The organism is Synechococcus sp. W60.1, from assembly GCF_047461575.1.
Taxonomy (GTDB): domain Bacteria; phylum Cyanobacteriota; class Cyanobacteriia; order Thermostichales; family Thermostichaceae; genus Thermostichus.
The window spans coordinates 187193-244354 of sequence record NZ_JANSHL010000001.1; the positions used below are offsets into that span (position 1 = coordinate 187193).

54 protein-coding genes and 2 tRNA genes (2 of these 56 only partly in view) are annotated in these 57162 nt (G+C 59.6%); 27 read left to right on the top strand and 29 right to left on the bottom strand.

Annotated elements, in window-relative coordinates:
• Positions 1-9, top strand: partial view of a Gfo/Idh/MocA family protein gene (locus tag NW805_RS00830; protein ID WP_011432295.1) — the end only. Its footprint begins 1056 nt before the window's first position; 9 of the gene's 1065 nt are visible here — the last part of the coding sequence; the start codon falls outside the window, past its left edge; its stop codon occupies positions 7-9.
• A 339-nt stretch (positions 10-348) separates the two neighbouring features.
• Here NW805_RS00830 and NW805_RS00835 read toward each other — a convergent pair whose 3' ends face one another.
• Positions 349-576, bottom strand: a complete 228-nt coding sequence (locus NW805_RS00835; protein ID WP_414421341.1) for a Uma2 family endonuclease — start codon at positions 574-576, stop codon at positions 349-351.
• Positions 577-608: 32 nt separating this feature from the next.
• Positions 609-2336 (bottom strand): transglutaminase domain-containing protein, encoded by a 1728-nt coding sequence (locus NW805_RS00840; protein WP_414421342.1) that lies wholly within the window; start codon positions 2334-2336, stop codon positions 609-611.
• A 309-nt stretch (positions 2337-2645) separates the two neighbouring features.
• Here NW805_RS00840 and NW805_RS00845 point away from each other — a divergent pair, with 309 nt between their 5' ends.
• Positions 2646-3509, top strand: a complete 864-nt coding sequence (locus NW805_RS00845) for a sulfite exporter TauE/SafE family protein (protein ID WP_414421343.1) — start codon at positions 2646-2648, stop codon at positions 3507-3509.
• 256 nt (positions 3510-3765) lie between these two features.
• On the opposite strand, the gene pheA is transcribed toward NW805_RS00845, so the two are convergent.
• The 4 genes from pheA to sppA form a co-directional block, all read right to left on the bottom strand.
• Positions 3766-4752, bottom strand: coding sequence for a prephenate dehydratase (gene pheA / locus NW805_RS00850; protein WP_414421344.1), 987 nt, complete (start codon positions 4750-4752; stop codon positions 3766-3768).
• A gap of 13 nt (positions 4753-4765) precedes the next feature.
• Positions 4766-5134: a late competence development ComFB family protein gene (locus tag NW805_RS00855; protein WP_414421345.1), complete on the bottom strand. Its 369-nt coding sequence runs from the start codon at positions 5132-5134 to the stop codon at positions 4766-4768.
• A gap of 184 nt (positions 5135-5318) precedes the next feature.
• Positions 5319-6593 carry an alanine racemase gene (gene alr / locus NW805_RS00860; protein ID WP_414421346.1) on the bottom strand — a complete coding sequence of 425 codons (1275 nt, stop codon included), beginning with the start codon at positions 6591-6593 and terminating at the stop codon, positions 5319-5321.
• A 44-nt stretch (positions 6594-6637) separates the two neighbouring features.
• Positions 6638-7675 carry a signal peptide peptidase SppA gene (gene sppA, locus NW805_RS00865; RefSeq protein ID WP_414421347.1) on the bottom strand — a complete coding sequence of 346 codons (1038 nt, stop codon included), beginning with the start codon at positions 7673-7675 and terminating at the stop codon, positions 6638-6640.
• A 253-nt stretch (positions 7676-7928) separates the two neighbouring features.
• On the opposite strand from sppA, the gene NW805_RS00870 reads away from it, so the two are divergent.
• Positions 7929-8001 (top strand) — tRNA-Ala (locus NW805_RS00870).
• Positions 8002-8462: 461 nt separating this feature from the next.
• On the opposite strand, the gene NW805_RS00875 is transcribed toward NW805_RS00870, so the two are convergent.
• The 4 genes from NW805_RS00875 to NW805_RS00890 form a co-directional block, all read right to left on the bottom strand.
• Complete coding sequence (locus tag NW805_RS00875; RefSeq protein WP_414343242.1) at positions 8463-8741, bottom strand: hypothetical protein; 279 nt, start codon at positions 8739-8741, stop codon at positions 8463-8465.
• Between the two features lie 147 nt (positions 8742-8888).
• A complete protein-coding gene (locus NW805_RS00880) occupies positions 8889-9881 on the bottom strand; it encodes a heme o synthase (RefSeq protein WP_414421481.1) in 993 nt (330 codons plus the stop codon).
• Positions 9882-9934: 53 nt separating this feature from the next.
• Positions 9935-10867 carry a COX15/CtaA family protein gene (locus tag NW805_RS00885; protein ID WP_414421348.1) on the bottom strand — a complete coding sequence of 311 codons (933 nt, stop codon included), beginning with the start codon at positions 10865-10867 and terminating at the stop codon, positions 9935-9937.
• Positions 10868-11543: 676 nt separating this feature from the next.
• Positions 11544-12653, bottom strand: a complete 1110-nt coding sequence (locus NW805_RS00890; protein ID WP_414421349.1) for an RpoD/SigA family RNA polymerase sigma factor — start codon at positions 12651-12653, stop codon at positions 11544-11546.
• A gap of 339 nt (positions 12654-12992) precedes the next feature.
• Here NW805_RS00890 and NW805_RS00895 point away from each other — a divergent pair, with 339 nt between their 5' ends.
• Positions 12993-13250, top strand: a complete 258-nt coding sequence (locus tag NW805_RS00895) for a helix-turn-helix domain-containing protein (RefSeq protein ID WP_041436246.1) — start codon at positions 12993-12995, stop codon at positions 13248-13250.
• Between the two features lie 335 nt (positions 13251-13585).
• Positions 13586-13945 (top strand): hypothetical protein, encoded by a 360-nt coding sequence (locus NW805_RS00900; protein WP_414351532.1) that lies wholly within the window; start codon positions 13586-13588, stop codon positions 13943-13945.
• 54 nt (positions 13946-13999) lie between these two features.
• Here the strand turns inward: NW805_RS00900 and NW805_RS00905 are convergent, their stop codons facing one another.
• The 5 genes from NW805_RS00905 to NW805_RS00925 all read right to left on the bottom strand — a co-directional run bounded on the left by NW805_RS00905 (position 14000) and on the right by NW805_RS00925 (position 20021).
• Positions 14000-15277 carry a Glu/Leu/Phe/Val family dehydrogenase gene (locus NW805_RS00905; RefSeq protein ID WP_414421350.1) on the bottom strand — a complete coding sequence of 426 codons (1278 nt, stop codon included), beginning with the start codon at positions 15275-15277 and terminating at the stop codon, positions 14000-14002.
• A gap of 86 nt (positions 15278-15363) precedes the next feature.
• Positions 15364-16035, bottom strand: a complete 672-nt coding sequence (locus NW805_RS00910) for a diacylglycerol/polyprenol kinase family protein (protein WP_414421351.1) — start codon at positions 16033-16035, stop codon at positions 15364-15366.
• 9 nt (positions 16036-16044) lie between these two features.
• On the bottom strand, positions 16045-16338 hold the full coding sequence (locus NW805_RS00915; protein WP_369791762.1) for a c-type cytochrome: 294 nt from the start codon (positions 16336-16338) through the stop codon (positions 16045-16047).
• 299 nt (positions 16339-16637) lie between these two features.
• Entirely contained in the window at positions 16638-18458 is a 1821-nt protein-coding gene (locus NW805_RS00920; RefSeq protein WP_414421352.1) for a glycoside hydrolase family 3 N-terminal domain-containing protein, read from the bottom strand.
• A gap of 147 nt (positions 18459-18605) precedes the next feature.
• Positions 18606-20021: a RecQ family ATP-dependent DNA helicase gene (locus NW805_RS00925; RefSeq protein ID WP_414421353.1), complete on the bottom strand. Its 1416-nt coding sequence runs from the start codon at positions 20019-20021 to the stop codon at positions 18606-18608.
• Between the two features lie 311 nt (positions 20022-20332).
• On the opposite strand from NW805_RS00925, the gene hisB reads away from it, so the two are divergent.
• The 10 genes from hisB (at position 20333) to NW805_RS00975 (ending at position 31538) form a co-directional block, all read left to right on the top strand.
• Complete coding sequence (gene hisB / locus NW805_RS00930) at positions 20333-20977, top strand: imidazoleglycerol-phosphate dehydratase HisB (RefSeq protein WP_414416231.1); 645 nt, start codon at positions 20333-20335, stop codon at positions 20975-20977.
• 135 nt (positions 20978-21112) lie between these two features.
• Entirely contained in the window at positions 21113-21349 is a 237-nt protein-coding gene (locus NW805_RS00935) for an alpha/beta hydrolase (protein ID WP_414407962.1), read from the top strand.
• Between the two features lie 140 nt (positions 21350-21489).
• Positions 21490-21996, top strand: a complete 507-nt coding sequence (locus NW805_RS00940; RefSeq protein ID WP_414421354.1) for a hypothetical protein — start codon at positions 21490-21492, stop codon at positions 21994-21996.
• Positions 21997-22202: 206 nt separating this feature from the next.
• A complete protein-coding gene (locus NW805_RS00945; protein ID WP_414421355.1) occupies positions 22203-23126 on the top strand; it encodes an ABC transporter permease in 924 nt (307 codons plus the stop codon).
• Positions 23127-23473: 347 nt separating this feature from the next.
• Positions 23474-23626 (top strand): photosystem II protein Y, encoded by a 153-nt coding sequence (locus NW805_RS00950; protein ID WP_414330801.1) that lies wholly within the window; start codon positions 23474-23476, stop codon positions 23624-23626.
• Between the two features lie 34 nt (positions 23627-23660).
• Positions 23661-24761 carry an NAD(P)/FAD-dependent oxidoreductase gene (locus tag NW805_RS00955; protein ID WP_414421356.1) on the top strand — a complete coding sequence of 367 codons (1101 nt, stop codon included), beginning with the start codon at positions 23661-23663 and terminating at the stop codon, positions 24759-24761.
• 178 nt (positions 24762-24939) lie between these two features.
• A complete protein-coding gene (locus NW805_RS00960) occupies positions 24940-25845 on the top strand; it encodes a 6-carboxytetrahydropterin synthase (protein ID WP_414421357.1) in 906 nt (301 codons plus the stop codon).
• Between the two features lie 10 nt (positions 25846-25855).
• Positions 25856-27172, top strand: a complete 1317-nt coding sequence (locus NW805_RS00965) for a DNA double-strand break repair nuclease NurA (RefSeq protein WP_414421358.1) — start codon at positions 25856-25858, stop codon at positions 27170-27172.
• 119 nt (positions 27173-27291) lie between these two features.
• Complete coding sequence (treS, locus tag NW805_RS00970; RefSeq protein WP_414421359.1) at positions 27292-30732, top strand: maltose alpha-D-glucosyltransferase; 3441 nt, start codon at positions 27292-27294, stop codon at positions 30730-30732.
• A 47-nt stretch (positions 30733-30779) separates the two neighbouring features.
• Positions 30780-31538, top strand: a complete 759-nt coding sequence (locus tag NW805_RS00975; protein WP_414421360.1) for an SOS response-associated peptidase — start codon at positions 30780-30782, stop codon at positions 31536-31538.
• Here the strand turns inward: NW805_RS00975 and dprA are convergent.
• Positions 31477-32634, bottom strand: a complete 1158-nt coding sequence (gene dprA, locus NW805_RS00980) for a DNA-processing protein DprA (protein WP_011432322.1) — start codon at positions 32632-32634, stop codon at positions 31477-31479. The two genes, NW805_RS00975 and dprA, sit on opposite strands and share 62 nt — an antisense overlap.
• Before the next feature lie 138 nt (positions 32635-32772).
• Between dprA and NW805_RS00985 the strand changes: the two genes are divergently transcribed.
• Positions 32773-32964: a hypothetical protein gene (locus NW805_RS00985; RefSeq protein ID WP_238376882.1), complete on the top strand. Its 192-nt coding sequence runs from the start codon at positions 32773-32775 to the stop codon at positions 32962-32964.
• A complete protein-coding gene (locus NW805_RS00990) occupies positions 32957-34408 on the top strand; it encodes a sodium:solute symporter family protein (protein WP_414407933.1) in 1452 nt (483 codons plus the stop codon). The genes NW805_RS00985 and NW805_RS00990 overlap by 8 nt, the downstream gene beginning before the upstream one ends.
• 24 nt (positions 34409-34432) lie before the next feature.
• Here NW805_RS00990 and NW805_RS00995 read toward each other — a convergent pair whose 3' ends face one another.
• Positions 34433-35257, bottom strand: a complete 825-nt coding sequence (locus NW805_RS00995) for a lysostaphin resistance A-like protein (RefSeq protein ID WP_414421361.1) — start codon at positions 35255-35257, stop codon at positions 34433-34435.
• A gap of 14 nt (positions 35258-35271) precedes the next feature.
• Positions 35272-35553 (bottom strand): ATP-dependent Clp protease adapter ClpS, encoded by a 282-nt coding sequence (gene clpS / locus NW805_RS01000; protein ID WP_011432326.1) that lies wholly within the window; start codon positions 35551-35553, stop codon positions 35272-35274.
• Between the two features lie 284 nt (positions 35554-35837).
• On the opposite strand from clpS, the gene NW805_RS01005 reads away from it, so the two are divergent.
• The 3 genes from NW805_RS01005 to NW805_RS01015 all read left to right on the top strand — a co-directional run bounded on the left by NW805_RS01005 (position 35838) and on the right by NW805_RS01015 (position 38171).
• A complete protein-coding gene (locus NW805_RS01005; protein ID WP_414421362.1) occupies positions 35838-36956 on the top strand; it encodes an alkaline phosphatase D family protein in 1119 nt (372 codons plus the stop codon).
• Positions 36841-37566 carry an alkaline phosphatase D family protein gene (locus NW805_RS01010; protein ID WP_414421482.1) on the top strand — a complete coding sequence of 242 codons (726 nt, stop codon included), beginning with the start codon at positions 36841-36843 and terminating at the stop codon, positions 37564-37566. The genes NW805_RS01005 and NW805_RS01010 overlap by 116 nt, the downstream gene beginning before the upstream one ends.
• Positions 37567-37811: 245 nt before the next feature.
• Positions 37812-38171 carry a hypothetical protein gene (locus NW805_RS01015; RefSeq protein WP_414407935.1) on the top strand — a complete coding sequence of 120 codons (360 nt, stop codon included), beginning with the start codon at positions 37812-37814 and terminating at the stop codon, positions 38169-38171.
• Between the two features lie 56 nt (positions 38172-38227).
• Here NW805_RS01015 and NW805_RS01020 read toward each other — a convergent pair whose 3' ends face one another.
• From NW805_RS01020 to NW805_RS01030, 3 genes are all read right to left on the bottom strand, one after another.
• Positions 38228-40522 carry a glycosyltransferase family 2 protein gene (locus tag NW805_RS01020; protein ID WP_414421363.1) on the bottom strand — a complete coding sequence of 765 codons (2295 nt, stop codon included), beginning with the start codon at positions 40520-40522 and terminating at the stop codon, positions 38228-38230.
• A gap of 49 nt (positions 40523-40571) precedes the next feature.
• A complete protein-coding gene (locus NW805_RS01025) occupies positions 40572-42506 on the bottom strand; it encodes a cellulose biosynthesis cyclic di-GMP-binding regulatory protein BcsB (RefSeq protein WP_414421364.1) in 1935 nt (644 codons plus the stop codon).
• A gap of 150 nt (positions 42507-42656) precedes the next feature.
• Positions 42657-43058: a cupin domain-containing protein gene (locus NW805_RS01030; RefSeq protein WP_414356659.1), complete on the bottom strand. Its 402-nt coding sequence runs from the start codon at positions 43056-43058 to the stop codon at positions 42657-42659.
• Between the two features lie 267 nt (positions 43059-43325).
• Here NW805_RS01030 and NW805_RS01035 point away from each other — a divergent pair, with 267 nt between their 5' ends.
• The 4 genes from NW805_RS01035 (at position 43326) to NW805_RS01050 (ending at position 47991) form a co-directional block, all read left to right on the top strand.
• Complete coding sequence (locus tag NW805_RS01035; RefSeq protein ID WP_414421365.1) at positions 43326-44966, top strand: hypothetical protein; 1641 nt, start codon at positions 43326-43328, stop codon at positions 44964-44966.
• Complete coding sequence (locus tag NW805_RS01040; RefSeq protein WP_414421366.1) at positions 44963-46093, top strand: hypothetical protein; 1131 nt, start codon at positions 44963-44965, stop codon at positions 46091-46093. The genes NW805_RS01035 and NW805_RS01040 overlap by 4 nt, the downstream gene beginning before the upstream one ends.
• Before the next feature lie 132 nt (positions 46094-46225).
• Positions 46226-47047: a hypothetical protein gene (locus NW805_RS01045; protein ID WP_414421367.1), complete on the top strand. Its 822-nt coding sequence runs from the start codon at positions 46226-46228 to the stop codon at positions 47045-47047.
• A 101-nt stretch (positions 47048-47148) separates the two neighbouring features.
• Positions 47149-47991 carry a universal stress protein gene (locus NW805_RS01050; protein WP_414382364.1) on the top strand — a complete coding sequence of 281 codons (843 nt, stop codon included), beginning with the start codon at positions 47149-47151 and terminating at the stop codon, positions 47989-47991.
• Positions 47992-47999: 8 nt separating this feature from the next.
• On the opposite strand, the gene NW805_RS01055 is transcribed toward NW805_RS01050, so the two are convergent.
• The 5 genes from NW805_RS01055 to prmA all read right to left on the bottom strand — a co-directional run bounded on the left by NW805_RS01055 (position 48000) and on the right by prmA (position 52677).
• Complete coding sequence (locus NW805_RS01055; protein ID WP_414421368.1) at positions 48000-48422, bottom strand: hypothetical protein; 423 nt, start codon at positions 48420-48422, stop codon at positions 48000-48002.
• Entirely contained in the window at positions 48380-49591 is a 1212-nt protein-coding gene (locus NW805_RS01060) for a hypothetical protein (RefSeq protein WP_414421369.1), read from the bottom strand. Before NW805_RS01060 ends, NW805_RS01055 begins: the two co-directional genes overlap by 43 nt.
• A complete protein-coding gene (hisS, locus tag NW805_RS01065) occupies positions 49585-50883 on the bottom strand; it encodes a histidine--tRNA ligase (protein ID WP_414421370.1) in 1299 nt (432 codons plus the stop codon). The genes NW805_RS01060 and hisS overlap by 7 nt, the downstream gene beginning before the upstream one ends.
• Before the next feature lie 94 nt (positions 50884-50977).
• A complete protein-coding gene (locus tag NW805_RS01070; protein WP_414421371.1) occupies positions 50978-51814 on the bottom strand; it encodes a 16S rRNA (uracil(1498)-N(3))-methyltransferase in 837 nt (278 codons plus the stop codon).
• Positions 51784-52677 carry a 50S ribosomal protein L11 methyltransferase gene (gene prmA / locus NW805_RS01075; RefSeq protein WP_414421483.1) on the bottom strand — a complete coding sequence of 298 codons (894 nt, stop codon included), beginning with the start codon at positions 52675-52677 and terminating at the stop codon, positions 51784-51786. The genes NW805_RS01070 and prmA overlap by 31 nt, the downstream gene beginning before the upstream one ends.
• A 462-nt stretch (positions 52678-53139) precedes the next feature.
• Here prmA and NW805_RS01080 point away from each other — a divergent pair, with 462 nt between their 5' ends.
• Positions 53140-53973 carry a hypothetical protein gene (locus NW805_RS01080; protein ID WP_414421372.1) on the top strand — a complete coding sequence of 278 codons (834 nt, stop codon included), beginning with the start codon at positions 53140-53142 and terminating at the stop codon, positions 53971-53973.
• On the opposite strand, the gene NW805_RS01085 is transcribed toward NW805_RS01080, so the two are convergent.
• On the bottom strand, positions 53970-54719 hold the full coding sequence (locus tag NW805_RS01085) for a phycocyanobilin:ferredoxin oxidoreductase (protein WP_414351485.1): 750 nt from the start codon (positions 54717-54719) through the stop codon (positions 53970-53972). The two genes, NW805_RS01080 and NW805_RS01085, sit on opposite strands and share 4 nt — an antisense overlap.
• Before the next feature lie 211 nt (positions 54720-54930).
• A tRNA-Ser gene (locus NW805_RS01090) sits at positions 54931-55017 on the bottom strand.
• A gap of 151 nt (positions 55018-55168) precedes the next feature.
• Between NW805_RS01090 and panB the strand changes: the two genes are divergently transcribed.
• A complete protein-coding gene (panB, locus tag NW805_RS01095; RefSeq protein ID WP_414421373.1) occupies positions 55169-55954 on the top strand; it encodes a 3-methyl-2-oxobutanoate hydroxymethyltransferase in 786 nt (261 codons plus the stop codon).
• Between the two features lie 137 nt (positions 55955-56091).
• Here the strand turns inward: panB and NW805_RS01100 are convergent, their stop codons facing one another.
• A complete protein-coding gene (locus NW805_RS01100; protein ID WP_414421374.1) occupies positions 56092-56520 on the bottom strand; it encodes a hypothetical protein in 429 nt (142 codons plus the stop codon).
• Between the two features lie 156 nt (positions 56521-56676).
• On the opposite strand from NW805_RS01100, the gene NW805_RS01105 reads away from it, so the two are divergent.
• A protein-coding gene (locus tag NW805_RS01105; RefSeq protein WP_414421375.1) for a hypothetical protein crosses the window boundary here: on the top strand, positions 56677-57162 show its start. The gene runs 1146 nt beyond the window's last position; 486 of the gene's 1632 nt are visible here — the first part of the coding sequence; the start codon lies at positions 56677-56679; the stop codon falls past the right edge of the window.

Below are 57162 nucleotides of genomic sequence, written 5' to 3' on the forward strand. Positions count from 1 at the left end.
CTATCCTAGTCTTTAACGCAAGCCCCAGATGAGGGCAGAGCCCTGTTGTTGGCCCATAGCCATTCCAGCATCAGGCTGGGGAAGAAAAAGCGACATTCGCGCCCGCGGAGTGCAGCTCTATTGACAGCTCCCCATTCGGGTGGCAGCTTTTCGAGCGAGCAATGGGGCTCCCACCAGACTCAGGCAAGAGGTGGCATCCACAGCTGTGAAATCGGGCACGCAAGCCCCGGCAGCAACGGCGAGTCCAATTCGAGTCCAATTCATCTTTCCCAAGCAAGTTTTGATCAACACCAACTGCCTTTGCTGACGCCGGTAGACTTCCACTTGTTGCTGTTGCCAGTCCACCACTCAATACTCCTGTAGCCCAAGCCGACTGTAAAGCTTGAGCTTAGTTTGCTTATCTTGGCCAATATTGCAAGCTCCAGGGCTCAGCACTTCTACCGCCGATTCTGGGGCACTGTGGAGTTTGCCATCCGCCCCTAACGCTGTTCTCAGTCGAGAGCGGCTTACCCACACCACATCAGGAGCCACATTGTTATCTTCGGCAAAAATCACTCCCGGAGCAGTGTTGGCCAATCTCAGGCCCGTTTTCTCACTCTATTCGCCTTTCAAATTTCTTCTAAGATGCGAAACTGCACATGGTTAATGGCCAGCTCCCCAATTGAGGCTTGGTCGGTGTTGATCGTCTCGAAAGGGATCCCTTTGGCGATCTCGGCATGGGTCCAGGGCAAGCCCATGAAGTAGCGCTGCGAATAGGGGCGCTCCCCCCGATCGTCGGGGTTCGACTCCATCGGCACCCAACCCCAGCCGGGCAGATAAAACTCAATCCACACGTGGTTGTACTGGGGAAACAGCGGGATCCCTTTCAGTTCTGGATGGGGAGGACATTTGTAGCGCCCCACCGTGCGGCAAGGGATCCCATTGAGGCGGGCCAAAGCCAACAGCACCCCCACATATTCACCACAAGAACCGGAGCCACGCCGCAAAACCTCATCCGGCGGATCAATGCGAGAGGTGACCCGGTAGGAGAGCTTGTCGTAAACATAGGCCCGGATATTGAGCATTTTGCGCAGCAAGTTGGTCTCGCTGCCAACGGCCAGCCGCGCTGCCTCTCGGACAATCGAGGTGTCCATGGCCAGGTAGTCATCGTCCACCAAGTAGCGATCCCGCAGCTCCCTGGGCAAAACGGCAGCCTCTACATCCAGTGGATCGATGCAGTACTTGATACTGTAGAGATCCAGCACCGCCCGCCAGCCAAACAAGCGCACCTCATGGGCCCCCAGGGATCCCAGCGAAAACACCGCCACCTGTTGGCCGGATTGCTCTTCCACTTCAAACGGCAGACCTACCCAGTGCAGGCTGCGCACCCGTTGGCGAAGGCTGTTGCAGGGCAAGGCAATCCGCCAGACCAAATCGGGCAGGAAGCGCGGCTCTTCTTGGGCAATTTCTTCCACATAGGTCAGCTCCACCCGATAGCCGTGGGAGAGGGTGTAGGTGGCGCGTTCCCCCAGACGCTGGGGCTGAAAGACCACCGGACAGGCAATGGGGGGGTCCTTGGACTCGATCCCGCCAACGTCAGAGGGGTCTGAGGAGCTGTGGACAGAGAGGGGATCCAAAGGCCGCAGGCGCAGGGGAGCCACCCAGGTTTTGTCGCGCAGGGCCACCGACAAGGGATCCGGAGCGTTGGGGTTGTCGTGGATATAGGCTTCTTCGTGGGCGTAGGCTACCCAGAGCTGCCCCCGCCAGTAGGCCAAGCCTGTCGGCCCAGGAGAAGGGGTGAGGATGCGGGCCAATTCTCGCCCGGTCTGGCGCTCCAGCACATAGATCGTCTCTTCCACCCGATCACTCACCCAGAGGTAGTCTCCCTGCACCGCAATCTGTTCTCGGCCAACCCCAGGGGCGGGCATCTCCTGCACAATAAGGCCACGGCTGGGATCCAGTTGCAGGATTTTTCCCCGTTTGTAGCAGGTGGCATAGAGGTAGCGGTTTCCCGTGTGGGGATCGATCCAGAGGGCGATCCCTTCGATGGGGCAGGGGCAGCTACACACTTGAAAGGCTTCCAGGGATCCCGGTTCCTGCAGAGCGGCCATGGGAATGCGCAAGATCTGCCCCTCTTGCTGCGGACTGAGCCAAATCCACGCTTGATCCCCCTCTGGCTCTACCCACAAACCGTAAGCGCCTTGGAAAGAATGGACATGATGGGGATTGAGCAGCAGGGTGTTGTGCTCTTGAATTTCCACCAAATAGCCCCTCACCCGATCCAAGCCCAACAGGCGATCTCCCCAGGTGGCCAAACCTTCCAAAGCAACCAGCCCCAGAGGTTGCAGAGGGGCCACAGTTCCCTGTTGCTGCCCAGATTGAGGCCACCAAGCGGGCTGGGATCCTCTTGCCGTGGAACCTAGATTTTTCAGAGCACCCAGATCATTTGCCGGATGGATGGCAACCATGAAGGCTTCCCTGCTTGTGGAGAAGTTGGCGCGCTAGCGCGATCCGCACCAGATCAGTACGACTGTCCAACATTTTATGATGCGCCTCTTTTCAACCCCGCCCCAAGGGATCCCTTCCCTGATGGTCTTGCCGAGGACGGAGAATGCTACCATAACAGACATTTTGCTTGTTTTGTTGATGAGCAGGGCCGAGAAGCAATGGAAGAAAAGGGTCTGGCCTTGGCAGTTGGGGGCTTGGTGGCAGGGATCCTAGCCGGGGTTCTGGGCATTGGCGGTGGAACGATCCTGGTGCCCTTACAGGTCAGCTTGGGGATACCACCGGTTCAAGCTGCAGCCACCAGCAACCTTTCCATCGTTATGACCTCGATTGCAGGCAGCATCCAAAACTGGCGGATGGGCATGCTGGATCTGAAACGGGTGATCCTGCTGGGGATCCCCGCATTGCTTACGGCCCAAGTGGGGGCGATCATCGCCAGTCGCCTTCCCAGCTACCTGCTGTTGACAGCCTTCGGGGTGTTGCTGCTGGCCAACACTTATCTGGTGGAGCTGCGCAAAAAGGTGGCCACCCAAGCCCTGGAGACAGAGTTCCCGCCTGCTGCTGTTCGCGACAGTGGTGCGAAGTCCTCAGGACAGATGTCTCCCTGGTTAGCCCGCGCCCTGACCGGCGGCACTGCCGGTTTGTTGGCCGGGCTGTTTGGCATCGGCGGTGGGGTGATCCTGGTGCCAATGCAGATCCTGCTGCTGAAAGAGACAATCAAAGTGGCGATTCAGACCAGTCTGGGGGCCATTGTGATCACAGCAGTTGCTGCCACTGCCAGCCATGCGGGCCTCAGCGATTGGATCTGGAATGGCCTGGGGTTCGGGGACGGCACCATCCACCAGAATGTGCTCTGGATCCCAGGTTTAATCTTGGGCACAGGGGGGTTAATCGGTGTACAGATTAGCACACGCACCCTGCCCAAATTGCCCGATGAAACCGTCAGTCTGTTGTTTCGGGGCTTCCTAGCCATTCTTTCTCTTTACATTTTTTGGCAAGCCTGGCAAGGTTATCGAGCTCTGTGAAGTGATCCTGGTCTGCCCCAGTGCTCGGGACAGCAGTCCTGGTTCCAAGCTACGGTCATTTGGATTTAAACTGGGACACTGAACTCAAACCCAAAATGTTGCATGCACTGATCCAGAAGGCTTTTCAAGGACTCCGTCCCGCTGGCGCGATCAGCAGCCCAGGCGTCTCACCCTAACCTGAAATGACTCTATCGGGTGTCGCTCCCAGCTTTCGGGCCTGATGACTCAGATGGATTCAACGGTTTGAAAGACTTGGCTACGCTGGACGCGCTTTCCCCTCAGAGGGCAGGGCTTTTGCTACTTGGGATAGATCCCCTTGTTTGCAGAGGTCATGCACAGGGTAGCTGCCGAAGAGCTTCAAGGTTTCGGCAATCGATTCCAGCGCCGCAACCACCTCGGCATCCAAATAGGGTTGGCCAACAGGATTCTCCAAATCGACAAAAAAGACATACGTCCCTGCCGATTTTTTGGTGGGGCGCGACTCAATGCGAGACATATTCAGGCCTCGCTCCGCAAACACTTGCAGAGGTTTCAGCAGCGCTCCCGGCACGTTGTGGGGGAGGCTGAAGGCTAAGGAAGTATGGGATCCCCCCGGAGAAGCAGGATCGGCAGAGGTTTCACCCTGTTGACCGGAACGCGAGAGCGGCGCACGGCCAATAACCCAAAAGCGGGTGCAATTGTCGGGGTGATCGTTGATCGGGCAGGCCAAGACCGGCAGTTGGTAGAGGGTGGCAGCTCGTTCTGAGGCGATGACGGCGGCGTTGGGCTGCTCCTGCAGGCGATCCAATTCTTCGGTGGTCGAGCGGGTTGGGATCAAAGTGGCCTGGGGCAGATGGGATCTCAGCCAAGCCTGACATTGGGCCAAAGCTTGCGGGTGGGAGTAGACCTGCTCAATTTGCTCCAACCGCGAGGCACGTCCGATGAGGGCATGGCGAATGGGCAGGATCAGCGCCTGCCGGATCCCTAGCCCCTCCAGTTGCCAGAGGGCGTCTAAGGTCATCGAGACCCCCCCCTCCACCGAGTTTTCCACCGGCACCACCGCCCATTGTTGCTGGCCGGCAGCTACCGCCTCTAGACAGGCGCTGATCGTTGGATAAGGCACTAAGGGGTGGGATCCCTGGCTGTGCAGGTGAGGCTGCTCAGGGCAGGCCAGCAAAGCTGCTAACTCTGTGTAGGTTCCAGCAGGGCCGAGGAAGGCCACTGGCGAAGGGGAAACGTTCGCGCTAGCGGAGCGCAGCTCCATCAGAGCCATTCCTTCAATTGTCGCTAGGGGCCAGTTCTAACTCTATCGTCTCGGCGTCGCGCAGCAGCAAAGGACATTCAGGCTCCGGGCAACGGGGATTGGCCGCCACCTTGTCCATGGCCTTCACCACCTCCAACCGAATCAGCCTCTGCAACTCCTGATCCGCTTGAATGGCTTCTAAAGTTCGGAGAGAGCCGTGAAAACTGGTGGCGTAGCGAGGTTTGAGGTTGTTCAAAGCCAGGGCGGCAGCATCGTTACAGAATTTCTCACAGAAGCAGTAGCGCTGCTGACTCTCCATCAGCAGGATTTCATTGACCATCTCCAGAACAGCCCGTTCCATTTGATTTTCCAGGCTCTTCAGAGGCTTATGTTGCTCCGCCATCGCTACCTCCTGATGTGAATCGAACCCGCCGCCAAGCCCCTGTCTTTCAGGGAGCAGGAGTGCTCTCGATTACCTTCGATGCTGCTCTACTCTCTGTTGACACGTCAAGTCAAGCCCTCTGCTGCCGACGCGAACAGCCTCTGGCCCGCTCCTATCCGTGCTTGAGGCAATCCAATCTGTCGTGTCAGGCATCATCAAAACCCAGAGAATTAACCAACACTCTTGGCAGACGGGCAGAAAGTCCACACAGCAACTCATAGGGAATAGTACCCAACTGATCGGCCCAATCCTGCACAGATAAACCCGCATTTGCCAGATTGGGGCCCAGCAGCTCCACCACATCCCCCACCTGGATATCCGGCCTCTCGGTTACATCCCACATACATTGATCCATCGTGATTGTGCCCACCTGTTGGATCAAGCCGCCGCGCACCCATCCTCGCAGCCAGCCGGAAAGCCGCCGTGGGATCCCATCCGCATAGCCGATGGCCAGAGTGGCAATGCGACTGGGGCGAGAGGCGATGTAGCGATGCCCATAGCTCACGCCAGTTTGAGCAGGCACAGTTTGGATGTGGGACAGCCGCGCCTTGAGCCGCAGAATTGGCTGCAGACCTGGCACCGGCAAGTGAGGGGCAGGGGACAGGCCATAGAGGACCAACCCCAAACGCACACGGGAGTAGTGGAGATGGGTTAAAGCACCGGCTGAGTTATCCAGATGCAGCGCCGGTAAGGGATCCCCGGCTTGGCGGATCTGTTCCACCACCTGGGCAAAGCGGGCGTGCTGCTGTTCCATGACCGGAGAATGGGGCTCGTCCGCCGTCGCCAGATGGGAAAACAAGCTACAGCCCTCCAGCTCCGGGATCCGACAAATCTGCCCCCACACGGCTGCAGCTTCCTTCCAGGGGATCCCCAAACGGGTCATACCCGTATCCACGTTGACATGCACCGGGACGGGTCGCCCGGCCCAACGGGCTACCTGACACATCAGCGGGATTTGCTCTGCACAGGTGAGGCTGACCTCCAACCGGGCTGCCATGGCCTGCTGTAGCTCCGCCCAGGTATTCAAAGCTCCCAACACCAGAATCGGAGCCTGCAGCCCCGTTTGCCGCAACTCGATCCCTTCGGCCAGGGTGGCCACACATAGCCCCTTGGCCCCAGCCGCAACAGCCACGGGAGCCACCAACTGCGCCCCATGCCCGTAGGCATTGGCCTTCACCACCGCCCAGATCTCCGTATCCGGCGACAGGCGAGCCTGCAATAGCCGCAGATTTTCCCGCAACTGGGCTGCGTCAATTTCCACCCAAGCCCGACTGGTCAACAGCTCCAGGTCGATGGCCCAATCCAGCTCCGCCAAGGAATTGGCCTTCTGGGATCCCTCTCTCCAAGTATTGCCCTGCACTCCCAGAGCAGCTGCTCTCAAAGTGCCCTGCGCCGCTGGCGCGACCGGTTCTCGATTCACCGTTCACCCCCCACACCCAAAACCCGTCCTGATTAGATTTAGGTTTAGCGCAAAGTCCACTCCGGCGCCATCCACAGCAACGGCACGTCTGGGATCCCAACAGCCTCGTTGCTCTCCAACAGCCGGCCCAGCCAAGCGGCTTGCCTTTGCGAGGACAGTCCTTGGCTCAACAGTCGTCGCAGGACTCGTTGGAAGCCCTCTCCCTCACCCGCCGGCGACAAAGAGGGATCCCCGGTCATGCGCCGCAGATCCTCCACCGCCTCCGTGTACCCCCCCAAAGCATCCACCAAGCCCACCTCCACAGCTTGCGCCCCGGTGAAGATGCGTCCATCGGCCAATTGTCGCACCCGGTCTTCATCCAAGCTCTGCCGTCGCGCGATCATCTCTGCTTCCAGCACCTCATCTGCCTTTTCTGGCAAGTGCTGGCGTCCTTGGGCCACATCGCGAATGAACTGCTCGAGGGTATCCTCCACCAAGTTTTGCAGAAGGCGCTGCTCTTGAGGAGTGGCACTGCGGAAAGGAGAGAGAAGGTCTTTGTACTCGCCGGTTTTGAAGGTCTGCGGCTCTATGCCGTAGTTCTCCAGCAACTTACCAAAGCTGAGGCCGCTGATGATAACCCCTATGCTGCCGGTCAGGGTGCCAGGGTTGGCATAGATTTTGTCGGCAGCGCTGGCCACGTAGTACCCCCCACTGGCAGCAATGTTTTCTAGGATAGCGATCACCGGCTTGCCTGCTCCGTGTAGAGCGGTTACGGCACGGTAGAGTTCCTGGCTGGATCCCACAGCTCCGCCGGGACTGTTGATGCGCAGCAATACAGCCTTGACAGAGGGATCCCGTGCTGCCTCCCGCAACTGTTCCACAGGAGAAGTGGGCAGGCCTACCAAAGTCGAACCCCCTGGGCCGCCTATCGTTCCTTCCAGGGTGACCACCTCGATGCGCTCCGCCCCCCGTGCAGCCTCTAGGCTAACCCCGCCTCGGGTAGGCTCTGGGGCAGGGCGCGTGCCCCCGACAATGGCCGCAATAAGGCAGACGACCAGCAAAGAAGCCGCCAAAATGCGGTTAAGCTGAGTTTCTTGTGTCACAGGCCCCTCAATTGCCACTGACTCCGTTCTACCACCCCGCGGGCTTCTCGCAACGTCTGACACCAAAAGGCTGAGAACCAAGCAAACTCCTCATCTCGGTCGAGCCATCCAAGCTATTGACAAGGATCCTCCACTTATTTACGATCAGGTTCCAGCGTTTTTTACCGCTGAGGCATCTTCTGCAGGTTGCCAGTGTAAGCTGGAGTAGAGGGTAGGATCCTTGAGCGGGATTCTGGCTCGAAGCCAAGTGATTGGGGCTTTAGCTCAGTTGGTAGAGCACTTCAATGGCATTGAAGGGGTCAGCGGTTCAAGTCCGCTAAGCTCCATCCCCAGAGGGCCGATAGCAGTCGTGGCTTCTATTACCATCTATTTCTACTGCTTGCGCTAGCGGGCCGGAGGCCTTAGCAGGAAGCAAGCGGTTGTTTGTTTCACCTTGACGGTGAGATAAGTGACTATGCGTTGCGAAACGGTTCAGCAACATCTCCCCAAGCCCAGACAGTCCTATCCAGCAAGGCTTCTGGGCTTCTTAAGTGTCCACAAAGGCTCGGCAAAATCTACCCCCAACTCCTCTCCTGTAAGGCGGCCTTCCCTCACCTCCGGCTTCTCTCCCCCTGGGAAAGGGGAGTTAGGGATCGACGCAGCAAGCCGTTTCATTGCTGTTTGAAATAATGAAAGTATTCTGCTTGGGAGCAAACCTTAGGCAGCAAGGGATCCTCCGCTGTTTTCACCCTTTCCACAGAGAGGATCCTGACCTATCTCAGGGGCTTCCACCAGGCGATTTCCCAACTCACGCTTGCCCCTCTCCCTGACGGCGGATTAAGAAGCGGATTTCCTGAAGGAGAACCTCAAAGCGTTGATCCGATTCAGCCTGCCGCTGCCTCAATTCTCTCAGCTCCTGCCGCAATTCCCGCACTTCCTGCCGCAATTCCAGGACAACCTCAGCGAGACGCCCTGAAAGGGTTTGCAAGGCAAGCTGAGCATCGGTAACCTGGGCAACTGTATTGGCCACCCTGGTCACAGCTTCGGCCAACTGGACAAACCGCGTCTCAATTTCCTCATTGGTCATGGCCGGGTGTGTCTTGCTTGGCTAATGATTAGCTCATTCTACCCTGCACGGTATGGAGTGTCACTCTCTGAGAATGGGCCGCAATTTTGAGGAAAAACCGGCTGGCCAACGGGGGTTATCAACCCAGGGATCCCCCATTCGCGCAAGTCAGCTGGCCAGCGCTATGAGGGTGGTGTAAATCCCTTGGAGGGACGCAGTGGCCTGGCTCCAGAGGATGTGGGTTAACGACCACCTATCCAGACCCATGGCCCCGCACAACAGCAGCAGATACAGGTTGGCAAACGTGAAGAGCGAGGCCGCCCGATCTCGGTCGCAGGGATCCTGCAGCAACTGCACCGCCTTCCAAACCAAGAGGGATCCCAGCAGCGCCGCCGCGCTCAGATAAAAGGATCCCAGCATCCCTAAGGGGTAAACCAGCAACAGGCTGACCGGAACCATCAGCAGCGCGTAGAGCAAAATCTGTGCGGCAGTGAGTCTTTCGCCCACTACCACCGGCAGCATCGGCACCCCGGCACGGGCATAGTCTTCCCGCTTCAGAATGGCCAAAGCCCAGAAGTGGGGTGGAGTCCACAAAAAGATGATGGCGAACATCACCCACGCGGCCCAGCTGAGCTCGCCTGTGGTTGCTGCCCAGCCCACCAAAGGTGGGATCGCTCCTGCCGCTCCACCGATGACAATATTTTGCGTGCTGGAACGCTTCAGCCAGTGGGTATAGACCCCCACATACACCAGGATCCCCGACATGGCCAAACCGGCAGCCAGCAGGTTGGTGAAAATAGCCAACAACCCAAAGGCAGCCAAAGCCAGGATCCCCGAAAAAATCAGAGCATCCCGCGCCCGGATTCGACCGGAAGGCAGGGGACGATGGCGGGTTCGCTCCATCATCCGATCGATATCGGTGTCATACACCATGTTGATGACGTTGGCTGCCGCCGCCGCCATTCCTCCCCCCAAAAGGGTGATGAAAAACCTGAACGGGTCGGTGTTGCCTGCCATCCACATGGCCCCAGCCGTCGTCATCAGCAAGAGGGCGATGATCTTGGGCTTCACCAACTGGCTGTAGCTGCGCAAAACCTGGACAAGCGCCTGGCGCTCGCACCCCAGAGCACATGGGCTCTGCTCAGAGGGGATCCCCCCCATCGGGTTCTGGTAGGAAGCCTGACGGTCGACTAAAACGCTATCTTGCATGAAATTCACTCACCGGTCATTTCTGCGGTCATGGCCATCCACTGGCCTTCTTCCCCCTGGGTTCGCATTCGCCAGGCCAGCACCGTAAAACCCAGCAGACAGGCCAGCAAAGCTGCCCCCATCATCTGATGGGCCACCGTTAGGGGTTCTACCTGCAGCCGGTAATGATAGGTCAAAACACCGATCCCCACCTGGGCCAACAGCAGGCCAACAGACCCATGGCCCAAGAACTTGAGAAGGCGGGGGATCCGCTTGCGCCGCAGCCCGGTGGCCACCGCTACCGCCAACACCCCAAGGGTGGCCGGAGCAACCCCCAGCAAGTGGCTATTCATCACCCAGCACAGCTCGCCGGCAGCAAAGCATTGATGCAAAGCCCATTGGGAGGCCACCAAGGCGCCCAGAAGGCTCTGGACATACACCAGCAGCACCGCCCCCAAGCCCAGCCAAGGCAAGTAGCCGACGGAAAATGGCCCTTCACCCAGTCGCAGCGGCAGGATGGAGTCCTTAGAACCGGCTCTTGTCCAGATCAGTAATCCCAGAGTGAGCAAAGTGGCAAAAAACAGCAGGCCCGTGCCCAAGTGGGCCGTCACAATATCAAAGCGCAGCAGCTCCGTGACCGTCAGCCCACCCAGGATCCCTTGCATCAAGACCAGAACAAAAGCCCAGCTCAAACCCCAGGGCAGCCAAGTGGGCAATGCCTGACGCTTCAGCCAAGCAAACCCCATCAGAACCAGCGTAGCCAAGCCTACCCCAGAAGCCACCATGCGGTGAAGCCATTCCAAAAAGACTTGTAGGTTCATCTGCTGGCTGGGCACAATTGCCCCGTAGCAAAGGGGCCAATCTGGACAGGACAGCCCAGCATTCATGACGCGGGTGGCACTGCCTAACCCCATCAGCAGCCAAGTGGCCAATGCTAACCCCAGTAGGGCTTGTCCCATACGCAGGGAAAGCTTGTCTGAGAGCACAGGATTCCGCTGGGAAGAAGGTTGGGATTGATGAAAGATCGAAGAATCCATTGCAGTTGAAGGCATAGCAAAGACTGGGCTGACGGCTCGAGCATCTGCACTGAAAAAGAGGCTGGGCTGAAAAAGCCTAGCCGGCTTGGTATCGGGCCATCTGGAAACAAAGACGCAGGTTACTCGCTGACTATTCCTCGAAGCCAATCCTAAATGCGGTTTTGTGGCTGGCGAAGGCTTTTTAAGAATTTCTTTCTCGGCGCACAGGTGTTCCGAATCCTAGGCACCTCTGGGAAGTCAAGCCAGCAGACCAATCCTTTTCCCCCTGGGAGAGGGGTCGCGGCAGCGGCGCGAAGCGTTTGGGCGGCAGCGGGAGTGTCTCAATCTCGTTTGGAATGACTACAATGCCTGAGCGCCAGAGGAAACCGATCAGCCAACTCCTCAACGACCAAAGAGGTTAGCTGCCAAAGTCCTTCCCACTGGCTCTGGTCGTGAAGATGAGGTAGCCGGGGGGTCATCAGCCCCAATAGGCTCAGGGGATAAGGGATCCTTATCATCGCCGCTGCAAGGGGCTATGGTGTTCAACCCAAGAAGATTGAAAAAAGGCTATCCCTGGGCAGAAGCTGGCCCGGAAATCGGTCTGCCAGGCCTGTAGCCACTAGCGAATGTACTGAGCCAAAGCCCGCGAAGAATAGCCCACCCGCAACTTGCGCAGGGCATCCCGCTCGATCTGACGAATCCGTTCCCGCGTTAGGTTGAAGTGATCCCCCACCTCCCGCAGGGTTCTCGCCTGTTGCCCGTCTAACCCATAGCGCAACTCCAGCACTTGCCTCTCAATCGGCTTGAGGGTTTGCATGGCAGAACGCACATCCTGCTGCATGGATTGCACGAGGATCCCTTGAAAGGGCTGCTCTTGCCGCTCATCTTGCAGCAAATCTCCAAGGCGGCTTTCTCCTTCTTGGCCGACCGGCACATCCAGCGACAGGGGCAAAGCAGCAGCCTGTTGGATCATGCGCAGTTTCTTGACTTTAATGCCCAAGGCTTCTGCCAGCTCCGCTTCGGTGGGCCGCCTCCCCTGCAGCTTCATCAGCTCGCGGTTGGTGCGCTTGAGCAGGCGCACTTTGTCGACCATGTGTACCGGCAGGCGAATCGTCCGTGCTTGATTGGCAATGCAACGGGTAATGCCTTGGCGAATCCACCAATGAGCATAGGTGCTGAAGCGAAACCCCCGCTCCGCATTGAATTTTTCGGTGGCCCGGATCAACCCGATATTGCCCTCTTGGATCAGATCCAAAAACGGCACCCCCCGATTGAGGTATTTCTTGGCAACGCTGACCACCAGGCGCAGGTTGGCGTTGATCAGCTTGCGTTGAGCTTGCTCCCCTTGTCGGATGCGGGAGCGTAGGGTGGATACGGAAATCTGCAGGGCCTCGGCCAAAGCCTCGTCACTGGGATCCTCCCCCCGCTGTTGCCGCCATTCCTGCCGGGCTTGATCGATGAGGAGCTTTTGCTGAATTTTGCGCGACAGCTCGATTTCCTCAGCGTGATCGATGCGGGGCACGCGACCGATGGTATTCAGGTAGTGATCGACAGCGTCTTCATTCAACCGGGATCCGCCGGCCCCTGGCTCTGAGTCAACTTCTGCGAGGTCGTCTTGAGGGGCAGACTCGGGGTCGAACCAGAGATCGTCGAACTCCTGAGGCGAAGAGACAGAGTGTTCAGGATGAGGACGAGAAAAAACCACAGCCAGGTGAGGAGAGAACTTCATCTCCCAGTCTAAAAAGGTTTCTGCTGCTGCTGCGAGCGAAAATCGATCATGACCCTCTTTTTTGTCCGGAGATTTTTCCGTTTAGATGCGGGAACAGCAGGGATCCCATCCGTCAAGTCCTTGTAGGCAAGGGGTTGCCCGGCAAAAAGCGGTAAGCGATTTTCGATCTAGACCTTGAGATAAGATTGTTCCTGAGCCAGTCAGCTCAACGGCTGCCGGGTGGGATCCCAGAAAAAGGGAACCTTGCCAGCTCAGGCTACCATGTGGGGAACCCTCGACTTGCTCAGTCTGGAAAAGAATATTTATAAAGAATATTTATATTTAAAGCTTTCTGCTCCTATGGAGTCTAACGACCGGCACCATCCATCGGCCAACTTGATTGGGGAGCGGGTGCGCTGGGTACGGGAGAAGCTGCAACTCACCCAAGATCAACTGGCGGGCCGCTTGGCCAAGTACGGTGTGCAGTTGGACTACGTCAAGATTGGCCAGGTGGAAAAGGGAAAACGGCGCGTCATTGACAAAGAACTGGTGGCCTTTGCCAAGGCGTTGGGGGTATCGGTCACTTGGCTGCTGAGCGGAGATGAATCCCACCTGTAGCGGCTGGTGGGAAGATATATCCGATACAAGTATCTCGAACGAAAAGACGTGAAGATACGTAAGTATCCTGCGCTTTTCGGCGTGATCTTGGTCAATTTCCGTGTAAGTACGGTAGGCTTAATTTACGAATAGATTGGTTTGAGGCCAAACCTCATCTTTCCCTCAACCATCCGAGGGGGTAGGAGAGGCGGAGAGATACAGCGCCTCGTCAGCAGTACGGGTTTTTCCAACAAGGATCGGGATCACGGCTTCTTCACCTAAACTTGATATTGTTGACTTGGCGTTAAGCTGCCGCCGTCTATCTGGCCGTCTATCTGTTTGTGTGAGGTTTGCCGATGCTCTCTTTCTTCTTCAACTCCAACAAGGCCAACAGCCGACAAACCGGAGGCCACCGTCTGCCTGCTGCCAGCAAAACCACAGGCACGCAACGGATCCCCAACTACAGCCGCCTGTCCGCTCCCCATGAAGTGCTCAAGCAGGAAAGGCAGATCAAGCGGGAGCAAGAGTTTACAGAAATGGAGCAAAACATCAATCGCATTCGCTACTTCTACCAAAAAGCAGATATGCCCCTGGAGATGCGACAAATTCTGACCTACCGTAAGCTGATGGAGCTGGACTACTTTACCCCGCAGGCGGCAAAAGAGCTGCTCAAGCAATGGCAGCAGCAGGAAGAGCAAGAACGCCGTCGGGCTTGAGAAAAGGGCAATCGAACCTTGGCAAGTAGGCTTGTTGAGCCAAGAGTTCCCGGTCTACGGGTAAAGGCCGCGATCCTGTAGGGCTTGCGCCACTCGGCCTACCCCTAGGGTGTAGGCAGCCAGTCGCAGCGACACTTGCCGCCGTTCTGCCTCCTGCACCACCCGTTCAAAGGCACGTACCATCAGACCTTCCATTTCTTGATAAACTCGCTCTTCATCCCAGAAGACGTAAGAGAGTCCCTGCACCCACTCCAGATAGCTCACCACCACTCCACCGGCATTGGTTAGGATATCCGGCAATACCTGGATCCCTCGCGATTCCAAAATCCGGTCGGCGGCAAGGGTGGTTGGCCCGTTGGCAGCTTCTGCCACAATCCGGGCTTGAATTTGGTGGGCATTGGCTTCGGTAATTTGATTTTCCAGAGCGGCAGGGATCAACACATCCGCTTTTTGCACCAGCAGGTCGGCATTGCTAATGGGCTCAGCCTGTGGAAAGCCCGCCATGCGGCCTCCCCGTTCCTTCATGTAAGCTTTGAGGGCGGGGATATCCAGTCCATTAGGATTGTAAAGGCCCCCAGAACTGCCGGAAACCGCCACAATTTTGGCTCCCGCCTCATGCAGCAAGCTGGCCGCTGCCCCGCCCACATTGCCAAAGCCTTGGATCAACACCGTTGCCCCTGCCAGGGATCCACCATGTCGGGCCAAGGCTTCCCGTACCGTGATCATCACCCCCCGTCCGGTGGCCAGTTCTCGCCCTCGGGATCCCCCAATCGAGAGAGGTTTGCCCGTCACCACTCCCGGCACCGCATGCCCAACATTCATGGAATAGGTATCCATCACCCAGGCCATCTCGCGGGCGGAAGTTCCCATGTCTGGAGCGGGGATATCCTCTGCAGGGCCGATATCCTTGATCAGCTCGCTGGTGTAACGGCGGGTGATGCGCTCCAGCTCCGAGACCGAATAACGCTTGGGATCGAGGGGGATCCCCCCTTTGGCCCCACCGTAGGGAATGCCCATAAGGGCACATTTCCAGGTCATGAGCATCGCTAAGGCCGATACCTCTTCAAGGGTGACCGCGGGATGGTAGCGGATCCCCCCTTTGTAGGGGCCGAGAACGTTGCAATGCTGCACCCGATGGCCGGCCAGCACTTGGATTTGTCCGTTATCCAGCCGCACGGGGATCGCCACCGTCACCACTTTACGGGGGGTGCTGAGGATTGCCACCCAGCCGGGATCCAGTTTCAGCTCGCGAGCTGCCCAATCTAGGTAGCTGCAGGCCTGGGCAAGGGGACAGATATGGGCGGGAGAGGGAGGAGCAGAAGAGGCGAGCATGGGACTTGCAGCCATGGCGAAGAGAAGCAAGGGCTGTTTCCACACTATACCGCCGGGAACCGGAGAGGAACGTTCCGTAGCAAGCGTTACAAATAGTTGAGGATCTGCAGCAGAACAAAACAGAGGCCGGCACTGGCCAGGGGCACGGTCAGGTTATCCAACCCCCACCAAGAGAACACCTCCAGCCCCATGGTTATCCCCCCCACCAAGAGGCTGATGGCCAGCAAAGGGGGGGAGAAGCCAAAGTACCCCAGCAGCAGAGCCGCGATCACCAAGCTGCTCACCGCCCACATGGTCAGGGATCCCTCCCAGCTTTTTTGAAGGGATCCCAGTTGGTAGGGGTGTTTGCCCCAAGTTTTGCCCACCAAGCCCGCCAGGGCGTCGGCCCACGTCATCACCAATATGCCGATCACCGCGAAGACCTGTCGCTGGGGACGCCAAAACCAAAACAGCAGCAGGCCAATGCTGACGGCGTAGAAACAGGTGCCAAAGCTGCGGCGACCGACTCCATTCAAGCTGGGCAAGATGGCCACCCGGTAGGAGAGCAGCGCCAAGCCGGCAAACACCAGAGAGAATCCCACCCCTAGCCAGCGAGGCACTTGCAAAGCCCAAGCCAACAAAATGATATTGCCCACGCCGATGTGGATGACCTTACGCACCCATTCCCCGTCCACCTGGCGGGAGCGCAGCCATTCCGCAAAAGCAAATACGGCGGCCAGCCAGAGAGCATAGCAAGCAAGCTGCTGGGCCAGGCCCATGAAACGGCCTCAGAGGGTTTTCAAGTAGCTGAGCAGATCTGCCATCTCCTGAGGATCCGGCTGGAACTGGGGCATGGGAGGCGTTTTGCCACCGGTCACCTGCTGAATAATAAACCGATCCGAGCGGCGGCTGCTCACCCCCCGCAGACTGGGCCCCACTCGCCCATCCGCTTCTTCCCCATGACAGGCTGCACAGTTGAGGGCAAACAAGGATGCACCATGGCTAACCTGCCCCTGTAAGCTGAGGACGGCTTCCGTGTAGGGATCCAGACGAGCCTCAGCACTTAGCCAAGCCCAGGTCAATATCGCCAGCCCTAGGCCGAGGAGGGCAAGACCCAGCCGAGTTTTCTGAGCCCAGACACTTGTAAAGAATCGCTGCAAGGATTTGAGGAAGGGTTGTAAACGTCGTTGGGATGGAGGCTGAAGTCGCTTTTGCTCAAACTCAACCCAACTGCCAGTTGACGACTGGCTGCTGCAGGATTGAGGAGTGTCTGAGAGGGAGGGAGACACAGACAACGCTGAGAGAAACCGTTTCAATCTTTTACATTTCAACCAACACGATAACTCAGGAGCCTTTCCCTGCCAATAATCTGTAAAGGTATTTACTTTTTCTTAATGGTTGGCTGGGCCACGTGAGACTTTGATCCCTCTGAGGGGGAACGGTTGGGAAAGAGCCGCCCCATCACCTCCGCTTGGGCCCAGGGATCCCGGTTGAGGCTGTGGATGGCATTGGCCCATGGAAAGTGCGCCCGCAGGCGACGGTAGAGAGATAAATTACCGTAAATGACGACGGCTGCCACCCGCTCCCGATGCTGTTGCAGCCAATCCAGCACATAGTTGGGCAAGGGATTCCCAAGGAAACCTTGGAAAATCAACCCTGGGGCGTTGTCTAGAGCGGCTTCCAGCCAAGGTAGGGGGGTAAGGGCATCGCTGAGCACAGGAAGCATGCCCAGGGCAGCCGGAACATGGAGGGCGGGAGACTGCAACTGCACATCGGCAGCACCCAAGGGGGGATCCTGCCAGATCCAGTTCAACCATCCGGGCTCTGCGGGCGGGCTGAGGGGCCGGCCTCCTTCCACGCCACCGCGGGCCATAGCCGCTTGACAGGGGGCGATATCCTTCTCGGCCAAGAGGGATCCCAGCTGTGCGGCTCTGTGCAGAGCGGAGGTCAGGTGGGAGCGCCTGTTGAACAACTTTCCCAACGCCGTTCGCGTCCGCGGAACGGAGTCCTTGTCCTTGGAGATGGGATCCCCCAGCAGCAAAGGCTTCAGTTGCTCGGCGGGAGAGCCACGGTTGAGGGCCGGATCTGTGGGATCCTTGGCTCCCATCCATCCGCCAAGGGCGCTGAAGTCGGTTTCTGCCAGGGCCGGCCACACCTGTTTGAGGAGAGCTGAGGCGGCAGGTAGGATTCGCTGTTTGGCCCGCAGCACCCGCGTCACCGACTGGGCAAGCTGGGCTGCGCTGAGGGATCCCTGTTGCACCGCTTCCAAAACGGCTGCCAAGGATGCCGTTGGATCGGGGGGGGTCAGAATCAGATCGGCACCGGCCTGGAAAGCCCGCACGGCCAATGAGTTGGGAAAGGACTCCGTCCCGCTAACGCGAACGGCCAGCTCTGCCAGAAAGCCTTGATCGAGGCTATCCACGACGATAAGCCCACCAAACCCCCATTCCTGGCGCAGCAGTTGGGTCAGCCGCCCCGGCAGCAGGGTGATAGGCCAGCGCTCATCCCACTCCGGCAGCACCACATGAGAAACCAAGATCGCCCCCACCTGCTCCACCAAACCTCGAAAGGGCAGCCAAGGCCCCTCTTGGAGCTGGGCTAGGGTCAGGGTTAATCGGGGGCACCAGGGGGTGTCTGTTGTCTTTGGGGATGGCTTCAGTCCGGCCTGAACCGGATCCCTCCAGCCTTTGCCCGGAAAAGAGCTGGCTGTGGTTAGGATCCCGCCTGTGCTGCCCGGGGTGGCTTGCTCACATCCGCGCACAAAAGCTCGCGCCAGTTGCAAAGCAGACAGGGGATCCTCCGCCAGCGCCCCTTCCCCCAGCGGCTCTGCCACCGGGCTGAGCAACCAATTGATGCCGATGGCCGCCGCCTCCCGCGCCGTGATCCGCCCCCACTGCTCGGCCCAGCGCTCGGCTTCCGCCCCCAGGCGGCTCAACCCTAGAGGATGGGGGAAAGGGGTCGCCCCCTGCAGGGCCAGCCCCCGCCCGACCTCGGCTGCCACCAAAAGGGGCAGAGCCGCCCAAGACTGGGCCTCCTCGATCAGCAGCAGGGCCTCGGCCACGTGGCCATCCGTGAGCCAGATGCCCCCGATCCCCACCTCCTGGATAAGCCGTTTGAGGATCTCTCGGGGAGGAGACTGGGATCCCAGACGGGCCGAGACCGGCACCACCAACAGTTGCGCCACCTGCCGGGCTAGGGACAAGGGTCGGTCAAGTTCCTCGAGCGGAGATCCGGAAACACTCATAGGCACAGCCGAAAGTTCGTCAGCAAGGGGAACTGCTCCCTTTGCAGAAACGCAGATCATGATAGCCACTCCTGCCGGTTGCGGCTCGCAGCGGGCTGTTGAGGGCTAACGAGAAAGCCGACAACGGTCACAGGTGCCACAGGGCAGGCCGGGCTGCTCCCCAGGGTAGCCAAAATAGGGCAAGATCGCCTGCCACCGACAGCCGCGGGCGTGGATGAGGGCTTCCATCCCTTGCCAGGGATCCTCTCGTCTTAAAGGCTGCCAACGGCGGTGCAACACCTGAAAGTGAAAGGGATCCGGCCAGTGCAGGCAGCCCATCTCCTGCAATAGACCCAGGGCCACCCGTACCTCTCCAGGCGGCAGGTCGGCGTAGGATCCCTGCTGAGGCAAGGTTTGCAGCAGGTGGCGTGCTCGGGCCTGAAGGCGCTCCTGCTGGGAATAGAAATAGGCCTGGCGCTGGCGATCGCTGGGATCCAGCAGGCCCGTCGGCTCCGAGACCAGCATCAGGGCCCGGCAAGGGCCACCATCCCGACCACCTCGCCCCACCTCTTGCAAATAATCCATCAAGCTGGGCGGGGGATGAAAATGCAGCACCCAACGCACATCCGGCTTGTTGATCCCCATGCCGAAGGCGTTGGTGCAGACCAGAAAGCGCAGTTCCCCCTGCAGCCAGGATCGTTCCAGCCGACGGCGGGATCCCGCTTCCAGTCCCCCATGGTAGGTGGCGGTTTTTAGGTTCTGTCGGCCCAGCCACTCGGCCAGCTCTTCCCCATCCCGTCGGGTGCGCACATAGACCAGACCCGAGCCGGGATTTTCCCCCAGGAATCGCAGCAGACGACGACGACGATCCGCCGGGCTCCAGGCTATCGCCACATTGAGGGAGAGGTTGGCCCGCAGGGGATCGGCGCGAATGCACTCCGGATCCCGCAGCTCTAGGATTTGGCTGAGGCGGCTGCAGGTTTGGGGGTCAGCCGTGGCGGTAAAAGCGGCGATGGGAAAAGAGGGCTTCACCGGGGCCAGAGCCGGGCGCAGCAATCCCAGACGGCGGTAGTCGGGCCGGAAGGATCCCCCCCAATGCACCAACGTGTGGGCCTCATCCACGATCAGGCCGTTGATGTGCACCTGAGGCTGTTGCAGCCGTTGCCAAACGGGGGGGCTGAATAGAGTCTCCGGCCCCAAATAGAGCAGGCGCAGTCGGTTTTCCTCAAGGGCCTTCAACACCCGCTTGCGCAGGGCCGGATCCAGTTCGCTGTGGAGACAGGCCGCCGGCAGCTTGCGTTTCCAAAGATCCTGAACTTGGTCTTCCATGAGGGCGATTAGGGGTGAAACCACCAGCATCACCCCCCTTTGCAGCAGAGCTGCTAGCTGAAAGCACAGGGATTTGCCAAACCCCGTCGGCAACACCACCAGCGCGTCGCGCTTGTCCAGCAGAGCCTGGATCACCTGATCCTGCGGTGGGCGCAGCGTCTCGTAACCCCAGTGTTGCTTGAGGGCCTGTTGGATTTGCTGCCAATCCTGCAAACGGCAACCCCCTTTTCAACAATTTCCTTCAGCAATCTACAGCGATTTCGGGAGAAGCTGTCTTATAGGCTATTTCAAATCCCGCTGAACCTGCTAGCTCCCCTCTCCCAAGGGGTGAGAGCGCAGAGGATCGGCCCCACCGGCTTGCCTGTAGGGGATCCCTGTCACACCTATCCCCGTGTCCAGGGGGCTGGGATCAGGATCCCCGGCAGAGAAGGGATTCTCACCTGCTGCATGGGTGAAGGTGTCGATGGCGGCGGGCTTGTGCGATCCTAGAGCTGGGACTTCCCGCCTGCTTCGATACTTTTCCCATGACTGCCAAAGTGCTCCGCACCGCTGACGCGAACGACTCCTCGCGCCTGCTCCAGCCCAGAACGGCCTCTGTTCACCGTCGCACTGGAGAAACGGATGTCCAAATTCATCTGAACCTGGATGGCAGTGGGCGCCATGAGATCGATACTGGGATCCCCTTTTTGGATCACATGCTGGCCCAGCTCAGCACCCACGGGTTGATCGATTTGCAGATCAAGGCCATAGGGGATCTGCACATCGACGATCACCACACCAACGAAGATGTGGGCATCACGCTGGGACAGGCTCTGGCGCAGGCTTTGCAGGATCGGCGGGGCATTCATCGCTTCGGCCATTTTTGGGCGCCTTTGGATGAAGCCCTGGTGCAGGTGGTGCTGGATTTTTCGGGTCGCCCTCACCTCAGCTATGGCCTGGAGCTGCCCACAGAGCGCATTGGCCGCTACGAAACCCAGTTGGTGCGGGAGTTTTATCAGGCGGTGGTCAACCACGCCCAGCTTACCTTGCACATTCGCCAAGCTGCCGGTCTCAACGCCCACCACATTGTCGAGGCCAGTTTTAAGGCGTTTGCCCGTGCCCTGCGCATGGCTGTAGAACGGGATCCCCGCCGACAAGAAGGGATCCCCAGTTCGAAGGGAGTACTCTAGGCATGAACTGGCCACGGAGACTGTTGGCCTTGGCTCTGGGATTGGGGACAGTTTTCTTCGGTCTGGGCCAGATGGGGGGTGCAGAGCGCTTGGGGGTGTTTCTGCCGCCTTTGTTTGATTGAGTTCTCCTTGCCCGTGGAGGATCTGGCCCAGTTTGCTCACAATGGCACGGTGAGCCGGCAGTTGGATTTTTATCTGCGGCGGCTTACGCCAGAGCAGCAGGCAGCTTTGGCAGATTTGCTCACACGCGATTTTGATCCCAGCACCTCTGCGCACTACTTTGATTCGAGACCTGAGGCCAGAACAGATCCAACTGGCCTTGTCCGCAGCAGAGGTGCGGAACACTTTCCCGTGAGAAGTGTCTTGAGCTGAGGAGCTGAGAAGAGGGCTGGCTGCTATCTTTGTCGGATGGCCCTCCTTGGTCTTGTTGAATCTCTGCCCATGCTGCTGTTGCTGACCAATCTGATTGCCGTTTTGCTGTTTTTGCTCTGCCCTTAGTGGATGCTGAGTGGATGCTGAGGCGGGAGCTCGGCGGAGCAGGGGTGCTGGCGGGAACCTTTGGCCTCATCGACCCGCAGCAGTTGGGAATCCCGGAGACTTTGGCGGTGGGTTGGATCCCAGGGTTGAGCTGGGCCTGGGTGCTGTTGGCGCTGTTGTCATGTCTGGCTCTGGGGATCAAGGAGCGGCAAGTGCGGGCCCGCTGGCTGTACAGCTTGGGAGTGGTCTGTCTGGTTCTATTTGGGCTGGGCTTGCTCTGGTTTTATGGGGCAGTGGGGGCGGTGAATGGGGCGGCCCTGGCGGAGGGGATCCCGCCGGCTCGGTTGCCGTTGCGGCGGTTCAGCCCTTCTTTGGCTGGCTATGCCAGCTTTGCCTATGCCCTGCTGCTGTTGCTGCTGGGCGGCTGCAGTTGCCGGGAGGAAAAGCTTTGGTGCGGCAGCGGCAGATCATCGTACCCTGAGTGCCTGGGGGCGGCGGTGCGGCAGGGGCGGTGGTGGTGGGGTTGCTGCGGCCCGGCTTAGGCTCCTCGCCCGATTCGCCTTTTTTTGTAAAGCTGAGCACCAAAGTGGACTTGATCACCTCCACCTTTTCATTGCTGCAGGCGGCCTGTGGCCCGGCTATTTCACGGATCCCTTGCAGGCGGCCCAGGTGGAAATGGACTGCGATGAACGCTCAACTTGAGTACCTCTGAGCGGAGATCTCGTTTGCGCTGGCGCTGCGGAGCAATATGGCAACTCTGTTTTGGGCTTTGATCCCGGCTACCCTGCGCTCCACTACCCCTCTGTTGCTCACGGCCTTGGGGGGCATGTACTCCGAACGCAGCGGCGTGGTCAATATTGCCTTGGAGGGGATCATCTTGTTTGGGGCTTTGGCGGCGGCGGTAACCACCCAACGCCTGGAAGCTTCCCTTCTGGCCCAGACTCCAGCAGCTCAGGTGGGTTGGATCCCTTGGGTGGGTTTGTTGGCCGGCGCCTTAGGGGGGGTGGCCATTGCCTTTGTGCATGCGCTGATGTGCATCCGCTACAGAGCCGATCAAATTGTCAGCGGCACTGCCATCAACCTGTTGGCCATGAGCGTGCCTTCGCTGGTGCTGCAATCGTTCTACGGCAACACCACCAACTCTCAAGAAATTGTCAATCGGCTGCCGCTGTGGCATGGGTTTAGCCCCTTGGTGTATCTGGCCTTTCTGTTGGTGCCAATCTCCTGGTGGTTGCTGTTCAAAACACCCTGGGGCTTGCGGCTGCGAGCGGTGGGAGAGCATCCTCAGGCTGCTGCCACCATGGGGGTGGATGTCCTGGGTATGCGCTACGCGGCGGTGCTGCTCTCCGGCCTGTTGGGGGGCCTGGCGGGGGCCTACCTTTCCATTGGCTTTTTGAACCAGTTTGTCCGCAACATGTCAGCAGGAAAGGGCCTTATCGCCTTGGCAGCGATGATCTTCGGCAAGTGGCACCCCTTCGGGATCCTGGGCGCGACGCTGTTGTTTGGGGCCACCGACGCCCTGGCCATTCAACTGCAAGGGGGAGATGTGATGTCGCCCGTGTTGATCCAGGCGTTGCCCTTTGTGTTGACGATGGGGGTTCTATCGGGAATGCAGGGCCGCGCCCGCCGCACTCGTCCGCCGGCTGCCTTGGGCAAAATCTACAGCAACTGAGAAAGAGCCCAGAATTAAGATCCAAGTTGCGGGCTTGGGCAGCAGTTAGTCAGGTGATCGGGGTCGATTGCACATCCCTGGTGGGTGCGCTAGTTCTGGACGCGATTCTCAGTGTGGGCCTGTTGGCTCCCGCCTTGGCAGCCCAGATGAGGCAAAGTCTAGCCGGTAGGGATCCCCATTTGGGTTTATTCTGGACTTAGCCATCTTTCCAGAGTTGCACCTCAGCTTATGCGGGATCCAGAGTCGAAAACGGTTTCACCCCATCGGGATTCTGGCGGTGGCCAACCCTGGAGGCTCTTGTTCCAAGCAGTCGGTAAATCAATCTATGTTATGGGGGGATGAAAACCATGGACATTGATCTCCGTCCGCTGATCGTTCTGTCGCCCATTGTTTTGGTGGTTGCCTGGGCTGCCTACAACATCATCAAGGCTGCCATCAAGGGAGAAGCCAAGCTCTTCGGAGAGAGGGGCAACAACCCCTTCGGCAGAGGCGGGAGCTGAACGTGCGGATCCGGTCACAGCTGGCAGGCTCAGTATGCTAGGCGAAGCAACCCAGGCAGCGGTAACCCCTTCCGAGGGAGCCCGCTCAACATCCGCCGATGTGATTGTCATCGGGGCGGGAGTGGCCGGTTTGGTGTGTGCAAGGCAACTGCTGGGGGCGGGGCTGCGGGTTCTGGTGCTGGAAAAATCGGCGGGCTTGGGCGGGCGCATGGCCACCCGTCGAGTTGAGCACGCTGGGCAAACGGTGCCAGTGGATCATGGGGCTCAATACCTGACTGCCGATTCGGATGGCTTTTATCGCTGGGTGAAGGAGCTGCTGGGCCTGGGGCTGCTGACGGAATGGACGCGCTCGCTGCATGTGCTGGATCGAGAAGGGCTGCGCCCGGAGGATCCCAACGACGAGAAACCACGCTACGCTTGCCCCCAGGGCATGACAATGCTGGCCAAACACTTGGCTGCCCCGCTGTCGGTACACACCCAAACTCGTGTGGTCAGCCTCAAACCTTTGGCAACAAGCTGGCAATTGAGGGCGGAGAACGGCCAATGCTACGAGGCTGCTGCCCTGGTGGCGACAATTCCGGCCCCCCAGTTGCTGCCCCTGCTCCGGGAAGGGATCCCTTCGGCTGAAAACCTGTTGCCTCTGCTGGAATCCGCCCAGTATCAACCCTGCCTTGCGGTTTTGGCGGGCTACTCTGAGCATACGCCGCCTTGGAAGGGGATCAAGTGCTTGGAGGATCCGATGTTGGCCTGGCTGGGACTGGACAGCAGCAAGCTCCGGCCGACGCTCCCGCCTGTGGTGGTCTTGCATGGGGGGGCGGAGTGCTCATCTCTGTACTTGGAGGCCGGCCCCTCTGAGCTGGAAAAGGCCGGTCGAGAATTGCTGGCCCACGCAGCCCAACGGCTGGATCCCTGGTTGGCTTCGCCACAATGGATGCAGGTGCACCGTTGGCGCTACGCTTTGCCTTTGGAAACCACGGGATTGGCCAGCTTAAGCACCCGTGTGCCGGTTTCCGCTGCTGAGGGATTGCCTTTGGTTTGTGCCGGCGATTGGTGCGCCGGAGGGCGCGTAGAGGGGGCTTGGCTCTCAGGACACAATGCCGCCAAAACCTTGCTCGAAATGCTTTCTGGGAAATGAGGGTATGCACAGGCCGACCCGGTCGGCAGGGCAAGTGCCTGACCTGGCGCAGGACAGAGATGACGGCAAGACCACTGGGAGGGTAGGCTGAGGGCCGCTGAGAATTTCCACCCTCTGGGCCGGGGAGTGTGCCAAGCTGAAAGGGTGGATCCCCTGGCAGGTACTCTCCTCTCCATTTATGCCCAGAACCTGCACAATCTACCGTCGGGTGCAATTTGCCGCCAGCCACCGGTACTGGTTGCCCGAGCTCTCAGAAGCCGAGAACTTGGCCCGCTTTGGCCCAAATGCCCGTTTTCCCGGCCATGGCCACAACTATGTGCTGGAGGTGGGCATGAGTGGTGAGGTGGATGACTATGGGATGGTGCTCAACCTCTCGGAGGTGAAGCAGGTGATCCGGCAGCGGGTGATTCAAGATCTCAACTTTGCTTATCTAAATCAAGCTTGGCCGGAGTTTGCCCAAACCTTGCCCACTACCGAGTTTATCGCTTACGTGATTTGGCAACGCCTGGCCGATGCCTTGCCCCTAACCAGCGTCCGTCTGTACGAAGATCCTGAGCTTTGGGCCGAATACCGAGGAGAAGCCATGCAAGCCTACTTGACTGTTGCCACCCATTTCAGCGCCGCCCACCGCTTGGCTCTGGATCACCTGAGTTTTGAAGAAAACAGCGCCATCTACGGCCTCTGTGCCCGTCCCCACGGCCACGGCCACAACTACGGCCTGGAGATCACCGTCAAGGGATCCATCGACCCGCGCACGGGGATGATCGTGGACTTGGCGGCCCTGCAGCGGCTGATCGAGGAGCAGGTGGTGAAGCCGCTGGATCACACCTTTTTGAACAAAGACATTCCCTACTTTGCCCAGGTGGTGCCTACTGCCGAAAACATCGCCCTCTACATCCAGCGGCTGCTGACTCTGCCCCTGCGGGAGCTGGGGGTGCAGTTGCATCGGGTTCGCCTGCAGGAGAGTCCCAACAACAGCAGCGAGGTCTACGGGGAGTTTCCGCTGGAAGAGCTGCTCAACTCCTCAGAAGGACAAGATGTGGCTTCTTCCGCTTCTGGCAGCCGTATTGCCATGCAGGGCTGATGCGGCCATCATGTTGGATCTGGTTAAGCTGAGCGGGCAAATTCCTGCGTTCACCCGGCACCTGCAACAGGAGTCGAAAGCCAGCCAAGAACGCCTCCGCCAAGCCTGGCAAGTTTTCGAGCGCTGGCAGCAGGAGCCGCAGGTTTGGCAGTCCCGCTGGGTGGAGTGGGGATCCCATCTGTCGTTTGTTTGCGCCAGCCCTGCCGAGCCGCCGGAAGCTTGGGGATCCCTGCCCAAGGTTGAACCTCTGCAGGGGCGACACACGGTGGTGGCCACGGATGGATCCCAGATTTTGCCCAGCCATCACGAGATTGCCTATTGCTCGCTGATCAATGTTGGGCGCGTGGTTCTCCACTACGGCACCCAGGAGTGGCCGCTCCTGGACAGCCAGCCCCTGCTGCTATATGGAGATGGGCCCCTTGCCCAGCAAAACCGCTCAGACTCCCCTCTCTCGGAACCGCGGGCAGAAGGGTTGCCGAGGGCCCCCCTTAACCGGCGAGACTCTCGCCCGCAGCGCGCTCCAGGTGAACGCAATCCTACCAGCGGCACGGAGTCCTCGTTGGGGCTGGAAGAGATACTGGCCTTACGACGCTCCCAAGCGGAACTGGAGGAGCTGGCTCGTTTGGCCCTGTCGGTGCCCCGTCGCCGCACCACGCTGGCGCTCCTGGATGGATCCCTAATCCCTTGGGGACTGGAGCCTCTGCCCCAGTCGGCCCGGCGCCCCTGGTTGGATCCCATTCTGGCGACCTTGGAGCGGTTGCGGGCGGCCCGCATTCCTCTCGTAGGTTACATCAGCGCCTCCCGCAGCAGCGAAACCCTCAACTACCTGCGCTTGGGGCTGTGCCCGTACCTGGGCTGTGACTGCTACCGCTACTGTCCCGGCGAGAAGTCTCCTCCCTGCCATCCCTTCGCCCCCCTGGCAGACCGCGTCTTTTGGGGATCCCTGCTGCAGCCGGGAGAGCGCAGCCCCCTTTGGCGCAGCGGCGCCAGCGTGTTGGACGCCTTCGGGGAACACCACGTCCACTGTTGTTACCTCAATGTTGGCGAGGGATCCCTGGGCCAAGCCGAAATTGCTCGCCTGGAGTTTCCCGCTTGGGTGGTCCAGGATGCGGAGTTGCTGCAGCGGGCTCTGGCAGGGGTGCTGAGCCAAGTGCACAAGGGCTTTGGCTACCCCATCGCCTTGGCGGAAGCCCATCATTTGGCGGTGGTGAGAAGCGGGGATCGGCAGCGGTTTTTTGCCTTGATCGAGCAGGAGCTGCTCCGGGCCGGCCTGCGCCACGTGGCCGTCTCCCGCAAGGAAGCCCAGAAGCGGAGTGGCATTGCCTGAACCGACGCCGGGGATCCCTGGCACCCAAGAGAAGGCTGTAGCCTATTGAGGGGATCCCCATTCAACGGCTAGGGTTGCCAAGGTGTCCCAATCCTGTCTCTGTTGCCGACATGACCGACATGATGATCCGAGCCCCTCTGCGCAGCCTCATCTCCCCCCTCACCCACGACCCCCTTTGGTACAAAGATGCAATCATCTACGAGCTGCCGGCACGGGCCTTTTTCGACAGCGACGGCGATGGCGTGGGCGACTTCCAGGGCCTGACCGAAAAGCTGGACTACTTGCAAGAACTGGGGATTACAGCCGTCTGGCTGCTGCCGTTTTTCCCCTCGCCTTTAAAAGATGACGGCTACGACGTTTCTGACTTTACCAGTGTTCACCCTGACTTGGGCACCCTAGAGGACTTCAAGATCTTTCTGGAGGCTGCCCATAAGCGGGGGATCCGCGTCATCATTGAGCTCATCCTCAACCACACTTCGGATCAGCACCCCTGGTTTCAGCGGGCCAGACGAGCTGCCCCCGGCACCCCCGAGCGGGACTTTTACGTTTGGAGCGATACCCCCGAAAAGTACAAAGAGGCCCGCATTATCTTTCAAGACTTTGAAGCCTCCAACTGGACCTGGGATTCAGCGGCCAAGGCCTACTACTGGCACCGCTTTTACTCCCACCAGCCAGATCTCAACTACGACAACCCCGCCGTACAAAAAGCCATGTTCGAGGTGGTGGACTTTTGGCTGAGCTTGGGGGTAGATGGCATGCGGCTGGACGCGGTGCCTTATCTCTACGAGCGGGAGGGCACCACCTGCGAGAGCCTACCGGAGACCCATGCCTTTCTCAAGGCTCTGCGCCGACACATTGACCAAAGGTATCCTGGCCGCATGCTGCTGGCGGAGGCCAACCAGTGGCCAGAAGATGCTGTGGCCTACTTCGGCGATGGGGACGAGTGCCACATGGAGTTCCACTTTCCCCTCATGCCACGGCTGTTTATGGCCATCCAGATGGAGGATCGCTTCCCCATCATTGACATCCTGCAACAAACCCCTCCCATTCCTGAAACCTGCCAGTGGGCCCTCTTCCTGCGCAACCACGACGAGCTCACTCTGGAGATGGTCACTGACGAGGAGCGGGACTACATGTACCAGGTGTACGCCAAGGATCCCAACGCGCGGGTGAACCTGGGGATCCGCCGCCGCTTGGCCCCCCTGCTGGGCAACAGCCGCCGCCGCATCGAGCTGATGAACAGCCTGCTGTTTTCTCTGCCCGGCACGCCGGTCATCTACTACGGGGACGAGATCGGCATGGGGGACAACATCTACCTGGGGGATCGCAATAGCGTGCGCACCCCCATGCAGTGGAGCGCCGACCGCAACGCCGGCTTTTCGCGGGCCAACCCTCAGAAGCTCTACCTGCCCATCGTCATCGACGCCGAGTACCACTACGAAGCTGTCAATGTGGAGGCGCAGCGAAACAACCCCCATTCCCTGTGGTGGACCATGAAGCGGCTCATCGCCGTGCGCAAGCGATTCCAAGCTTTTGGCCGCGGCTCCTTTGAGCTGCTCCACCCAGAAAACCGCAAGGTGCTTGCCTTTGTGCGAGCCTACCGCGGCGAGCGCATCTTGGTGGTGGCCAATCTCTCCCGCTACGCCCAGTGGGTGGGGCTGGATCTATCGCCGTGGGAAGGATTGATCCCGGTGGAGATCTTTGGCCACACCGAGTTTCCCCCTATTGGGCGACTGCCCTATTTCCTAACGCTAGGCCCCCATTCCTTTTACTGGTTTTCCCTTGAGCCCAAAACGGAGACCATCCACCTCAGCCCCAGCAAAGCGGAGGAGCAGGAACGCCTGGTCCCTCTGGTTGTTCAAAGTGGTAGTCCTCTGGTTGTTCAAAGTGGTAGTTGGGACAGTCTCTTGCAAGGGGAAAGCCAAAAGCAGCTGGAGGCAGTCTTGGCGGACTACCTCTACCGCTGTCGTTGGTTTGGCTCCCAAAACCGCCAGCTCCAGGCGATCCATATCCTGCAGGCTATCCCCTGCCGCCGAGAAGAGGAGTCCTTGCTGGGCAGCCAGATCTTGCTTCTCCAGGCCGAGTTTATCGAGGGCGATACGCAGCTCTACTCTCTCCCTGTGGGCTATGCCACCCAAGAAGCAGCCGTACACCTGCGCCTAGAGATGCCCCAGGCGGTCATCCTCCCTGTGCAAGTGGCCGGAGGGCCGGCGGGAGTAATTTTCAACGCTCTGGCTGACAAAAGCTTCTTGCTGCGGCTGCTGCAGCTAATTGCCCAGCAGGGCCGCCTGCGTCACCGTCAGGGAGAGCTCTGGGCCACTAGCTTTGCTGCCCTTGAGCATGACCTGGAACCCCGCCTCCTCAAGGCGGAGCAGAGCTACACCTCCGTTGTCTATGGCAACCACTACCTCCTCAAGCTCTACCACCGGGTGGCCGAGGGGGTAAACCCAGAGCTGGAGATAGGCCGCTACCTGCTGGAGCACCATCCCCAGGTGCGCGTGCCACGGCTGCTGGGATCCCTGGAGTATCGCCGTCGTCGTGGGGCACGCGGGTTTGATCCCGCCGATCAACCCATCACCCTGGCCATTTTGCAGGAGTACGTCCCCAACGAGGGAGATGCCTGGCACTATACCCTAGACAGCCTGGGGCAATTTTTCGAGGCGGTGCTGGTTCACCACCAAGAGGAGGATCCCGTGCCCGTTCCGCAGGGATCCTTCTTGGAGCTTTCCCAACAGCCCTTGCCGGAGCTGGCCTACGCCACCATCGGCAGCTACCTAGAATCGGTGCGGATCTTGGCCAAGCGCACCGCCGAGCTGCACATCGCCCTGGCTGCCGATACGGAGAACAAAGACTTTGCCCCAGAGCCTTTCTCCAGCCTGTACCAGCGCTCCATCTATCAATCGATGCGCAACTTGGTGGGGCAGGTGTTTCCGCTGCTGTTCGCGTCAGCGGGACGGAGTCCTTATAAGCAGCTCCCCAAGCTGCCGGAAGCAGAGGCCAACTTGGCTCGGGCTGTTTGCGACCAAGAAGGGGAAATCATGAGCCGCTTCCGCCTGATCCTGGAGCGGAAGATCACCGCCCTGCGTACCCGCTGCCACGGGGATTATCACCTGGGCCAGGTGCTGTTTACCGGCAAAGACTTTGTCATCATCGACTTTGAAGGGGAGCCGGCCCGCTCTTTGGGCGAACGGCGTCTCAAGCGTTGCCCCTTACGGGATGTGGCGGGGATGCTGCGATCCTTCCACTATGCTGTCCACACAGCTTTGCGCCAGCAACTGGAGAGCGGCTTGGTCTGCGCCGACCACTGCCCCAACATGATGCGGTGGGCCCAGTTTTGGCACCGCTGGGTCTGCGCGGGCTTTTTGGCCGAATATCTGCAGGTGGCTTCCCAAGCGGCTTTTTTGCCCCGCAGCCTGCAAGAGATAGAGGTGTTGTTGGACGCCTATCTGCTGGAAAAAGCCATTTACGAGCTGGGCTATGAGTTGAACCACCGCCCCGAGTGGGTGGAGATTCCCCTGCGCGGGATCTTGCAACTGCTGGGCATTTCCACCAAGGTTTAGGGGATCCTGTCGGCAGGCCATTTGGGGTGAGCGACTGGGGGACAAACATGTGTGGACGGTTTAGCCTGGCAGTGGCCCCAGAAGTGCTGAGGCAGCATTTCGGCTTGCCGGTGGCAGCCCAAGAAAGGGCAGCTGTCCCCCGGTATAACATCGCTCCTTCTCAGCCGGTGCTGGCGGTGGTGGCGGGATCCCTTCAGCGCAAGGCAACCCATTTTCGCTGGGGCTTGATCCCCAGCTGGAGCCGAGCTCCTCAGGCCGGCTGGATCAATGCCCGAGCTGAGACAGTAGCTGAGAAGCCTTCTTTCCGCGAAGCTTTCCGCCGTCGTCGCTGCTTGATCCCGGCCGATGGCTTCTACGAGTGGGCCGACCAGGGTACAGGCAAGAAGGGCAGACAACCCTACTGGTTTCACCTGCTGGATCGACCGGTATTTGCCTTTGCCGGGATTTGGGAACGCTGGCGCAGCCCAGAGGGGGTGGAGGTGGAAACCTGTGCCATCCTCAACACTGCCGCCAACCGTCTGATGCAGCTTTTTCACGAGCGGATGCCCGTGATTTTGACGGAAAACGACTACGACCTCTGGCTGGATCCCCAGGTGCAGGATCCCAAGCTGCTTTTGCCCTTGCTCCGCCCCTACCCAGCAGAAGCCATGGCGGCTTATCCGGTCAGCACCTATGTGAACAACCCCCGCCACGAGGATCCCGCTTGCCGTGCTCCTATCGGAGAAGCAGTGCAGGGATCCAGCCTCAGCGAGCCCGCTGGTAGCGCATCCCCGGCAGTTGTACCAGCCAGCCTTCCAATTCCATAAGCAGCAGGGTACTGGAAAGGGTGGCAATATCCATCTGGCTAGCCTGGGCCAGGGCATCGAGGCTGAGGATGCCCTCCCCTAGCAGCTGCCAGAGCAGTTGCTGTTGGGGATCGCTGGGGCCAGTGGACGAGGGCTGCTTTAGCACAGGGGATCCCTGGAGGAGGCCCAAGTCTTTCAACAGCTCCTCGATCCCCAGGATCATGCCGGCGCCGTCGCGGATGAGCTGCAGGCAGCCGCGGGCTGCTGCCGTGTCGATGTTCCCCGGCAGGGCATACACTTCCCGACCGTAGTGGTTGGCCAGGTGAGCAGTAATTAGCGCTCCCGAGGTTTCCGGAGCCTCCATCACCAAAGTGGCGCGGCAGAGGCCGGCAATGATGCGGTTGCGCTGGGGAAAATGCTCCTTGGCCGGTGGCGTGCCGGGGGGATATTCGCTGAGGATGGCCCCTTGGGCCAGGATGCGCCGGTAGAGAGCTTGATGGTGAGCTGGGTAAACTTTGTCCACCCCCGTTCCCACCACGGCCACCGTCTTGCCGCCGGCATCCAGACAGGCCTGGTGGGCAATGCCGTCGATCCCCGTTGCCAGCCCCGAGACCACCACACAGCCAGCTTCCGCCAGGGCAGCGCTGACTTTCTGGGTCCACTGTCGACCGTAGGCCGTAGGGGCGCGGGTGCCGACGATGGCAATAGCCGGCTGTTGCCAATTGGGACATTCTCCTAGGGCATAGAGAATGGGCGGGGGATCTGGCACCTCCCACAGCAGCGGCGGATAGTCCGGATCTGCAGGCGTGAGAAAGGGGATCCCCGCTTTGAGGGTTTCCTCCAGGATCTGCTCGGGATCAAGGCCAGGACGGGCAGAGACAATAGCCTGGGCCAGGGTGGGGCCAATGCCTTCCACCTGCCGCAGGGCCGGGGCATCCGCTTGCCAAGCCCGCTCCAGGGATCCAAAAAACTCCGCCAGCCGCTTGAGCCGGTGGGGGCCAATCCCTTTGATGCGGGCCCAAGCTAGCCAGTAGGGCCGCTCCCGTTCTTCATGGCCTGGCCCACGGGAAGGCTCCCTCTTGCCAACAGGATCTGAAGGGGAAAGGGGAAAAGACAATTTAGCTCTGCGCAGTAGTGGCTGTACCTTAAATGATTGGCAAAAGGAACGCTTGGCAAAAAAGCAGGAGATGGGTAGATGTCAGGGTTGGATCCCGCCGGTAACCTTCAAGGATCAAGGCAGCTGCGGTTTGGGCGGATGCGCCAAGCTTGGGTGTGGGGGGCCTATCCCCTGCTGTGGCTGTTGACCTGGGTGGGATCCCGCTCGGCCCAGCCCCAGTTTTTGGGGATCCCGGCCTGGTATTGGCTGGCGGGATTGGCTGTCCTGCTGTTGGTACCTCTTAACTTCTACATTGTGCGCGTTTGCTGGCCGAGAGGCGGAGATGAGTAACACGGTTTTGAGTCTGGGTGTGGTGGGGGCATACTTGCTGCTGCTGGCGGCCATTGGCTTCTGGAGCTATCGCCACAGCGGCCAGGATCCGGTGAGCTATTTTTTGGCAGGGCGGGGGTTGGGATCCCTGGCTCTAACCTTGACGACGCTGGCGACGCTGCTCAGTGCCTTTACCTTCATTGGGGTGCCAGCGGATGCCTATACCCACGGCCTAGGGATCTTCCTGGGGGTGGGAGTGACCACCGCCTTCATTTCGGGGCTGTTTTTGTGGGTGGGCTACCGGGTATGGCTAGCAGCCCAACACTTTGGCTTCATCACCCCTTCCGAGTTTTTCGGCCACCGCTTCAACAGCCCTCTTTTGGCTCTACTCTACTGCCTTAGCGCCCTGACGTTTACCGCCCCCTACATCAGCATCCAGATCATTGGCGGAGCCCGCACCCTGGCGGCGGTGTTGGGGGAGGGGATCCCCTACTGGCCCTTGGCGGTGGTGGTGGCGCTGGTGATCTTGGGGTATGTGCTCTTTGGCGGATCCCAGGCGGTGGTCTGGACGGATGTGGTGCAGGGGATCATCTTGATTCTGGGGATGGGGGTGGCCTTTGTTGCCCTAGCCTTGGGGGTGGAGGAGGCTGCCGGGCAGTTGGATCCCTGGCTGAGCTTGCCCGGCCCCAATGGGCGCTGGAGCTGGCAGGGGCTATTTGGCAACCAGTTGCTGTTTTTCATGGCCACGCCCCTTTTCCCGCAATTTTTCCAGCGCTTCTACATGGCCAAAAGTGCCCGGCCCTTCCAGACCCTGATGGTAGTCTGGCCGCTGCTGATTCTGCTGGTCTTTTTCCCAGCAGCTCTGCTGGGGGTTTGGGGCCGCCTGGCTTTTCCCAGCCTGGAGAAAACGGATCAGATTATGCCCATGATGTTGCAAACCCTGCCCAGCGGCGTAGCAGCGGTGGTGATTACGGCGGCCCTGGCTGCTCTCATGTCTACAGCTGACTCCCAGCTTCTCACCGCCAGCTCCCTAGTGACGCGGGATCTGGTGGTTACCTTCTTCAGGCGCCAGCTTTCCCCCCACCAAGAAGAGTTGCTAGGCCGCTGGGTGGTGCTGGGGATCGGCCTAGCTTCCTTTGTGATTGCTCTTAACCCGCCGGGGCTGATTGTGGAGATTGCCACCTGGAGCTTTCAGGGCAACGCCATGCTGTTCCCTGTCTTAATTGCCGGCCTGTACTGGAAGCGGGCTACCCGCGCTGGGGCAGTAGCCGGGGCCCTCGTCTCCAGCGGCCTTACCCTAGGGTGGCTAGCGGGCCTGTTGCCCAAAGCTTGGACAGGGGGCTGGTTACCCGTAATCCCGGCAGTGGTGATCGGCAGTGGGGTGTTAATTGGCGTAAGCTTGCTTACCCAGCCGCCCAAGGAGCAGGTGACCGCCTACTACGAGGAAGGGCCTTGGGGAGAGTAGGTTATTCTTTATCGATCAGCTCAATCAACGCTTTTCCAGGTCTGCCGGTAGCCAGCCAGCTTGAGCCAGGCCGTTGAGAAATGCGAAAGTCCCTCCTAGAAAAAGCAAGCCCATCAGGCCCGCCAAGGGGTTGCCACCAATCCCCGTTAGCCACGCTGGCGCCCTGCCGGTGTAGTCTATCCAGGCCAAGTTGTTGACCCAGGCCATGCCCCATACCCAACCCGCGTGCAGCCCTAGGCTAAGGCCCAGCTTGTTTTGGTTCCAGACCCTCGCCTGCACCAGCAGCAGCCCCATCAGCCACAGTCCGGGAAATTGCGGCCAGGTGGCGAGAATCTCAGGCAAAGGCTTCAGGAAATGGGCCATAGCAAACAGGAAGCTGGATCCCCACACCGCAGTGCTGCAACCGTAGTCCAGCAGCATCTCCTGCAGCAGCCAGCCGCGAAAAAACAGCTCCTCCGCCAGCGCCACCCCCAAGCCCAAAAGCAACCCCAGCAACCCATAGACCAGCAGGGATCCCCCTCCTACCGCCCTCCAACTCAGCCAACCCAGGGATCCCTCCAGGCCAAACAGCAGGAAAAGCCCGCCCACACCTATCCCCAGGCCCCAGAGGATCCCGCCCCGACAGGCCCAACTGCTATCTAGCCCATAGGCAGCAAATCCAGATCCCCACAGCCCCAGCCAGACCAGCAGCAAGGCATACAGGGGCAGCCACAGGTACTCCCGTCGTTCAGGAAGAAGCCAACTCCCCAGCCCGAGCAACGGCAGCCAGGCCAAGAGCGGGATCGCCAAGAAAAGCAGCAGACGCAGCAGAAATGGACAAGCCCTCAGCTTGGAGATCGGCAGGCCCATCCAACCCGCCCCGCCTAGCGTTCCGGCTCAATGGAACTGGTCAGGCCATGTTGCCGCAACTGTTCGCAGTAAAACTCCGCATGCTCCCGCGGCACCACGATCACCACAGCAACGCCGTTGTGGTGGGCTTCCAGCATGATCTCAGTGGCTTGCGGCGGCATCATCGCCGGGATCACCTTCACCAGCACCTGAACCACGTACTCCATGGTGTTGACATCGTCGTTGTGCAGCAACACCCGGTACATGGGCATGTGCTTCGGGGTTACAGAAGGCTTGACCAGAGTCTCCGTAGCCACGACGATCCCTCCTTCGGCAGGGTCAACAAGAAGTCTAAGGAACGCAAAACCGCAAAAATGGGGCAAAAGCAGGAAAAACTGTAATGAAATTTTAGCCTTCTCAGCAAGCTCTGTGAAAAGGCCGTGGGGAACCTGGGCGCAGGGGTCAGAGCCGTTAAACCAACCCTAACCCAGCCTTCACCTGCCCACAACCTCAGCTTGGGGGCAAAAGTGCTTGACTAAAAAGGCGATTGGCCTTTGTTGCGGATCCCTTTACATTTGCCTGCGTCCCTGAGGTGGGTCTCATGAGTTCCCTGCGTTCCCGTCGCTTTTTCCTGCAACTGCTTATGTTTGGAGGTGGGGCAGCCGCCCTGGCTGCCTGTGGAGGCACCTCCAGTTCCTCCATTCCCCCCCTGGGAGAGCCTGGATTTCCCCAAGGGGTATTTGCCGGGGATCCCACCTCGGAAGGGGCGGTGCTTTCCACGCGGGTGATCCCGGCCAGCGCGACAGATACGGTTGCGGTGACGTTGCAGGTGGCCGAGAATTCCGACTTCAATCCCATCCTGCAACAAGTTCCCCTCACCGCTCGCCGTGTGGCGGGTCGCAACTACCGCACCGAACCGGGCGACTACATTGCCCGCGCCGTCGTCACTGGGCTAAGGCCAGCGCAGCGCTACTTCTACCGGTTTGTCAGCGAGGGGTTTACCAGCCCTGTAGGCCAGTTTCGCACCCTGCCAGCTCCTGGGGATGGACGACCCATTCGCTTCTTACACATCAGTTGTGCCAACGAGCCTCCCTTTCCTATTGGGGCAGCCATGCTGGCAGAAGTCAGCCGCGGCGATATCGATTTCATTTCCTTTAACGGCGACACTGTCTACGCCGATCGCTTCTGGCTGGAGTTAGATCCCATCGGCAATCTGGAGTTCTACCGCAGCCTCTATCGGGATCAGCGGGATCCCAACTATGCCGGGCGGGAGTTCGCGCAACTGTTTGGCCGGACTTCCTTTGTTGTCAACTGGGACGATCACGAGGTGATTGACAACTACAGTGGCCAGAAGGCCCGCGGTGGCCGGGCCACTCAGCTGAACGACACCACCGGGCAAACCCGCGATGTGGAAGATCTCAAGGTGCTCGGCTACCAAGCCTTTTTTGAATACAACCCCATTACCCCCAACCTGACAGATGTGGCCGGTGTGGATAGCCGGGATCGGCTGTTTCGCAGCTTCCGCTACGGGGCCAATGCCGAAGTCTTTATCCTGGATCTGCGCCAGTACCGGGATTTGGCGGCGGTCACCCCCATTTTTGCCCATTTTGCCCCCCGGCCTGACCCGTCAGCGTTTTTTGGAGCTGGCCGGCATTCGCCTCACGCCCGAACAGGAAACCCTTTTCTTCGGCCCACCCGGCTCCGAGCAAGCCCTGTTTAACCTGCTGCGCCGCACGCCCCGTACCCTCTTGGGCAATCCGCAGAAGCAGTGGCTGTTCAACGGCCTGCGCAACTCCACCGCCACCTACAAGTTCATCGTCAGCGAGTTTCCCATCACGGTGACCTACTTCCGCTCCAACGATGTTTGGGAAGGCTACTGGCTGGAGCGGCAGGAAGTCATTGACTTTATTGAGAGCAACAACATCCGCAACGTGGTGTTCCTGACGGGCAACAACCACGCCGGCTTCATCGGCCAGGTCAACCCCGGCAGCAGCAACCCTATCTGGGAGGTGTGGACCGGCCCCACCGGGCGGAGCGTTACGGCCCTGAGCATTGACGAGCTGGGCAATCAACTGGGGATCCCCAATGCCAGCCGCCTGTATTACCGGATTGTGAACGGCTTTTTGGCACCGGTGAACCCGGCCAATCCCCAGGTGAGCGGGATCCCAGGGGTAACGACGGGCAACTTGCGCTTTTTGGAGCTGGCGGTGCCCAACTACAACGTTATTGAAGTCTCCGGCAGCCGCTGCACCATTCAAATCAAAGGCCCTACCGGCAGTGTTTTGACGGATCCCTTAGGGCGAAGGGGGGAACTGAATTTGCCGCAATGAGAAGTCGGCCAGACCGATGCGGGAGCTTCGCCGGATTTCTGGTCAGAATTGAGGGATCCCTGCTCTACTCGGGATCCCTTTTTTTGTAACTCTTTTTCGCGATTTTCAGCATGAGATTCTTAAGATCCTTAACGTGATCTGAATCATTCGGGAGAAACGGATCTGGGTGCTAGAGTGTGGGCGTTGAGGTGGATCCCTGTAGAAAATCTATTCTTTCTCCGTTTTTCAGTAGGGAGGGCAGTCTTATGGCTTCGGTGCGGGGCTGGTTGATGGCAAGCTTAATAGGGGCAGCCACGGTTGTTGGGGGCGCTGCCGCTTGGGCTCAGAGCCGTAGTTTGTGGCTTTTTAATGGACAATCGACCGTAGTTACAGGCTATTTCTACCGAGGTGAAAACATCTGGGCGCAGTGCGACCAGGATTGCTTCGATGTGGATCTGGTGCTTTACGATGCCAGCGGTCAGGTGGTGGCTGCAGACGAACTGTTGGACGATTTCCCCATCGTGCAGGCGCCCTACGAGGGCAACTTTTCTGTCAAGGTGATCATGGCTAGCTGTCTCCACCCCAGTGGTTGTGCTGTGATCGTAGACTCGGACTACAGCTTCTAGAAGGGTGCTGGCTGTCCTCACTTCGTCGCCACTGCTTGGGAAACCGATTCAGTAGCCTAGGCTGCTTTGTGAGCAGCTTCCTGGACTTTGGCGTGGGTAAACTTGCTCAGGCCGTGGATGGTCTTTTCCCAGTAGAAGGGCTTGGTGAAAAGCTGCCACAGAGCCATGTAAGCTGCCATAGAGTGCAGTTGCCAGTAGATGGGGTTGAGCAGGGCATAGAAGGCCAGATCGTAGTACCCTCGCCGGAAAACGGCCACCAAGTTGAGGTAAATCCCAATGGCATTGCCCACCAGGAGGTTAAACAAGCCCAGATAAACCAGCCAACTGGGGAAAATGTTTTGCAGCCAATGGGCGCGGGTGAGCAGCCAGTAGAAAAAGAGCAGCCACATAATGGGGCTGGTGAGGAAGGTGAAGAAGCTGCCCCCGATGAAAAATTGGTAGGCCAGCCAGTTTTTGAGGCCCAGTTTGCGCAACGAGCGCAGGGGGTGGCGGTTGTGGACTAGCCAAGTCTGCATGTAGCCCTTAATCCAGCGAGAGCGCTGCCGGATCCAGTTTTTAACGGCGCAGTTGGCCTCTTCATAAGTGGTGGAGTTGATCACCCCCACCGTATAGCCGTGCTGGCTGGCGCGGATGCCCAAGTCGGCGTCTTCAGTGACGTTGAACGGATCCCATCCCTGCAGCTCCCGCAGGCGGTCAGTGCGAAAGTGGTTGCTGGTGCCACCCAAGGGGATGGGCATTCTGAGAGTTTCCAAACCCGGCAGAAGGTAATCAAACCAATAGGAATACTCCAGGGTGAACATGCGGGTGAGGAAGTTCTCGTTGCGGTTGAAGTAGTTGAGGGCGGCCTGGACGCAGACCAAGCTGGGATCCCCTTTCTGGAAGGCCACAACCGCCTTTTTCAGTTGATCGGGGTCGGGGATATCTTCGGCGTCGTAGATGGTCAAGTATTCGCCGCGGGCAAAGGCCAGTCCATAGTTACAGGCTTTGGGCTTGGTCTTGGGTTTGCTGTCGGGCACCAACAGCAGGCGCACGTAGCGGGGGGGCTTGGCAGCTCGAGCTGCCTCAATGGTGTCTCGGTCGTTTTCCTCCAACAGAATAAGCACATCCAACCGCTCGTGGGGGTAATCCAGCTTAGAGAGAGACTTGATCAAAATTGGCATCACTTCCGGTTCTTTGTAGACCGGCACCAGGATGGTATAGATAGGCAAGTCGCGATCATCCAAAGCGGCTACTTCCTCATCGGTAATCTGGTGGAAGCGATCGGCGGATCCCACTAGGCTGAGCAGCAGTTTGAACAGGATCGAAGCGACGTAAAAAAGATTGATCAGCAGCACCAAAATGGTCAGAGTCGTCCAGGGAGCAGTGGCCAACCCCAATAGAAATAGCAGCAGCAGGCCGTAGCCCACTGCAATCTGAGAAGGAGTAAACACCCGCGAGGCCGATTCCTCCGGCAGGCGGGCCATCAGCTTGTACACAGCTTCTTGGCTCAGCTTAGGTCCTTGATCCTGGCTGAGAAGCTGCGTGATATCCTGCTCGGTGCCCAGAACTTTTTCAATACGCAAGCCTGGCCGCCAAGCGTAGAGGATCTCATCCACCGCCCAGTCCAGGGGGTCATTCACCATCACCATCAGAGCATTTTCATCTGCCCAGGCTAGGGGGTAGAACAGGTGGCGCATCATCAGCTCAGGATCAAGCTGTTGGCTCAGATTCTCCTCCCGATGAAGCAGCCCCGTTCCCATCAGTTGCGAGACCGTTGGGTAGCCCAGCAAATGGGCTAGGATGCTGAGATACTCGGGGGTGGAGAGGTAGCTCAGCCGGGTCAGCACCTGCCCCAGGCTGGAGCCGGTGCGGCGGCGGATCTCCAAAGCCTGCTGCCACTGCTCTAAGGTAAGACGGCTGCCCAGCAGATCGGCGGCCAGCTTGCGTTCAATGAGGGCGGTCAGAATCTGTTTTTCGGTGGCCGGGATCTCCCAAATCCGATCGGCTTCGGGGCAGAGGCGCTTGACATTTTGCCAGACAATGGGATGGCCCGGCTCCTCGGTAGCAACCACTACGGTTTGCGGGTCGAGCCAGCCACAGGGCAGAAAGCGCACCGGCACCAGATCGATAGGCTCGATCAGCCAAGGCAGCTCTAGGTCGAGGGGATGCTCGAGCAACCAGCTCCTCAGCTTGGGCCGCTCCAAGATCTGACAGCAGAGGCGAGCAAACTGACGGGGGTGCATTACCCTCAAGCTCCAGAGGGCCCGCGGCAGGGAACAAGCAGCTTGTTTTTGATAGCGATAAGCCTTTGCCAACTGCTCCTGGGTTAGACAGCCTGTGCGCACCAACCAGTATTCGATCAGCGTTAACATAAGCTCAAAATCAGGTTAATTCTAGGCGAATCTTAGGTTCTCGCTTGGCTTAAGAGGGGGTTGGCGGCTCAGGTCGCCGGGCCAAACGTCGATAGGTGTCCCATGCCCCCACAGCCAGCAGGATGGCCAGCAAAAGCACCAGCCAAAAGCGGTACTGCCACAAAAGGAGCTGCCAGTTGAGGCGACCGCGGTAGCGCACTCGATAGCCCGACGGGGTGAGATCCCAGCTCTGTACTTGGGTGAGATCGGGGGCAGCGGCATAGGCGGTGAGCACGTTTCCCTGTAGCTGGTTGGCCAGGCGGGTGCGCGGATCGGCAAGGCCGCGGCTGAGGCGTTCTGCCAAAGCCGGGTCAGATCCCCACCAGGAAAGCCAAAGGTTCGGCTTACCTTTCAGGAGAAAGTACTGCAAAAGGCCGAGGTTTTCTTGAGGCTGAGCGGCCAAGGCCACCTGCTGGTTGAGGGGATTGATGATTTCAAACTGGGATCCCAGCCGGATGGGGCTATTAAGCTCCACCTGATCTGGCCCAGCCACGATCACCTGCCAGGCAAAGTTCCCCGTCTCCAGGTTGGCTTCCTCTTTGGGCAAAACCTCAAGGGTGGGCAGCAGGGGTCGGGCAGCCAGCCGGCTGAGGGCACCGACCAGGTAGGCGGCAGCCGGCAGCAGTTGGGGATCCCCCAACCCAACCCGTCCGGATCCCTGCAGCACCGCCGGGATCTCCTGCAGCTCGCCGCTAGGGGCTTGGTAGCCGCTCCAGAGAAGGCCAGAGCTATCGGAACGCACTTGCAAAGTCAGCGGGGTCAGGGATCCCTGGCAATTACCGGGGCTGGCGCCATAGTCAAAGCGGAGCTCCAGTTGATTAAAGCGGCGCAGCAGGCGGGTGGGCAGGATTACGGTCTCGTTGAGCTGGGTGCGCCCGGTTAGGTTGTAGGTGCGCAACAGAACGCCATTCAAGAACACGTAGCCGGTGAGGCGATCCCCCACTCGGCCATCCACCGGGTTCATAATGACGTCTAGTTGCGCCGCCAGATCCCGCGGCCGCCCCCCCAATTGGGACAGGTTGAAGTTGAAGACCAAAGACTGGCTGCCAAACCCCCGCAACATGGGATCCACGATCCCCAGCTCTCGCAGGCTGAGGCGGTTGGCCCTGAGCGCTCTCTCCAGATCCGCCACCCTTGTCACCTGGATGCCGCGGCTGACCAGCCCCGCCCGCTTCCATTCTTCATAGAGAGCAAGAATAGCTTCCCGGCGGGCGGCCACTCGCAGGCGGGATCCCTCTGGGGTAATTTGATGCTGCAAGTGGGGGGTGAAATTGGCCGGCTCTAAGATCACCTGTGCCCCCTGCTTCGGACGGTTGCTCCACAGGATGGGCGTTTGCGGAAACAGGTGAGAAAGGAGGCTGTACAGCCACAGAGCTGCTTCCGCCGTCTCAGAGGAAGGATTGGCCGGCACTACCAAAGTAACCTGAGGATACAGCCGGCCCAGAAAACCGGCCACCGTGGCATCAGGAACGAGGGGCGCCAGCTCAAAGAAACTGTCCCGCCCCACCGTCAGCAGCAGGTTGCCGGTATTCAAGTCGGCACAGATGTCGTCGGTAATGCTCAAAAAAGGCTGCACCGATAGGGTGATGAAGCGCTCGCTCCACGCCAAGCTGGGGATGGGCACCCGCACCACCGGCTCCTGCCGCAGATCTTGCACCAGGAAGATACCCGCCAGCTCGTCATTGATCAGCACCCGCACCGTGGACGTAGGTTTCAACACCGGCGAGGGATCCAGGCGCAACTGCACAAAGCTGGCCTCGGGGTCAAGGCCGTTGAGGGGGGCAGGGACAGTAACATCCAGGCGCGGGTTAGCTCCTTGCAGCAGCACCGAGCGGTCGTAGCCCAGCCTTTGCAGAGAAATGACTTCCGCTGCCTGGGCAGCCGTTGGCCCGCAACACCAAAGCAAACCGGCAACCCACAAAGCCCACTGTCTTGCCTTCTGCATCACCTTGACCCCCTCTTGCTTATCCCTCACTTGTCTAGTGCAGGCAAGCCCCTTGGCCCACCTGACCCAAGTTTGCCCGACATGCAGAAATCTGTAAGCTTTCGGGGTCTGTACGCACAAATCGTGGATTCGGATGCCCAGGGGATCCCTCTACTGGCGGGCGTAGTCGTCCTCAAAGCGCACGATGTCGTCTTCCCCGAGGTATTCCCCGTTTTGCACCTCGATCAACACCAAGGGAAGGGTGCCGGGGTTTTCCAGGCGGTGCTTGGTGCAGGGGGGAATGTAAGTGGACTCGTTGGAGCTCAGCAGCATCACCTCTTCTCCACGGGTCACTTTCGCTGTGCCCCTGACCACGATCCAGTGCTCGCTGCGGTGGTAGTGCATCTGCAGGCTGAGCCGATGGCCAGGCTTCACCTCGATGCGCTTGATCTTGTACATCGGGCCTTCATCCAAAACCCAGAAGGATCCCCAAGGACGGGTTTCTGCTTGAGAGGGTACCAGCTCAAGCGCTGGAACTGCTGCATCATTCACGCCCCGCACAGCCTGCAACATAAGATCATGTCCTTGCAAAGTCGTCCCCATCCTCTCTCAGAATCCGAGAACCCCTCATCGACAATCTGGCTGAATTGGCCTACGCCAAAACTCGTAGATAAAGTCTCTCAGGCCAGGGAATGCTAATCTAGCCCTGTGTCCAGTTCCCAGACACGTCAGCCCATCCCCATACTTTTTCTGAAACTTGTTCTCATCAGACAACTCTTAAGGCTTGATTCGCTGTTGAATGAGTTGCCTTCTAACTTCTTGAAGTCGTTAAAGCAACCCATGTTTCTCACCAAGCTCAGGGCTTTCTTGCGGCTCTTCGGGTCTACCGGGATCCTGTTTCTGCTGCTGGCTAGCCTTCTGTGGGGTTTGAAGGAAGGCTGGGGCTGGGTGAGCTTGGAGATGCAGTTTCTCGGCTACAAGGGATCCGTGGCGGCCTTGGGGCCGGATCCGCGCCTGCCCATTGTGGGCACCACCTTTCCTCCCTTGCTGGTGCTGGCTACGGCCATTCTGGGACAATCCCCGCTGTTGTTGCAGACTGTCTTCGGCTCTCTGGTGCTGGGCTGGGTGTGGCGGCAGTTACGCCGTTTGCCGGTGGAGGTGGGATGGTGCTGGCTGTGGGGTTTGTTGATGGTGGTGCAGCCGGCTTTGATCTTGATGCTGCTGCGCAGCCCTGTTTGGACAGCCACAGCAGGGTTGGTGGGGGTGAACATGGCCCTGCTGTTTCCCTTGAGTAAAGAGGAGCAGGCCAGGGCAGAGACTGGGGCGGATCCTGGCGAGCTGCCCGTTGCGCTGCGGCTGCTGCTCATTGGGCTGGCGCTGGGGCCCCTGATGGTGCTGCGTTGGGAAAGTGGGTGGCTGCTGCCCTGGGTGGCAGGGATGCTGCTGTTGGCTTTTCGCAAACAGTCCTGGGGTTTCCGGCTGACGGCGGTGCTGGTGGCGGGGTTTATCAGCCTGGCCCTGATGTTGAGCTGGCTGTACGTGAACTGGCTGTCGGCAGGGGATCCCTGGGCTTTCACCTACCAGGTGGGCAGCGGTCTGCGGCTGCCGCAATTGCGGGAAGACTTGCAGCAGGCGGGTGGCTGGCGGGGGGTGCTGGAGGCTGGGAAATGGCTGGCGGTGCTGGCCCCTGCCTATCTGCTGTTGGGGCTGGGATCCCTGCTGGGCCGAGGCCCGGGTCGCTGGGTATGGGCTCTGGTCTGGGGGATGCCGCTGGTCATCCTGCTGGCTTCTCTAGGGCAGGGGCTGTTTTTGCGGGAGCTGAGCCGCTTTGGCCTTTTCTGGGTGCCGCTGCCTTTGCTGATGGGCGCCTACTTGTGTCGCGGAGCCGGCCCCGGCTGGGCTAAGCGCCTGTTGATCACTGCCCTCTTGGGGTTGAACTGCCTCACTGCCGGTTATGGGGTGAGCCAAGAGCCGGGTTTCCTCATGCCCCTGGTGGCCGAGGAGCGGGATCTCTGGGAGCGGCTGGTGGCAGGGGTAGTGCCCCTTAGTGGCGAGTTGGAAGCTGCCCAAAACCTGTATGAAGTAACCTCTGCTGGGCAAGCCCTAGAAGACTGGCGGAGGCTGCGGCAGGAAAAGCGCCAGGTTGGGCAGTATCTCTATCGCCACCTGTTGCCCGGGCGAAAAGTGCTGGTGGACGACGACATCCACTTTGAGGCTATCTTTTGGGCAAGGGATCCCCGCTCTTTCCTTACTCCTCACCAGTACGAGTTTGCCCTGGCCCTTCAGCATCCCCAGGAAAGGGTGGACTACCTCTTGGTAGCGGGGCTGGCGGATCCCTTGCGGAGCGCCGATCGCATCCTGCAATTTTGGCCTGAGCTCAATTTTGAGGGGCTGCCGGGCTTCAGGGAGGTTTATAGCTCCCCCCAAGTGCGGCTGTGGGCTCGCCAACACCAAGAGGAACCGCAGGAGGAGAGGAGATGAAAAGGAGACGATCCTGGCAGCGGCGACAGGTGCTGCAAGCGCGCGGAGCGCTGCTGGCTGCCTATGGGGTTGCCGGCTGTGGCCAGGAGTTTTTGAGTCAGCAGGGGAGTCGCAGCCCGGAAAATGCCGAGACGGGAAGCATGAACTTGTCAGAGCTGCTGGCCCGCTGGCAGGTGGGCATTGGCGAGGATCCCGGTCGCTTCCTCTGGGAAATCGAGTCGGATCCGCAGGTGGCGGCAGTGGCGCAGGGGTGGGATCCCCATTTCCTGAGCGGCTGGCTGAACAGCTTTGATCACCGCCAGGGGGATCTCTCCTTTTGGCGCAACTGGCACCAGGCCGGGCTTTTGCGGCAGTGGTTTGAGCGGGGCTATACCCTCCACATCATCACCTGGGAAGACGACACCCACCGCCCCTGCGGCGACTACCACATCTCCAGGCAGTTTGTCCAGGATGTAGCCGAATTGGCCGGCTATATCGCTCAAGCCAACCCCCAAGGCCGCCCTACCTATTGGAGCCTGGCCACGGAGTTCTCCTATTGGCGGATCCCAGCAGATACCTACAACGCCGACACTGCTTTCTACTACCAAGCCCTAATGCGCAATGTCCTCACAGCCCGCCAAGCCATCAAGGAGCGGCTGCCGGCAGCCGAAGTAGCCCTGTGCTGGGGGGGCTGGATTGCCACCTTTGACGACCCTTCCCGGGGGGCAGGCCGCAGCATGGTGGAGCCCTTTGCCGAGACCCTGAGCCGGATGGACGGGATCGCCTTCCAGTCGATGCGCCAGCGGCGGCCAGGGGAGTTTAACCCAGAGCTGAACGGCCCGGATCCCGGTAACCCGGAGCAGATCCGCCTCTGTTGCCGCCTGTTTTCCCCCATCCACCCCAACCTGATGTTGGCCCACTACGAGCCATCGATTAAGGACAAGCACCCCAGCGGCGGACGGGCCGACACCGTCCATACAGACTTTCAGCTCATGAGCCAGCCGGAGTGGCTGCAGGAAGTGTCTCAACTGGGGCTGCGGCACCTGTCCTTGATGCACTACGGCCTGTATAAGGGGGATCCCTTCGGAGCGCTGACCGCCGCTCGCCAATTCCGGGCACAGGTGGGCCTACCGGCTGCCACCTCATAGTTAGCAGTCGTTCCAAAGCCGGTTTTGTCCCGGATCTTGGCCCAGAGCTTGATCCTGGGGATACAATCCCCCTGAAACTGCCGGGATCCCCCTGCCATGAAGAAGCCTAGATTTCCATGGGCAAGCCTGCTGGTGAGTCTGGTGGTCAGCACAATGCCGCCGGAGCAGCTGGCCTGGGCGGGCTGCGGCTTTCCCCGCGGTGCAGGCAAGACTTTCTTTTCGCTGCAGCCGGAGGTCTATCGGCCTCGCACCCGCTTTGATCAGGGGGGACGCCTGCAGCCGGCCCTTTCGGAGTACGGAGAAACCCGCCTCAACCTTTTCGCCGAGACTGGCCTTAGCGATCAGCTCACTCTCAACCTCAACACCAGCTACGTTTTCATCGAAAATCGCTTTGCCAGCGGGGCTGACACCGTTACCCAGCGCAACCAGGGCCTGCGGGATCTGGAACTGGGCCTGCGCCATACTTGGGGGAACGGGGATCCCTTCTTCTCGGCTCAGCTAACGGCCTTGATCCCGCCCGGATATGCCACCCAAGACATTCCCCTGCCCTTGGGGTACGGTGTTTTCGGCTATGATCTCAAAGTTGGGGCGGCAGCCAATACCCAGTTGGGATCCCTGCCCGCCTTTTTCGACTCCTGCCTCACGTTCCGAGATTACTTGGGCTATCCCGGGGATCGGGTCAAGGCCAACCTGACCTTCGGGGCAGACCTGACTCCTGAGCTGCAGGCCATCCTGGCCCTGGATGGGGATTTTACGTTGGGCAACGGCGCGCCTTTGTTGTTCGGGGATTTGGCCGTTCAGGATCCCGACTACGACAACCTCAAGCTTTCGGGCCAGCTCAACTGGCGGTTGGAGGGAGGGTTAACGCTGGGCTTGGGAGGGTTTCAATTCTTGACCGGCCGCAACACCAATGCCGGCGGCGGCTTTACCGGCTATGTGTGGCTAAGTTACTGAAACCAAACAAAATGTTGCAGGATATCCCCTACGGTAACAGGGATCCGCAGGGGCAGATCTAGGATGAGTCTTGGCAAACTACGGCCCGGAGAACGGATCCCATGTCTCGATTTGAGAACCTCATTGCCGCCATCGATGGCAGCGGCCCCACTGAGCAAATGGTGCATACCCTTCTGTCTCTGCCGGCCTTTGCCCAGTGCCACGTGACATTGCTGCATGCGGTGCCTTCCCAGACCTCTGCCGAGGAGATGCGGGCTGCCTGGCAAAAGGGGCAGGAACTGCTGGCCCAAACCCTGCAGACTTTCCCCCCCCGCCCAGGGCTAAAGATCAGCACGCAACTGGTGGAAGGGGATCCCAAGGTGGTGGTGCTGCAGGTGGCCGAGTCCCTGCCCAATCCGCTGATTGTCATGGGATCCCGGGGGCGCAACCGCATCATGGCCATTTTGCAGAACTCGGTGAGCCAATATGTGTTCCAGCTCGCCTCCTGCCCAATGCTGCTGGTCAAAGACGACGCCTACGTCAAATACCCCAGCCATGTCATGGTGGCCCTCAACAACTCCCCCGCTGCCCAGGCCGCCTTTGCCACGGCCCTTGACTTGATCTCCGGCATTCAAGGGGCCCAGATCTTCCTGGCCTCTGTGCAGTTGGATGCCGACAACCCAGGTAGAGATGAGGCCCTAGATCGGGCAATCGATACCCTCAAAAACCGGCAAATCGGCCACCAAGTGTTAACTGCCGTCGGGGATCCGGGCACAGAAATTGTCCGCTTAGCCGCCGAGAGCAACGCCGATCTGCTGGTGATGGGATCCCCTGACCGCCGACCTACCATTGCCCGCAGCATTCCCGATTTGGATCGGCTGTTGGGGCGTTCCATCTCTGACTATGTGCGGGTTCACATCGGCTGCCCCGTGCTGATGGTGCGTTCCGTCCAAGACAGCGACTGAGCCAGGCTTCAAGGCAGTATGGAGCGGCGCTCTGTAACTCGGTCACTCTGCTGCTGACGATCCGGGCTGACGGCCCAAGCTTCAAAGATCAGCTCAGGGACTCCGGGAGGGATGGTCATGCGGGTGAGGGCTTGCCACTGCCCCTGATCGTCGCGGGAGAAGTCCAGCAACCAGCGGGGGCCATCCACCAAAGAGCGAGTGCGCCCGTGCTTCACCCAAAACTTGATCCAAAAAGGGGCTTGATGGCCTGCAGCAGGGTTGGTCGTGGGGGGCAAGCGCAACACCACATCGAAATTGTCTCCGGCTCGGAGTTGCTCGGGCACCACCAGTTGGGGAGTTGGACAAACCCCAGGCGGAGCGGGGGGCAGCAGCGAGTTTTCAGAGGGAGCTACAGGGCTACTCGGGATCCCGGCTGCCGCTTGCGTTGGCAAGATGGCCTCAGCTTGGGGTGGTGGGAAGGGGAGGAGATGGGCGATGGCAACTCTGCCGTCTCTGCTTCGGGTAGGGGCTGAGCGGAGGGGTTGGGCGCAGATGGCAGGGGATCCTTTTCCGGGAAGGAGCGGAGGGCTTGGGTCTCGGCGGGCTGAACGGGCGAAGCTGAGTCCTCCTCTCGCTGTTGCTCGGCAACGCTGACGGAAATGGGGGCGCTGTGTTGCCAGATGCGCAACAGCTTTTGCAGGGTGCGTTCGGGAGACAGCAAGGTTAAGGGGGGGTCTTCCCGCAACCGGGCCAGTGGGATGTTTGTTGCTCCCCAATACTGACGCGGAGGGGAGGCGGGAGGCAGCTCTCCGCCTTGTTGCTCCGCAACGCTGACGCGAAGGTCTCGACAGCGGACGGAAAACGGAATCGTCAAGGGCTGGGAAGGCCGGTCTGCATCCCGCCAGGAAGAGGGAGTGAGGGCCAGTTCTCCCCGTAAAGGACGGGCCCACACTTGGCTGGGCAGGGTGATGGGGATGCTGAACACCGCCGTCCGCGCCCCCGCCGGGAGTTGAATTTGCCGTTGTCCCTGGAAAAGCGGCCTCTCCTCCCCTTCTGGCCAAACCTGTACCCGCAGCTCGCCGCTGCAGCCGATCCGCCCCGTCAACACCAGCACCTCATCCGGGGATCCCTCCAATTCACTGTGCATTAGGGAAAACAGCTCTGGCGGGATGGCGACCTCTTTTTTCTGGGGGGGCTCAAACCCGGCCTCTTCAGCCACCGGGGCAGGGATCCCTCGTTCCGGCTCCAGAGGGGCAGGCACAACCTGAAAACGGAGACAATTGTCCAACTCGGTTTCGCCGAACAGTTCTGCGATCAAGTCGGCATCTCGACAGTGCAATTCCCAAAACCCAGGGGTGAGGTGGCTGGCGGGCAAAATAATGCCGATCCCTTCATCGTTGGTGCGCACAGAACGGGTTTGGACTTGTGGGGGAGTCGGGGCGGTGTCAGGGCCCTGATTCTGCGACGACAGAGGACGCTGCCGGACTTCCACCGTGATGGTGAAGTGGGGCTGGGGCGAACGGGCAACAATGGTGTAGGTATCTTCTTCCAGAACTGCTCCCTCGGCTGGTACTGGCTGCCAGTCTTCCTGGCCGTCCCGCCGAACCCAGAAATTTAACATAGCTCCATCACCTTAGGTGCTCCGCACTGCTGACCCGAATGGCATGCCAGATACTGAATCAGATCGGCTTGCAAAAGGGTTTGCTGTTGCCCTGTAGGCAGGTGCTTAAGCTGTACCTCTCCGGCCACAGCTTCCGCATCCCCTAGCACAACAGCCCAAGTTGCGCCGCTGCGGCTGGCCCGTTTGAACTGCTTGCCAAAGGCGCTGCCGCTCAGATCCAGCTCGGTGCAGAAACCAGCTTGGCGCAGCGCTTGAGCGATCCGGAGGGATTGGGCCTCAGCCTTCGCCCCACGGGAGATCACGTAAACCTCGACCGGTGCTGGCGGAGCCTCCCCTTGTTTCTTTTGCAACAGCAGCACCAGCCGCTCCATGCCGACGGCCCAGCCCACCGCTGGGGTAGAAGGTCCGCCCAGCTCTTCCACCAAGCCGTCGTAGCGACCACCCCCACAGACGGTACTCTGGGATCCCAAGTCAGGTGAGACGATCTCAAAGGCGGTGTCGGTGTAGTAGTCCAGGCCCCGCACCAAGTGGGGATCCAACTGGTAGGGAATATCCAACATCTGCAGGTGAGCTTGCACCTGCTCGAAGAAAGCCCGCGATTCTGGGCCGAGGTAATCCGGCAGCTTGGGGGCCCCCTCGGCAATCTCGCGGGTGCGGGGATCCTTGCTATCCAGAATGCGCAGCGGGTTGCGGGTGAGACGCTCTTGTGAGTCAGGATCCAGCTTCTCCCGCAAGGGGGTGAGGTAGTCCACCAGGGCCTGGCGATAGGCCCGCCGATCCTGCAGATCCCCCAGGGAATTGAGCCGCAAGCTCAGGTTCTCCGCCCCCACCGCTTGCAACAGCTCCCAGGCCAAGGCGATGACTTCCGCATCGGCGCGGGGATCCCGGCTGCCCAGCAGCTCTACCCCCAACTGGTGGAACTGGCGTTGCCGCCCCGCCTGGGGACGCTCATAGCGAAACATCGGCCCACAATACCAGAGGCGTTGCACATCTCCAGCCGTTTGCAGCCCGTGCTGGATGTAGGCCCGCACCACACCTGCTGTGTTCTCTGGGCGCAGGCTCACCTCTTGCTCGCCACGGGTGCTGAAGGAGTACATCTCCTTGCCCACCACGTCGGTGGCACTGCCAATGCTGCGGGCAAAGAGCTCCGTCAACTCCAGGATGGGGGTGCGAATTTCTTGGTAGTTGGCCCGTCCCAGGATCTCTCGGGCGCTGGCTTCCACCTGCTGCCAGAGCCGCACCTCCTGCGGCAGAATATCTCGGGTGCCCCGCACCGCCTGGATCATCTCCATTCTCGTTCTCCCTCCCTGGGGTGGGCCTGGCCGCCTGCTATGCCAATGGCTGTTCTCGTCAAAGGACTCCGTCCCGCTGACGCAAACGGCCTAGTTATTGATTATCGGCGACAACACTCCCCGTCGCTAGCGGAGCCAAATGACCCTGATCCAAGCTCGAGTCCAACCAGGAGTAGGTGGCGGCAATTTGGCTGGTGGCAACAACAGCGGCGGTGGTAGCTCGCAAGATGGTAGGGCCAAGGGAGACGGACACTCCCCCATATTCCTCAGCCTGCCGACGTTCGGCAACCGTCCAGCCCCCTTCTGGGCCAATGGCTATGGCCAAGGCCGGGATCTGCAGCTTTGGCAGGGCCTGCACCAGCAGGGGGGCGTTCTCGCGCGCCACGGCTATACCCCACCAGAAGGACTCCGTCCGAGTAGCGCGAACGGCTTGCAGCTCCGCCAGCCAACTTGTCCAAGGGGTGGGGGGATCAACCTGAGGCCAGCGCAACCGCTCACATTGTTCTGCGGCCTCCCGCACAATTTTTTGCCAGCGTTCCTGCCGCCCAGATCCCGGTTCCAACACGGTGCGCTCCGTCAGCAGGGGGGTAATTCGCGCCGCCCCCAGCTCGGTAACCTGGCGGAGCACCTCGTCAAACCCCTGCCCTTTGACCACCGCCAAGCCCAGATGCAAAGAAACAGGCAATTCCCGCGGCAGCGTCTCCACCTCGCCCACAATTTGGGATCCCTGGGCTTGCCAACGGGCCGCCCACAGCTTGCCTGAGCCATCCAGAACCAAAAAGGGATCCCCCGGCCTGAGGCGGCGCACCCGCTGCAAGTAGTGCTGTTGCAGACCGGTTAAATGGAGAACACCACTCGGATCCCGCTGCGCTGGGTCAATCGCCAATCGGGGCAAAGCGCTCAGGTCATGCGTGCGTTCAGACAACACCATTCCCCCCGTCGCCAGAGGGCTGCCACCACCCATTCGTTGGCCTCCAGCATCTCCGCCACCAACTTGGCCTGCTCGATGAGGATGCCGCTGAGGATCAGCCATCCCCCCTCCTTCACCACCAGCCGAAACTCCGGGATCATATCCAGGATCACATCTGCCAGGATGTTGCACACCAGCCCATCCACCATTTCGGGAATATGCTCCAGGCTGCCCTGAGCGACCACAATGCGATCCGTCAGGCCGTTGAGATCGCGGTTGTGCATCGTGGCCTGCACCGCCAGGGGGTCGACGTCCACCGCAAACACCCGCTTCACCCCCAGCAGGGCCGCCGCCAACGACAAAATGCCGGATCCACAGCCCACATCCGCCAGCGTCGCCGCCGGGGGATCCCCTCCCCAGCTCTCCAGACGCATTTCCAGCGACTCCAGACAGAGCTGCGTGGTGGGGTGAGTGCCCGTGCCGAAGGCCATACCGGGATCCAGCCGCAACAGGTGCCGACCGGGGTGAGGGGGCGGATCCAGCCAGGCCGGACAAATGAGCAACTTATCCCCGATGGGTTGGGGCTGCCAGTGCTGCTTCCAACTGCTGCTCCAATCTTCCGCCTCTATGCGTTCCCAGCGCAGCTTCGGAACCCGCTGACCGGCAATGAGGGCATCTTGCTGCAGGCGCAGGGAGAGGGCTGCCAAATCCAAGAGGCTGACGTGAGGCCAAGGCAGATAGGCGTGAATGCAAATCTGATCTTCGCCATAGGCTTGGCTGGTCATGCCCCGACAGCCAAAACTCTCCAGCCGCCAAAAGATCAGGTCTTCTTGGGCAGGGGAAGTGATGAGACTGAGATCCCACCAAGCACCAGCGGGGTCCAGCGCTTGTGCGGGCGAAAACGGAGTGGGATTGGCAACAGTTCTGCTCACAGGGATCCCTTCACAAACCTAGGGAAAAACCAAAGTGATGGCCAACAAGATAGCGCTTCATGTCACCCAGCCGGCCAGCACTCAATGCGGCACTTTATATCAAAAATTGCAGCGCTCTGCTCAATTCATAGTTTAGGCTTATTCTGGCTATTCTGGGATTGAAAGGCTCACAGCGTCGGTTCAGCAGCGAAGAAGGGAAGGATCCCCCCAATTGGGGGATGACCCTCAGCGGCTCTTTGGATGACCAGCTCAGCCCTGTGAGATAGATTAAGTCCAAAAGCATTGAACAAGAATTGGATGCAGCGTTGACATTCGTTCCGATCCTCAGTGATTTTGCGGATAGATGGGGTTTGGCTAGGGCGTACTGAGCAACGATGTAAGGATAAAGAAAGAGCAATGCAGGTGGCGAGGTCGATGTCAATTGAGCAGTCAGGGCAGCAGCCGAAGGTAGCTCCTTGGGGGATTACCAGAGGGGAAAGGGCTGCCCATGAGGATCCCCAGCCGCTCAAAGTCAGCACTCCCAAAGACTCCGTGCCGCTGACGCGATCCGCTCTGATGCGGCGTTTTAATCAGAGCTTTCCGCCTTTTTACAGCCAGTTTGTCAGCAGCGAGGTGCAGGCCCAAAATCTGCGCTTGGCCTACGCCCTCTACCAAACCCGCAAGGCGGTGGTACAGATGCAGGACGAAGGTCGCAAGACGGTGGTTTGTCTGGCCTACCGCAACCGACCTTCCCTGCTCAGCGATCTGTTTGGGGTGTTCACCGCTTTTAATCTCTCGGTGCACGGCATCCATCTCTATGGGCAAATCTACTCACCGCACCTGGTGTTTATCCGCACCATCGTCTCCCGCGATGGCCACAGCCTTTCTTCCCAAACCAAGCTCAGCCTAGAACGGGCCATTCACGAATGCCTGGCGGGTGTGTTTCGCGTTCATGAAACCTTGGCGCTGGAGTTTGATCTCAAGGCCGGACTAAAAGACGTGCAGGTTTCTTTTTATTTTGACCCGGTGTTTCATTTGCCCACACTTCTGGTGGATGTGGACAACCAGCCGGGCGCGTTCTACCGGGTGATGACGGTTCTTGCGCAGGAGGATTTGACCGTTGTTAACCTCAACTTGATGCTCCGCCGCAAGCAGACGCGCTTCATTTTTTACTTGCTAGGGCCGGATTCAACTCCAGCCATGCCGGAGTTCCTGGGGCAAAAATTGGCCTTGAGCATCCAGCAGCGGCTGCAAGGGGATCCCGCCTAGATCTGCACGGGACTGGGAGGCAAGTCAAAAAGGACGGTGTTCATGTAGCGCTCTGCCCAGGCGGGGCCAAAAGCTTTTTCCAAAACGCGGCGGGTGCGGTCGTTCTGCTGTTGCTGGCTGCAATAGCGCTGCTGCCCCTGGTAGTGGGCCAAAATCTGGCCGGGATCCGTCTGCGGGGGGATCTGCTGCGCCAGCCGGCAGTGAATTTCCAGGAAACGGCAGGCAAAGTGTAAAAAGCGCTCGGCCTCTGCTTCGTCGGCAGGACGCACGAACAGACAGTAGGGAGAAAAAATCGTGCCCCACTCCGGCAACCGGCGCCGGTGTTGGAAAGGGACGAGATGGGATCCCAACGCTTCCAGCTCTTGGATATAGAGATCGGGCAAGCTGGGGGTCACCGGCGAGAGATCGACAATGGCGGCGCTCACCTGTCCGCGACCGACCACAATGTCGCAACCGAACAGCGGCAGCGGGTACTGCGGCTGCGGAAACATAACGCAATGGAGAATATCCAGGCTCTGCCCGGCCTGGGCCAGCTCCAGGTGCAGTTTGCGAAAGGGATCCCCTTGGTAGCAGCGGTTTTCAATTTGCAATTTCTCACCCTCTAGGCGGCCTTCCACGTAGCCCAGATCTTCAGGCAGAGGATAGGGGGCTAGGGTGAGGGTAGATCCCCAAACGTTCAGGATTGCCTCAGATAAGCCCTGAATGAGCGGATGCAGTTGGGCAGAGAGAGCAGGAGCGGTGAGCATAAGACCCCAAAAGAAAGGCTGAGAAACCCGTCCACGCTTGAGGGGTGGCCCCCTTCAATTCTTCAAAAGTGTCAAAAGTGCTGTGCCCAAGGCAGGGGAACTGCACCGCTGACCTGAAGGGATTGGGCGAAAGCTTCGACCCATTAAGCATCACCTCCAAGTACAGCCCATCTCTGTCCGATAGCCGGTACGTTATCGGATTACATGGTAACGGAAGGGGTGGGATTCGAACCCACGGTGACCTTGCAGTCACAACGCTTTTCGAGAGCGTCACAATCAACCACTCTGTCACCCTTCCAGTCAGCTGTGGGGCTTTACCATCTTAACGGCAAACCGAGTCTCCTGCTTCTTCCCAGCCTCAAAGCCAAGCTTGCTTCCCCCACGGGATGCGGTTGATGGGAAAGTGCTCCGCACCGCTGGCGGGAACGCCCAGATGAGATCATAGGGATATGGCTGCTCTATCCATTCACCACTTTCGCCAGGCCAAACAGGCGGGTCAACCTTTGGTGGCCCTCACGGCTGCCGACTACGCCACCGCTCAGATTTTGGATCAGGCTGGGATCGACTTGATCCTGGTGGGCGACAGCTTGGCCATGACCCACTTGGGGTATACCAGCACCCTGCCCCTGACGCTGGAACAGATGCTCCATCACGCCCGGGCGGTGCGCCGCGGGGTAGAACGGGCCTTTTTGGTGGCCGACTTGCCCTTCTTGACTTATCAAGTCCACAAAGAACAAGCTCTCCTCTCAGCAGGGCGGTTGATGAAGGAGGCAGGAGTCAACGGAGTCAAGCTGGAGGGGGGCTACCCCGACATGGTGGAAACGGTGGCCTTTCTGGTGCAGCGGGGGATCCCGGTTTTGGGTCATATCGGCCTCACTCCGCAGGCCAAACATCAACTGGGAGGCTATCGCCAGCAGGGAAAAAACCCTCCAGAGGCCGAGCGTCTGCGGCAAGAGGCCCTCAGCCTGGAACAAGCAGGGGCATTTGCCCTGGTTCTGGAGCACATGCCGGCGGAATTGGCTGCCCAAATCTCGGCCCAGGTGGGGATCCCAACCCTGGGCATTGGAGCCGGGCCGGCCTGCGATGGGCAGATTTTGGTCACCCACGACCTGCTGGGGCTGAGCGAGCGGCTCCCCCCTTTTGCCAAGGCCTATACCAATTTGAGACAGGCGATCCGAGAAGCAGTGGAAGCTTTCGCCGACGATGTTCGCCAAAAAGTATTTCCCCCCCGCTGAAGGGATCCCTTACCCATTCAAAGCTTGGGCAGAGGTGCTATGCCTACGGCACCTCATACTGCTACCTACTGCTACGCAATGCTTATGGGAACGGGAACCGCACCGCTTTCTCAAGGCTGGGCAAGGATAGGGCGACCTCAGGGATCCCTCACCAGCACCATCCCGGTCACCGCAGCACTTTGACCCAACCGGTCGAAGACCCGCAAGCTGAGCAGGTAGGAGCCGGGCACCAAGCTCAGGGGAGGGCGAATGCGGAAGCGGGTTGTACAGAACACCTCTCCAGACACACAATTCACCTGGGCTGCCGATAGCGTCTGCACCTCGATCCCTGACCACGACACCTGAAACGCCAGCTCCGCCGGGATCCGCCCCGGCACCGATACCGAGACCCCCAGCTCCAAAAAGCCGTTCCGATTCACCACAGAAGGAATATCGCTGCTGGTGATCAAAGGCGGCAGCGGAGTACTGGCCGTCAGCGCATCGGCACCACAACCGACCAAGGCCACACCCAGCAGGCCCAGCACCCATCCCCAAGGTTTGGATCCCAGCTTCATCACAGGGTTCACCTGAAAACTCACCTTCTCAGTATAGAGGGCGGGGGCAACAGAGTTAGTGTTGGTTCTGGGAAAAGCTAAAAATTTACACTACAGATAGTGGCGAGCTGGATTTTCATCCAGACCATCTGCTACAGTAAGGCCCATAACCTGTCGAGCAGCCTGGATATGGAAGGGGAAGAGGAGCTAAAAGCCTTGCGGGCGCGGGTGCGCAACCTAGAGCGATCCCTCGCCGAATCGGAAGCGCTGTCATTGCAGCAGATTGAGTGCATCCATCGCCTGGAACATCAACTGCTGGAAGCACAGGCCCAGATTCAAGAGCGGGATCAAGCTTTGCAAGCGTGTCAAGAGGAGAAAGCGCGGCTGGCCCAGCGCCCTACCCCAGAGGCTTTTCAGCTTCAGCAACAGCACATCGAAGAACTGCAGAATCTCCTGTGGGAAATGGAGCGCCGTCCAACGCTGGAGCACTACCACATTCTGCAGCAGCAGTTGCAAACCAGTCAGACGGAAATTGAAACCCTCAAGGCGGAATTGCAGCGGCGCGTCGATCCGGCCCGATTTTACCAACTGCAGCAGGAGCTCCTGGAGCTGAAACAGCAGGCCAACCAATTGGGAGAATACGCCGTCAAGTTGCCGCAGGTGCAGCTTTTGCAA

Bases quoted from the DNA above. Each gene is read 5' to 3' on its own strand.
- NW805_RS00845 (WP_414421343.1), top strand. From the start codon at position 2,646: ATGGAAGAAAAGGGTCTGGCCTTGGCAGTTGGGGGCTTGGTGGCAGGG.
- pheA (WP_414421344.1), bottom strand. From the start codon at position 4,752: ATGGAGCTGCGCTCCGCTAGCGCGAACGTTTCCCCTTCGCCAGTGGCC.
- NW805_RS00855 (WP_414421345.1), bottom strand. From the start codon at position 5,134: ATGGCGGAGCAACATAAGCCTCTGAAGAGCCTGGAAAATCAAATGGAA.
- NW805_RS00875 (WP_414343242.1), bottom strand. From the start codon at position 8,741: ATGACCAATGAGGAAATTGAGACGCGGTTTGTCCAGTTGGCCGAAGCT.
- NW805_RS00880 (WP_414421481.1), bottom strand. From the start codon at position 9,881: ATGGGGGGGATCCCCTCTGAGCAGAGCCCATGTGCTCTGGGGTGCGAG.
- NW805_RS00885 (WP_414421348.1), bottom strand. From the start codon at position 10,867: ATGGGACAAGCCCTACTGGGGTTAGCATTGGCCACTTGGCTGCTGATG.
- NW805_RS00890 (WP_414421349.1), bottom strand. From the start codon at position 12,653: ATGAAGTTCTCTCCTCACCTGGCTGTGGTTTTTTCTCGTCCTCATCCT.
- NW805_RS00895 (WP_041436246.1), top strand. From the start codon at position 12,993: ATGGAGTCTAACGACCGGCACCATCCATCGGCCAACTTGATTGGGGAG.
- NW805_RS00900 (WP_414351532.1), top strand. From the start codon at position 13,586: ATGCTCTCTTTCTTCTTCAACTCCAACAAGGCCAACAGCCGACAAACC.
- NW805_RS00905 (WP_414421350.1), bottom strand. From the start codon at position 15,277: ATGCTCGCCTCTTCTGCTCCTCCCTCTCCCGCCCATATCTGTCCCCTT.
- NW805_RS00910 (WP_414421351.1), bottom strand. From the start codon at position 16,035: ATGGGCCTGGCCCAGCAGCTTGCTTGCTATGCTCTCTGGCTGGCCGCC.
- hisB (WP_414416231.1), top strand. From the start codon at position 20,333: ATGACTGCCAAAGTGCTCCGCACCGCTGACGCGAACGACTCCTCGCGC.
- NW805_RS00940 (WP_414421354.1), top strand. From the start codon at position 21,490: ATGCTGAGGCGGGAGCTCGGCGGAGCAGGGGTGCTGGCGGGAACCTTT.
- NW805_RS00945 (WP_414421355.1), top strand. From the start codon at position 22,203: ATGGCAACTCTGTTTTGGGCTTTGATCCCGGCTACCCTGCGCTCCACT.
- NW805_RS00950 (WP_414330801.1), top strand. From the start codon at position 23,474: ATGGACATTGATCTCCGTCCGCTGATCGTTCTGTCGCCCATTGTTTTG.
- NW805_RS00955 (WP_414421356.1), top strand. From the start codon at position 23,661: ATGCTAGGCGAAGCAACCCAGGCAGCGGTAACCCCTTCCGAGGGAGCC.
- NW805_RS00960 (WP_414421357.1), top strand. From the start codon at position 24,940: ATGCCCAGAACCTGCACAATCTACCGTCGGGTGCAATTTGCCGCCAGC.
- NW805_RS00965 (WP_414421358.1), top strand. From the start codon at position 25,856: ATGTTGGATCTGGTTAAGCTGAGCGGGCAAATTCCTGCGTTCACCCGG.
- treS (WP_414421359.1), top strand. From the start codon at position 27,292: ATGATGATCCGAGCCCCTCTGCGCAGCCTCATCTCCCCCCTCACCCAC.
- NW805_RS00975 (WP_414421360.1), top strand. From the start codon at position 30,780: ATGTGTGGACGGTTTAGCCTGGCAGTGGCCCCAGAAGTGCTGAGGCAG.
- NW805_RS00985 (WP_238376882.1), top strand. From the start codon at position 32,773: ATGCGCCAAGCTTGGGTGTGGGGGGCCTATCCCCTGCTGTGGCTGTTG.
- NW805_RS00990 (WP_414407933.1), top strand. From the start codon at position 32,957: ATGAGTAACACGGTTTTGAGTCTGGGTGTGGTGGGGGCATACTTGCTG.
- NW805_RS00995 (WP_414421361.1), bottom strand. From the start codon at position 35,257: ATGGGCCTGCCGATCTCCAAGCTGAGGGCTTGTCCATTTCTGCTGCGT.
- NW805_RS01005 (WP_414421362.1), top strand. From the start codon at position 35,838: ATGAGTTCCCTGCGTTCCCGTCGCTTTTTCCTGCAACTGCTTATGTTT.
- NW805_RS01015 (WP_414407935.1), top strand. From the start codon at position 37,812: ATGGCTTCGGTGCGGGGCTGGTTGATGGCAAGCTTAATAGGGGCAGCC.
- NW805_RS01020 (WP_414421363.1), bottom strand. From the start codon at position 40,522: ATGTTAACGCTGATCGAATACTGGTTGGTGCGCACAGGCTGTCTAACC.
- NW805_RS01025 (WP_414421364.1), bottom strand. From the start codon at position 42,506: ATGCAGAAGGCAAGACAGTGGGCTTTGTGGGTTGCCGGTTTGCTTTGG.
- NW805_RS01030 (WP_414356659.1), bottom strand. From the start codon at position 43,058: ATGTTGCAGGCTGTGCGGGGCGTGAATGATGCAGCAGTTCCAGCGCTT.
- NW805_RS01035 (WP_414421365.1), top strand. From the start codon at position 43,326: ATGTTTCTCACCAAGCTCAGGGCTTTCTTGCGGCTCTTCGGGTCTACC.
- NW805_RS01040 (WP_414421366.1), top strand. From the start codon at position 44,963: ATGAAAAGGAGACGATCCTGGCAGCGGCGACAGGTGCTGCAAGCGCGC.
- NW805_RS01050 (WP_414382364.1), top strand. From the start codon at position 47,149: ATGTCTCGATTTGAGAACCTCATTGCCGCCATCGATGGCAGCGGCCCC.
- NW805_RS01060 (WP_414421369.1), bottom strand. From the start codon at position 49,591: ATGTTAAATTTCTGGGTTCGGCGGGACGGCCAGGAAGACTGGCAGCCA.
- hisS (WP_414421370.1), bottom strand. From the start codon at position 50,883: ATGGAGATGATCCAGGCGGTGCGGGGCACCCGAGATATTCTGCCGCAG.
- NW805_RS01070 (WP_414421371.1), bottom strand. From the start codon at position 51,814: ATGGTGTTGTCTGAACGCACGCATGACCTGAGCGCTTTGCCCCGATTG.
- NW805_RS01080 (WP_414421372.1), top strand. From the start codon at position 53,140: ATGTCAATTGAGCAGTCAGGGCAGCAGCCGAAGGTAGCTCCTTGGGGG.
- NW805_RS01085 (WP_414351485.1), bottom strand. From the start codon at position 54,719: ATGCTCACCGCTCCTGCTCTCTCTGCCCAACTGCATCCGCTCATTCAG.
- panB (WP_414421373.1), top strand. From the start codon at position 55,169: ATGGCTGCTCTATCCATTCACCACTTTCGCCAGGCCAAACAGGCGGGT.